The sequence below is a fragment of the Acinetobacter sp. WA-87 genome (genome assembly GCF_039938935.1).
Lineage (GTDB): Bacteria > Pseudomonadota > Gammaproteobacteria > Pseudomonadales > Moraxellaceae > Acinetobacter > Acinetobacter seifertii.
Genome location: NZ_JBDUVF010000006.1, coordinates 57,672 through 115,342, shown reverse-complemented (window position 1 = coordinate 115,342; position 57,671 = coordinate 57,672). Strand labels below are relative to the sequence as shown.

General features: G+C 37.9%; 50 protein-coding genes and 2 pseudogenes (1 of these 52 only partly in view). 22 read left to right on the top strand and 30 right to left on the bottom strand.

Features of this window, described 5'->3' with window-relative positions; all coding sequences use genetic code 11:
• Positions 1–82, bottom strand: the start of a protein-coding gene (locus ABFY81_RS16045) for an NF038215 family lipoprotein (protein ID WP_068936152.1). Its footprint begins 107 nt before the window's first position; only the first 82 of its 189 coding nucleotides appear in the window; its start codon is at positions 80–82; its stop codon lies beyond the left edge, outside the window.
• A 162-nt stretch (positions 83–244) separates the two neighbouring features.
• Positions 245–868 (bottom strand): LysE family translocator, encoded by a 624-nt coding sequence (locus tag ABFY81_RS16040; RefSeq protein WP_004703462.1) that lies wholly within the window; start codon positions 866–868, stop codon positions 245–247.
• Between the two features lie 180 nt (positions 869–1,048).
• On the opposite strand from ABFY81_RS16040, the gene ABFY81_RS16035 reads away from it, so the two are divergent.
• The 5 genes from ABFY81_RS16035 to ABFY81_RS16015 all read left to right on the top strand — a co-directional run bounded on the left by ABFY81_RS16035 (position 1,049) and on the right by ABFY81_RS16015 (position 6,707).
• On the top strand, positions 1,049–1,618 hold the full coding sequence (locus ABFY81_RS16035) for a TetR/AcrR family transcriptional regulator (protein WP_068936156.1): 570 nt from the start codon (positions 1,049–1,051) through the stop codon (positions 1,616–1,618).
• Positions 1,615–3,258, top strand: coding sequence for an MFS transporter (locus tag ABFY81_RS16030; RefSeq protein ID WP_240288183.1), 1,644 nt, complete (start codon positions 1,615–1,617; stop codon positions 3,256–3,258). Before ABFY81_RS16035 ends, ABFY81_RS16030 begins: the two co-directional genes overlap by 4 nt.
• Before the next feature lie 40 nt (positions 3,259–3,298).
• The gene (locus ABFY81_RS16025; RefSeq protein WP_347914155.1) at positions 3,299–4,444 is read left to right on the top strand and encodes an HlyD family secretion protein; all 1,146 of its coding nucleotides are present in this window, start codon (positions 3,299–3,301) and stop codon (positions 4,442–4,444) included.
• A 65-nt stretch (positions 4,445–4,509) separates the two neighbouring features.
• Positions 4,510–5,391 (top strand): pyridoxal-phosphate dependent enzyme, encoded by an 882-nt coding sequence (locus ABFY81_RS16020; RefSeq protein WP_347914154.1) that lies wholly within the window; start codon positions 4,510–4,512, stop codon positions 5,389–5,391.
• Between the two features lie 116 nt (positions 5,392–5,507).
• The gene (locus tag ABFY81_RS16015) at positions 5,508–6,707 is read left to right on the top strand and encodes an NAD(P)/FAD-dependent oxidoreductase (protein WP_347914153.1); all 1,200 of its coding nucleotides are present in this window, start codon (positions 5,508–5,510) and stop codon (positions 6,705–6,707) included.
• Between the two features lie 12 nt (positions 6,708–6,719).
• Here ABFY81_RS16015 and ABFY81_RS16010 read toward each other — a convergent pair whose 3' ends face one another.
• The 3 genes from ABFY81_RS16010 to ABFY81_RS16000 all read right to left on the bottom strand — a co-directional run bounded on the left by ABFY81_RS16010 (position 6,720) and on the right by ABFY81_RS16000 (position 9,130).
• Positions 6,720–6,890 carry a hypothetical protein gene (locus ABFY81_RS16010; protein WP_004703471.1) on the bottom strand — a complete coding sequence of 57 codons (171 nt, stop codon included), beginning with the start codon at positions 6,888–6,890 and terminating at the stop codon, positions 6,720–6,722.
• 126 nt (positions 6,891–7,016) lie between these two features.
• Entirely contained in the window at positions 7,017–8,675 is a 1,659-nt protein-coding gene (locus tag ABFY81_RS16005) for a mechanosensitive ion channel (RefSeq protein WP_347914152.1), read from the bottom strand.
• A gap of 227 nt (positions 8,676–8,902) precedes the next feature.
• Positions 8,903–9,130: a hypothetical protein gene (locus ABFY81_RS16000; protein WP_039251644.1), complete on the bottom strand. Its 228-nt coding sequence runs from the start codon at positions 9,128–9,130 to the stop codon at positions 8,903–8,905.
• 292 nt (positions 9,131–9,422) lie between these two features.
• Here ABFY81_RS16000 and ABFY81_RS15995 point away from each other — a divergent pair, with 292 nt between their 5' ends.
• Positions 9,423–9,842 carry a hypothetical protein gene (locus ABFY81_RS15995; protein ID WP_347914189.1) on the top strand — a complete coding sequence of 140 codons (420 nt, stop codon included), beginning with the start codon at positions 9,423–9,425 and terminating at the stop codon, positions 9,840–9,842.
• Between the two features lie 47 nt (positions 9,843–9,889).
• Here ABFY81_RS15995 and ABFY81_RS15990 read toward each other — a convergent pair whose 3' ends face one another.
• On the bottom strand, positions 9,890–10,651 hold the full coding sequence (locus ABFY81_RS15990) for a ferredoxin--NADP reductase (protein WP_347914151.1): 762 nt from the start codon (positions 10,649–10,651) through the stop codon (positions 9,890–9,892).
• 86 nt (positions 10,652–10,737) lie between these two features.
• Between ABFY81_RS15990 and gigC the strand changes: the two genes are divergently transcribed.
• Positions 10,738–11,625: a LysR family transcriptional regulator GigC gene (gene gigC, locus ABFY81_RS15985; protein ID WP_004703480.1), complete on the top strand. Its 888-nt coding sequence runs from the start codon at positions 10,738–10,740 to the stop codon at positions 11,623–11,625.
• 11 nt (positions 11,626–11,636) lie between these two features.
• On the opposite strand, the gene ABFY81_RS15980 is transcribed toward gigC, so the two are convergent.
• From ABFY81_RS15980 to ndhC, 16 genes are all read right to left on the bottom strand, one after another.
• Entirely contained in the window at positions 11,637–12,098 is a 462-nt protein-coding gene (locus ABFY81_RS15980) for an excalibur calcium-binding domain-containing protein (RefSeq protein ID WP_227504480.1), read from the bottom strand.
• Positions 12,099–12,257: 159 nt separating this feature from the next.
• Positions 12,258–12,551 carry a cold shock domain-containing protein gene (locus ABFY81_RS15975; protein ID WP_039251649.1) on the bottom strand — a complete coding sequence of 98 codons (294 nt, stop codon included), beginning with the start codon at positions 12,549–12,551 and terminating at the stop codon, positions 12,258–12,260.
• A 115-nt stretch (positions 12,552–12,666) separates the two neighbouring features.
• Positions 12,667–13,302 (bottom strand): uracil phosphoribosyltransferase, encoded by a 636-nt coding sequence (upp, locus tag ABFY81_RS15970; RefSeq protein WP_004703485.1) that lies wholly within the window; start codon positions 13,300–13,302, stop codon positions 12,667–12,669.
• Positions 13,303–13,402: 100 nt separating this feature from the next.
• Complete coding sequence (gene nuoN / locus ABFY81_RS15965; protein WP_004703492.1) at positions 13,403–14,899, bottom strand: NADH-quinone oxidoreductase subunit NuoN; 1,497 nt, start codon at positions 14,897–14,899, stop codon at positions 13,403–13,405.
• A gap of 2 nt (positions 14,900–14,901) precedes the next feature.
• Positions 14,902–16,500, bottom strand: coding sequence for an NADH-quinone oxidoreductase subunit M (gene nuoM, locus ABFY81_RS15960; RefSeq protein WP_039251650.1), 1,599 nt, complete (start codon positions 16,498–16,500; stop codon positions 14,902–14,904).
• A gap of 1 nt (position 16,501) precedes the next feature.
• A complete protein-coding gene (gene nuoL / locus ABFY81_RS15955; protein WP_039251652.1) occupies positions 16,502–18,391 on the bottom strand; it encodes an NADH-quinone oxidoreductase subunit L in 1,890 nt (629 codons plus the stop codon).
• Positions 18,388–18,696 carry an NADH-quinone oxidoreductase subunit NuoK gene (nuoK, locus tag ABFY81_RS15950; RefSeq protein WP_000529822.1) on the bottom strand — a complete coding sequence of 103 codons (309 nt, stop codon included), beginning with the start codon at positions 18,694–18,696 and terminating at the stop codon, positions 18,388–18,390. Before nuoK ends, nuoL begins: the two co-directional genes overlap by 4 nt.
• On the bottom strand, positions 18,696–19,214 hold the full coding sequence (gene nuoJ / locus ABFY81_RS15945; RefSeq protein ID WP_014205902.1) for an NADH-quinone oxidoreductase subunit J: 519 nt from the start codon (positions 19,212–19,214) through the stop codon (positions 18,696–18,698). Before nuoJ ends, nuoK begins: the two co-directional genes overlap by 1 nt.
• Positions 19,214–19,756 carry an NADH-quinone oxidoreductase subunit NuoI gene (gene nuoI / locus ABFY81_RS15940; RefSeq protein WP_004703498.1) on the bottom strand — a complete coding sequence of 181 codons (543 nt, stop codon included), beginning with the start codon at positions 19,754–19,756 and terminating at the stop codon, positions 19,214–19,216. Before nuoI ends, nuoJ begins: the two co-directional genes overlap by 1 nt.
• 18 nt (positions 19,757–19,774) lie before the next feature.
• Positions 19,775–20,791, bottom strand: a complete 1,017-nt coding sequence (nuoH, locus tag ABFY81_RS15935; RefSeq protein ID WP_004703499.1) for an NADH-quinone oxidoreductase subunit NuoH — start codon at positions 20,789–20,791, stop codon at positions 19,775–19,777.
• A gap of 3 nt (positions 20,792–20,794) precedes the next feature.
• Positions 20,795–23,479, bottom strand: a complete 2,685-nt coding sequence (nuoG, locus tag ABFY81_RS15930) for an NADH-quinone oxidoreductase subunit NuoG (RefSeq protein ID WP_004703501.1) — start codon at positions 23,477–23,479, stop codon at positions 20,795–20,797.
• Between the two features lie 11 nt (positions 23,480–23,490).
• On the bottom strand, positions 23,491–24,822 hold the full coding sequence (gene nuoF, locus ABFY81_RS15925; protein ID WP_004703505.1) for an NADH-quinone oxidoreductase subunit NuoF: 1,332 nt from the start codon (positions 24,820–24,822) through the stop codon (positions 23,491–23,493).
• Positions 24,819–25,328: an NADH-quinone oxidoreductase subunit NuoE gene (nuoE, locus tag ABFY81_RS15920; RefSeq protein ID WP_003653477.1), complete on the bottom strand. Its 510-nt coding sequence runs from the start codon at positions 25,326–25,328 to the stop codon at positions 24,819–24,821. The genes nuoF and nuoE overlap by 4 nt, the downstream gene beginning before the upstream one ends.
• A gap of 13 nt (positions 25,329–25,341) precedes the next feature.
• Positions 25,342–27,129 (bottom strand): NADH-quinone oxidoreductase subunit C/D, encoded by a 1,788-nt coding sequence (nuoC, locus tag ABFY81_RS15915; RefSeq protein ID WP_004703507.1) that lies wholly within the window; start codon positions 27,127–27,129, stop codon positions 25,342–25,344.
• Positions 27,130–27,212: 83 nt separating this feature from the next.
• Positions 27,213–27,890: an NADH-quinone oxidoreductase subunit B gene (locus tag ABFY81_RS15910; protein ID WP_002050353.1), complete on the bottom strand. Its 678-nt coding sequence runs from the start codon at positions 27,888–27,890 to the stop codon at positions 27,213–27,215.
• 6 nt (positions 27,891–27,896) lie between these two features.
• Positions 27,897–28,448, bottom strand: a complete 552-nt coding sequence (gene ndhC / locus ABFY81_RS15905; RefSeq protein ID WP_004703510.1) for an NADH-quinone oxidoreductase subunit A — start codon at positions 28,446–28,448, stop codon at positions 27,897–27,899.
• Between the two features lie 425 nt (positions 28,449–28,873).
• Between ndhC and ABFY81_RS15900 the strand changes: the two genes are divergently transcribed.
• Both ABFY81_RS15900 and ABFY81_RS15895 read left to right on the top strand, forming a co-directional pair.
• Positions 28,874–30,295, top strand: coding sequence for a sensor domain-containing diguanylate cyclase (locus ABFY81_RS15900; RefSeq protein ID WP_191010870.1), 1,422 nt, complete (start codon positions 28,874–28,876; stop codon positions 30,293–30,295).
• 93 nt (positions 30,296–30,388) lie between these two features.
• The gene (locus tag ABFY81_RS15895) at positions 30,389–30,742 is read left to right on the top strand and encodes a hypothetical protein (protein WP_347914149.1); all 354 of its coding nucleotides are present in this window, start codon (positions 30,389–30,391) and stop codon (positions 30,740–30,742) included.
• A gap of 21 nt (positions 30,743–30,763) precedes the next feature.
• Here the strand turns inward: ABFY81_RS15895 and bfmS are convergent, their stop codons facing one another.
• From bfmS to ABFY81_RS15880, 3 genes are read right to left on the bottom strand one after another with little or no spacing between them, the layout of a single operon-like run.
• The gene (bfmS, locus tag ABFY81_RS15890; RefSeq protein WP_019457084.1) at positions 30,764–32,413 is read right to left on the bottom strand and encodes a sensor histidine kinase BfmS; all 1,650 of its coding nucleotides are present in this window, start codon (positions 32,411–32,413) and stop codon (positions 30,764–30,766) included.
• A gap of 32 nt (positions 32,414–32,445) precedes the next feature.
• Positions 32,446–33,162, bottom strand: coding sequence for a response regulator transcription factor BfmR (gene bfmR, locus ABFY81_RS15885; protein WP_000076440.1), 717 nt, complete (start codon positions 33,160–33,162; stop codon positions 32,446–32,448).
• Positions 33,159–33,365 (bottom strand): hypothetical protein, encoded by a 207-nt coding sequence (locus tag ABFY81_RS15880; RefSeq protein WP_019457085.1) that lies wholly within the window; start codon positions 33,363–33,365, stop codon positions 33,159–33,161. Before ABFY81_RS15880 ends, bfmR begins: the two co-directional genes overlap by 4 nt.
• Positions 33,366–33,694: 329 nt before the next feature.
• Between ABFY81_RS15880 and ABFY81_RS15875 the strand changes: the two genes are divergently transcribed.
• From ABFY81_RS15875 to ABFY81_RS15865, 3 genes are all read left to right on the top strand, one after another.
• Positions 33,695–36,529 (top strand): ribonucleoside-diphosphate reductase subunit alpha, encoded by a 2,835-nt coding sequence (locus ABFY81_RS15875; protein ID WP_019457086.1) that lies wholly within the window; start codon positions 33,695–33,697, stop codon positions 36,527–36,529.
• 56 nt (positions 36,530–36,585) lie between these two features.
• Positions 36,586–36,720: a hypothetical protein gene (locus ABFY81_RS15870; RefSeq protein WP_002120013.1), complete on the top strand. Its 135-nt coding sequence runs from the start codon at positions 36,586–36,588 to the stop codon at positions 36,718–36,720.
• A gap of 138 nt (positions 36,721–36,858) precedes the next feature.
• Positions 36,859–38,142 carry a ribonucleotide-diphosphate reductase subunit beta gene (locus tag ABFY81_RS15865; RefSeq protein WP_004703550.1) on the top strand — a complete coding sequence of 428 codons (1,284 nt, stop codon included), beginning with the start codon at positions 36,859–36,861 and terminating at the stop codon, positions 38,140–38,142.
• 432 nt (positions 38,143–38,574) lie between these two features.
• Here the strand turns inward: ABFY81_RS15865 and ABFY81_RS15860 are convergent, their stop codons facing one another.
• Entirely contained in the window at positions 38,575–39,333 is a 759-nt protein-coding gene (locus ABFY81_RS15860; protein ID WP_004703552.1) for a sulfite exporter TauE/SafE family protein, read from the bottom strand.
• 180 nt (positions 39,334–39,513) lie between these two features.
• On the opposite strand from ABFY81_RS15860, the gene ABFY81_RS15855 reads away from it, so the two are divergent.
• From ABFY81_RS15855 to ABFY81_RS15840, 4 genes are read left to right on the top strand one after another with little or no spacing between them, the layout of a single operon-like run.
• Positions 39,514–40,296 carry an iron-containing redox enzyme family protein gene (locus ABFY81_RS15855; RefSeq protein WP_004703554.1) on the top strand — a complete coding sequence of 261 codons (783 nt, stop codon included), beginning with the start codon at positions 39,514–39,516 and terminating at the stop codon, positions 40,294–40,296.
• Positions 40,297–40,321: 25 nt separating this feature from the next.
• On the top strand, positions 40,322–41,602 hold the full coding sequence (locus ABFY81_RS15850) for a pyridoxal phosphate-dependent aminotransferase (RefSeq protein WP_151741362.1): 1,281 nt from the start codon (positions 40,322–40,324) through the stop codon (positions 41,600–41,602).
• Positions 41,603–41,651: 49 nt separating this feature from the next.
• On the top strand, positions 41,652–43,364 hold the full coding sequence (locus ABFY81_RS15845; RefSeq protein ID WP_347914147.1) for an FAD/NAD(P)-binding protein: 1,713 nt from the start codon (positions 41,652–41,654) through the stop codon (positions 43,362–43,364).
• Between the two features lie 20 nt (positions 43,365–43,384).
• Positions 43,385–43,912, top strand: a complete 528-nt coding sequence (locus ABFY81_RS15840) for a cupin domain-containing protein (protein ID WP_347914146.1) — start codon at positions 43,385–43,387, stop codon at positions 43,910–43,912.
• Positions 43,913–43,951: 39 nt separating this feature from the next.
• Here the strand turns inward: ABFY81_RS15840 and zapE are convergent, their stop codons facing one another.
• From zapE to ABFY81_RS15825, 3 genes are all read right to left on the bottom strand, one after another.
• A complete protein-coding gene (zapE, locus tag ABFY81_RS15835) occupies positions 43,952–45,034 on the bottom strand; it encodes a cell division protein ZapE (RefSeq protein ID WP_049066955.1) in 1,083 nt (360 codons plus the stop codon).
• Positions 45,027–45,929 (bottom strand): ArgP/LysG family DNA-binding transcriptional regulator, encoded by a 903-nt coding sequence (locus tag ABFY81_RS15830; RefSeq protein WP_347914145.1) that lies wholly within the window; start codon positions 45,927–45,929, stop codon positions 45,027–45,029. Before ABFY81_RS15830 ends, zapE begins: the two co-directional genes overlap by 8 nt.
• A 329-nt stretch (positions 45,930–46,258) precedes the next feature.
• Positions 46,259–47,152, bottom strand: a complete 894-nt coding sequence (locus ABFY81_RS15825) for a PhzF family isomerase (RefSeq protein ID WP_347914144.1) — start codon at positions 47,150–47,152, stop codon at positions 46,259–46,261.
• A 224-nt stretch (positions 47,153–47,376) separates the two neighbouring features.
• Here ABFY81_RS15825 and ABFY81_RS15820 point away from each other — a divergent pair.
• The 3 genes and pseudogenes from ABFY81_RS15820 (at position 47,377) to ABFY81_RS15810 (ending at position 53,149) form a co-directional block, all read left to right on the top strand.
• A pseudogene (locus ABFY81_RS15820) lies at positions 47,377–48,240 on the top strand (LysR family transcriptional regulator).
• A gap of 673 nt (positions 48,241–48,913) precedes the next feature.
• Positions 48,914–51,454 carry a hypothetical protein gene (locus tag ABFY81_RS15815; RefSeq protein WP_347914143.1) on the top strand — a complete coding sequence of 847 codons (2,541 nt, stop codon included), beginning with the start codon at positions 48,914–48,916 and terminating at the stop codon, positions 51,452–51,454.
• A gap of 6 nt (positions 51,455–51,460) precedes the next feature.
• Positions 51,461–53,149 carry a hypothetical protein gene (locus ABFY81_RS15810; RefSeq protein WP_347914142.1) on the top strand — a complete coding sequence of 563 codons (1,689 nt, stop codon included), beginning with the start codon at positions 51,461–51,463 and terminating at the stop codon, positions 53,147–53,149.
• A 583-nt stretch (positions 53,150–53,732) separates the two neighbouring features.
• Here the strand turns inward: ABFY81_RS15810 and ABFY81_RS15805 are convergent.
• Positions 53,733–54,333, bottom strand: a pseudogene (locus ABFY81_RS15805) (TetR/AcrR family transcriptional regulator).
• A 122-nt stretch (positions 54,334–54,455) separates the two neighbouring features.
• Between ABFY81_RS15805 and ABFY81_RS15800 the strand changes: the two are divergent.
• From ABFY81_RS15800 to ABFY81_RS15790, 3 genes are all read left to right on the top strand, one after another.
• Positions 54,456–54,785, top strand: a complete 330-nt coding sequence (locus tag ABFY81_RS15800) for a darcynin family protein (RefSeq protein ID WP_347914141.1) — start codon at positions 54,456–54,458, stop codon at positions 54,783–54,785.
• Between the two features lie 268 nt (positions 54,786–55,053).
• Complete coding sequence (locus ABFY81_RS15795; protein ID WP_347914140.1) at positions 55,054–55,392, top strand: hypothetical protein; 339 nt, start codon at positions 55,054–55,056, stop codon at positions 55,390–55,392.
• 138 nt (positions 55,393–55,530) lie between these two features.
• Complete coding sequence (locus ABFY81_RS15790; RefSeq protein ID WP_347914139.1) at positions 55,531–57,471, top strand: hypothetical protein; 1,941 nt, start codon at positions 55,531–55,533, stop codon at positions 57,469–57,471.
• The last annotated feature ends 200 nt before the right edge of the window (positions 57,472–57,671 follow it).

Here is a 57,671-nt window from a genome sequence, read left to right as displayed (position 1 = left end):
GTTGCTTGCTCATGGTTCTCATCTCACATCCTGTAGTTAAGATGAGAAAAACTACAGAAATGCTCACCATTAGTTTTTTCATAACGTGACCCTCATTTCTTTTTGTTTTATTTATTAAGTTACCACTTTTTAAATGTTTAAGTACTAAAAAAGATATTTCAATTTGTATATATTTTACTCAAAAATAAAGCCAGACTATAAATAGCTGGCTTTGGATTTTTTAGATATTTTAATTAAAGGCTTATCATTTGAAGAAAATTAATTTTAAACCTAATACACTCACAATGCTTCCAGCTACTCGGTCAACGCCAGTTTTTGCTTTTAAGTACATTGTTCTAGGCTTCTCTGAAGAGAGCAGCATTGCAACACATGAATACCACCCTGCATCGATCATAAAACAAATCACGGGCAATGCAACGTAGTAGTAATTTGGAATTTCTTTTGGCAATAAAGCAGTAAATACGCTCGCTAGAACGACTGCAATTTTCGGGTTGCTTAACTGGGTAATCAGGCCATAACGATATGCCTGTTTATAGGTCATTTTTGATTTGCCATCATTTTCCATGGCAATTGGTTCTTTAGCGTGTTTAATAATTTTAAAAGCCAGCCAAAGCAAATACAGCCCACCACCAATTTTTAAGATTAAATATGCTGAAGGTACTGCTAATAAAACTGCCTGCAACCCCATAACAGCTAGAAAACCAAAAAGAGCTGCGCCTGTACCTGTACCTAAAGCTGTAAATAAACCATGTTTACGTGATTTAGAAATTGAATTTTGTGCTACGTAAATAAAGCTCGGCCCAGGGCTTATTGCTCCAAGCATCAATGCCATCGCAATTGAAAAAAGAGGAATAAGGGACTCAAACATTGTATTGACCTAGCATCATGCAATTGCGCGGTATTCTAACAGCTTTTTATGACACATATAAAAACGGAAAACATATAAATGATGAAAATTGAATTTTCATGTTTTTTACAATTTATATCTTCACAACGGACAAAAATGTCCGTTAAATATATCGGTCTTTAGAACTCCCAAACCAATGACATGAGTAAACGTCAAAAAATTGCTGCCCATAATCGGGATGAATTACTCAATGCAGCCGAAGAATGTTTTCGTATTCATGGCATTAATGTCCCCTTACAAGTTGTGATTGACCATGCAGGTGTAGGCAGAGCAACTTTTTACCGTAACTTTTGTGACCGCAAAGCTTTAATTAGCGCGCTTTTAGAACGCGCGATTACACAGCTAGAGCAAAAAGCTGCTCATTTTCAACAATTCGAGGATGGTTTATTTCGTTTAATTGAAGGACATATTGCACAACTTCCTAAACTTGCAATTTTGCAAGATTTTTGGAGAGTGATTGATCGACAAGATCCAATTATGTTAAAAATTTATGAACGGCGAAATAATGCACTTAACCCACTGATTGAAAATGCGATAGAACAAAAACTGTGCCGAGCTGATCTCACTGCCAATGACTATGCAATGATCACTGCAATGTTGGGTTCTTCATTTCAAGGACATGAGCCAGAAGAACAAACTCGCTTAGCAAAACGAGCAATTGAATTACTAATTCATGGTATTCAAGTACAAAAAATTCGAGGGATAGAATGAGTAAAACGCCTCGTTATTTAGAAACACCACCCGACTGGACACCAGAAGAGCAACCGACTCTACCTGGTTCACCGGCAGCTATTGCTCACTCTGTACCTAAGCGATTTATTTACTTTTTTATTGGTTTATTTGTCGCCCTTTCGGCAAGCTTAAGTAATGGTTTTATTACGGCAAATTTACCTTTAATTCAAGGTGAATATGGACTGACGCCTTCCGAAGCTGCTTGGCTCCCTGCGGCTTATGTCATGGCAAATGTCAGCTCAAACCTGATTTTGTTTAAAGCCCGACAACAGTATGGTTTAAGAGTATTTTCGGAAATAGGGCTGGTTATTTTTATTGCCGTGCTGGTTTTACATATTTTTGTGCATACCTATGAAATGGCCCTATTCGCAAGGGTTGTGGCAGGTTTGGCAGGAGCACCTCTCAGCTCTTTAGGTATGTATTACACCATGCAGGCTTTTAAAAAAGCAGACATGGCAAAAGGTATATATATCGCCTTCGGTTTCCAACAATTAGGGGTTCCCCTCGCTTGGATTATTTCTCCATTTCTTGTCAGTACAGACAGTTGGTCTGTCCTATATACCTTTGAGCTAGGTTTAGCACTTTGTTGTTTAGCGATGGTTGTTTCATTGAAATTACCACGTAGCTTACGAATCTATGTTTTTGAGAAGCAGGATTTCTTCACCTTTGCTTTACTGGCTCCCGGTTTTGCATGCTTATGTATTGTGCTCACACAAGGCCCAATTTTATGGTGGTTTAACAGTGAATGGTTGGCATATGTATTAATTGCTGGCTTTAGCTTAGTTGTTCTTGGTTTGCTCTATGAACACTATCGTGCCAATCCATTAATTATGACACGCTGGTTAGGTGCTTCTTCGACCTTGCGTTTCATTTTTGGTGCTTTTGCTATTCGACTTCTAATGTCTGAGCAAAGCTATGCTGCTGTTAATTTCTTAAAAGCCATGGGAATGGGGCCTGATCAGTTTGTACCTCTTTATGTAGTGATATTCATCGGGATTTTAAGCGGAACGCTGTTTAGTGCACTGACTTTTTCACGTGAACGAATTATCTTCCACTTACTTTTCGCAGAGTTCTTAATTCTGGTTGCGTGTGGACTAGATTATCACTTAACCAGTGATGTTCGACCTGTGAACTTTTTTGCAAGTCAATTCTTAGTGGGTTTTGCAGGTGGTTTATTTATTGGACCTTTACTGCTCATTGGTTTCGCACAGACTTTGGCTAAAGGCCCTTCGTATGTGGTGACTTTTATTGTGCTGTTCTCTGCAACTCAAACCTTTGGTGGCCTTGTCGGGTCTTCTTTCTTCTCGACCTATCAACAACACCGCACACAAAACTATCAAGTCGAGATTATTAAAGATTTAGAACAATCAGATCCGTTAGTTTCTCAAAGGCTCTCCACCTATCAACGTAGTGCAGCCATCACAACAAATGACCCGGCATTACAAACGACTCAGGCCATGCGCACACTCAATCAAGTGGTTACCCGTGAAGCACAAGTGCGTGCCTACAATGATGTTATTGCGTTAAACGGTATTTTTGCTATCGCACTGCTCTTATGGGGTGGATTTAATATTGCCCGTAGTAAATATCTACAACGTAGAGGAATTAGCCGTCCTTAAAGGCTTTTGTTATTGATGAAATAGAAATTGAGATTGATATATGTCAGATGATCAAAACAAACCGGAACCAACACCAGCTCAGGCACCTGCCAACGAGCCAACACCTGCACCTGCACCTGCACCTGCACCTGCACCTGCACCTGCAAGTAAATTGATTCCAACAAAAAGCTCAACTCTATTATGGATGTTGGGAGTCCTTATTATCGGTATTTTAGTAATTTTATGGGCATGGAGAATTGGTCCTTTTGCAACGAGTGTCCAGCAAACTGACAATAGTTATGTCAAAGGTAAAACTACGATTTTATCTTCACAAATTAATGGCTACGTTAAAGATGTATTAGTCAAAGACTTTGATCATGTCAAAAAGGGTCAAGTGTTAATGCATATTGATGCAACCACTTATGACCAAAAAGTAACTCAGGCAGCTTCTGGGGTTGAACAAGCTAAAAATACTTTAGCCAACCAAACCCAATCCATTGCTCAGAAACAAGCTGATATTGTGGCGGCGCAAGCTAAAGTCGATCAAGCAAAAGCTCAATACGAACTCTCTTTAGCTCAGCTTAGACGTTACCAACAGTTAGGAAATAGTGGAGCAGCTTCTAAATCTGAGCAAGATAAAGCCGCGGCCGATGCTGAAAATAATCTTGCAGCACTGAAACAAGCAGAAGCGAATGTCTTAGTTGCTAAAGAGGCTTTGAAAACTGCGCAGGTTGCAGAAACTGGTTTAGAAGCACAAGTTTCAAGTGCTAAGGCACAGTTAGACCAAGCACAGACCACCAAAGACTATAGCGTTATTGTTGCTCCAATGGATGGTCAACTGGGTGAAGTAAACCCTCGTGTTGGACAATATGTCGCGGCAGGCTCACAGTTACTCTACTTAATTCCACAGCAAACTTGGGTGATTGCTAACTTTAAAGAAACCCAAATTGCCAATATGCGAATTGGTCAAAAGGCATGGTTTACTGTCGATGCCATGAACCACAAAAAATTTACAGGCCATGTTGAGCAAATCTCACCTGCTGCTGGTTCAGAGTTCAGTGTGTTAAAGCCAGACAATGCGACAGGTAACTTTACCAAAGTTGTTCAAAGAATTGCCGTACGCATTACCATTGATCCAAATCAAGAAGGAATGGAACACTTACGCCCTGGTATGTCAGTGATTACTTCTGTCGATACAAGCTCTTAATCAGCTTTTTAAAGTTCTCTGTAAAAAGCTACAATGTGATCATTCATTATTTTTCTCAATTTCTAATGTTTGATCACATTGCCCAGCCTATTTCCTATCAGCACATTGAACTCCCCTCATCTGTTCATCTCGACATTAAAAGGATAGATCTAATTCATCCTCAAATTTCAGGCAATAAATTTTTCAAACTAAAATACAATCTGCTTGCCGCAAAACAACAAGGCCTATCAACTATTTTGACTTTTGGTGGGGCTTTTTCAAATCATATTGCTGCAACTGCTTATGCAGCTCATCTTTTTGGCTTACATAGTATTGGAATTATTCGTGGTGAAGAGTTAGCGAGTAAGCCTCTTAACCCCACTTTGGCAAAAGCCCAAAGTTTGGGAATGCAGCTACATTTTGTCTCACGCAATGAATATCATTTGAGAAATGATGAAAACTATCTTCAACAGTTGCATCTTCAATTTCCTGAAGCTTTCATTATTCCTGAAGGTGGCACCAATGAACTGGCAGTTCAAGGTTGTCAGGAAATCCTCAGCCAATATGACTTAGATCAATATGATGTGATTTGCTGTGCAGTCGGAACTGGTGGAACGATTTCAGGTCTTATTGAAAGAAGTTCAGCACATCAAAAAGTTATGGGGTTTTCGGCTTTAAAAGGTGACTTTTTACAACAAGAAATTCAACAGTGGACTAAAAAACAGAATTGGTCTCTGACAGATGCTTATTGCTGCGGAGGTTATGCCAAAACGTCACCTGAACTATTTGCATTTATTGAGAGTTTTGAAGCGAAATATGCCGTGCCTATTGAACCGATCTATACGGGAAAAATGATGTTCGGTCTGTTTGACCTTATGAAGAATCATTACTTTCCTGAAGGAACTCGTATTCTGGCTATTCATTCTGGTGGTTTACAGGCAGATATAAGAAATAAATCACACCAATAATTCACTCACTTTTAGCTAACGTTTTCTCTACGGCAATAAATGTCTTTAGCACGAGTAAGTGCCGACATGGTAGTATATGCCCCTTTTTAATTTTCACGATTAATCGAGAATCTCTTATGTCTAACAGTCATGTCGATGTCATTGTCTTAGGTGCAGGCGCTTCTGGACTCATGTTGGCTGCACATGCTGCTAAACGAGGGCGCTCGGTTTTAATTTTAGAAAAAGCCAACAAAATTGGTAAAAAGATTTTAATGTCGGGCGGTGGGAAATGTAACTTTACCAACCTGTATGTAGAGCCTGACAACTATATTTCTCATAATCCACACTTTGCCATTTCTGCCCTGTCACGCTATAGCAACTGGGACTTTATTGGGCTGGTATGTGATTATGGAATTGCCTATGAAGAACGTAAACACGGTCAATTATTTACGCTAAACGGCGCTAAAGAAATTTTAGAGATGTTGGTGAGTGAGTGTAATAAAACCAACAATGTTGAAATCCAAACCCATTGTGAAGTTGGACAGATCGACCCATTACAACAAGGCGGTTTTTCTGTACACACCAACCAAGGTCGATTTAGCTGTGAATCATTAGTTGTTGCTACAGGCGGCTTATCCATTCCGACTTTGGGCGGTTCTGGATTTGGCTATGAACTGGCACAAAAATTTGGACATACAGTTTTCCCAACCCGTGCTGGTTTAGTTCCATTTACTTTTTCAGATCATATTAAAGAAGTCACCACACGTTTAAGTGGCAATGCTTTAGATGTGACTTTAAGCAACTCAAAAAATAGCTTTACTGAAGCGTTATTATTTACCCATCGTGGCTTAAGTGGACCAAGTTCCTTACAGCTTTCTAACTATTGGAATACTGGAGAAAGTTTTAAAATTGACTTTTTCCCAAGCCAAGACTTAACAAGTTATTTAAAAGACAAAAAGAAATCACAGCCGAAAGTTTTATTGCGTACCCTTCTGAATGAATTTACCGCGAAAAGTATTGTACAAGAGCTACAACAACTCATATGGCCAGAGCATAGCGAAACGGCGATTGGTAATATCAGTGATGCACAGCTAGAGCATATTACCGAGCAGTTACATGGTTTTTCGGTTAAACCATCAGGCACTGAAGGATACCGTACTGCCGAAGTGACCTTAGGTGGAATTGATACAACCGAAGTTTCATCTAAAACACTCGAAAGCAAAAAGCAGAAAGGACTGTTCTTTATTGGAGAAGTACTTGATGTAACCGGCCATTTAGGAGGTTATAACTTCCAATGGGCTTGGTCTTCTGCTTATGCAGCAGCACAATATGTTTAAATGCGGAATAAGCTAATTTGCTGCTTTAGACTCACTTGATGATTTTTCAGCATCACGTGTATGCGTTGTTGCCTGTTTTGATGAGTCAGATTTGCTAAATACAAATTTATAAGCACTTGCTAAAAAACCAACGGTAATCCCAGCAATTACAACAGGTGCTAAAAAACGACCAGGTTTTTTCATCGTATTTTCCTCACTTATTTGTTTTTATAGCTGTCAAAGACAGAACGACCACTCATATAGAGTGGTCGAACTTATCACAAAAATCAAAGATTTTTTGTACGGTTTATCTGAAAATTAGTTCACTCACTAAATTTCATCATTTTCACCAGTAGAGCCAAATGGTTTATTTACAGGTGGTTGTGCTGGGTTTACCTGTGCAGAATCTGCTGGTTTTGCATCAGATGGAACCGCTGACGGTGGAGTTGTCGTAGTTGGAGTTGAAGACGTACTCGCTGTTGTTGTAGTAGGTGGTTGATATAAAGGATTTGGATGATTTGCTTCTTTTTTCGCTTTATCAAGCAAATCAGATAGCAATCTTTCTGCTGGTTGGCGACCACCCAAACCAAATGCAAGTGCGAAAGCAACTGCAACTGCGCCTAGAGTTAAACCAAATGCAAGGTTCACAATCGAATCAGCAATACCCATCGCTTTTAAACCAAGCGCAAGAACTAAGCCGATAATCAAGACACGGACCAAACTACCTAACCAACGTGAACTATTATATTCACCACGTTGAACTACGTTCGCCACAACATTGGCAAGCCAGAAACCAATCACCAAAATCACAGCGCCTAATAGAATGTTTGCACCGAAATGGATAAACATTGCGATTAGACCACTAATCTGTTCAAAACCAAGACGGTCAGCAGCTTCAGAAACTGCAAACAACATGGTAAAGAACACAATTAACCAGCCAACAGCACCAGAGACTTTAGTTTGACCTAAAAAGCGTTGTACATCTAATTTTGCTGGAATTTCATCAACACCTGTTCCTGCAATAAGTTCAGCAACCAAGCGTCCAACAAAACGAGAAACAATATAAGCAACAAGTAGAATTAAACCAGCAGCAATAATGTTTGGAATCGCTTGCAAGATTTCATTCAGCATTGCTGTCGCAGGTTGAGAAATGGTCTGAATACCCAAAGCTTCAAATGCCACAATCAATGTCGTAATGATAATAATGGCAAAAACAAATGAACCTAAGAATTTGCCTACATTTGAATTTTTGAAAAGACCAATTTTTTCAGCTTGAGCCTGAACACCTAAGCTATTGATTAAACCTTCAACAATACCGCGTACAATTTTTGCCAAGATATAACCAACAAAAACGATAACGCCAGCAATAAAGATATTTGGTAAGAAGGCAATTGCCTCATTCACCATGTTTTGAACAGGAATAAGTAAACCTGTTAATCCCAAGATTGAGAGAACAATAGGAAGGAAAAGTAATAGTACAAGCCAGTAAAGAATTTCACCGATATTCTGACTGATTCCTCCTACACCCACTTCACTACTTAATTTATCATCAAGTTGCGTTCTAGATAGCACATTGGTGATCCCTGCTCGCACCACTCGAGCAACAATCCAGCCAATAAAGCCCACCACCACAGCAGCAATAATATTTGGAATGTAAACAAGTACCTGATTCACCATATTGCTAAATGGACCACTTACTCCACTAATGTTGAGTACATTTAAAGCAGCAACAACGGCAAGAATCAAAATAAACCAAAATATGACTTTGGAGACGAGACCTTCTATATTGGGAGTACGCCCTGTAGCTGAAGATAATTTGGCATTGGTATTTAATTTTTGCAGAAGTTTTTTTACCCCTGCTGCTACCACTAAAGCGATTATCCAGCCAACCAGTAAGATGACAATTGCAGCCAAAATAGGATGAAACTGATCCCAGTAATACATCGCATCAAACTGAGCGCCGCGAGGCCCATTAAAAAATTCATTCATATTGTTATGTCCTCAATTGTTATGTTCTTTTCAGTGTTATCAATAAATGAAAAACACCAGTTCGTTGTAAAAAATGACGATAAATGCGGTCTATGTCACCTTATGTTTTGAATATTTTTCAATCAACAACCTTCTGCATAAATACAACAAATTGATGCAAAAGATTGCAAAAAAAGCCTTCAGGGCACATCCTAAAGGCTTTCTATCAAGATATACTGTTGGGCTTACTATCCTTTGTAAGTCTTCAAATCAGAACTACCCATCATGACATGTGGTGTGGTCTCATGTTGAAAAGCTCCTTCTTCTTTAGGCGTTTTGCTATGATCAGCAACCATGTAGACGATGAGTGCAATAAGAAAAAGCCCAACAATAATTAAAATATAAACTGGCAATCTTCTTTTTTTCGCAGTTTCTTCAGGACTCGTCACATGAGGTGGTTTTGAAAAATCATGCATCTTCTTTCCCCTCTTCTATTATCATTAACTTTATAATCATCATAGCAATTTGATTTGTTGCATTGTGTGAAAAAGCATTATGCGTAGGTGACTAGGTTTGCAAAACTCTACTTTTAAAATAATAAATTTAGTATAAAATTTAGCCACATTAATTTTGACTATTAAAAATATAATCTCATTTTATTCATTACCTTCTTCAAAACTCGATTTGTAATACAATATGTTTTAGCGCTTACTTTTTATAAAATAGGCTATAATAAGCCCCCTTGTTTTAAAGCTACTCAATTTTATGATGTATCGTCAGCAAAGCGTAACTCTTGATCTCGACACTGACGTCACACATCAATGTTATTTGCATCAAACAAGAGATGAGCATCTCATTGGTATTATTGAATTTAATAAACCAAGCTTCCAGTTAAAATGGGGTGATCTTGAGTATTTCCGTCGCCGTACCGAAGAGTTCTCGGTCATGCCATTCCCTGATTGTGTTAATGCGATGATTGTTGATATTCGTAATATCAATGTATTTCTGGACAATGAAGTCCCGATTTTACCGTGGCGTTTACTTGAAGAAGACTGCCCTGTTCGCTTGGTTGTTCCTCAAGATCGTCTTGAATATTATGCAGGTCTATTTGAACCAACTTGGCTTTCAACAGATGTCGACAGCGCGATTTCAGAAATTCGTGAATTTATGGATATGTTTGTCCATTAATAAACATATCCATAAAAAGTTTTCTTAAAATATTTTATTTTCGGTTTTTACCAATAATTTTCTACCGCAATATTTCCTTCACCACGACGATTCATTGTCAAACCACGGCGTTTTAAAGCCTCTTTGGTATCATCTACCATTTGTGGGTTTCCACATAACATAACATGACTGGTTGCTGAATTAAGTTCCAGACCTGCTGCTTTTTCTAACTCACCATTTTCGATTAAAACCGGTAAGCGCTCATGCAACGGCGCTGATGAGTCTCGGGTAATAATAGGAATAAATTTAAAGCCGTTATGCCCTTCCCCAAACGTTTCAGCAATCTCTTGAATACGATCGATATAAGCCAATTCATCTACTGTACGGACGCTATAAACCAAATTAATCTTTTGATAATTAGACCAAGTTTCAAAGTCTTGTAGCATCGACAAAAATGGAGCCAGACCTGTACCTGTTGCCAACAACCATAAATCATGCGGCAAAGGTTGCTGATAGCGCGCCAAAGTCAGGTATCCATAGGGAATTTTTTCTAAATATAGCTCATCACCGACTTTCAAATGCTGTAGATTCGAAGTGAAAGCACCGTCTGGTACAACAATTGAGAAGAACTCTAGCGTTTCATCAAATGGAGAAGACACCACCGAATAAGCACGGACAACCAGTTCGTCACCTACCTTTAAACCTATACGCGCAAACTGACCTGCGGTAAATTTAAAATGCGAAGGACGAGTCATGGTAAAGCTGAAAAGTGTTGGGGTCCAACGATGAACTGATAAAACTTTTTCTACGCTAAATTTTTCAATTGACATGATTTCAACGTGGCATGAAATAGTGCGCTCATGTTAGCATGACAGCCGAAATAATGAATACTTTTAAACGTTAAGGCTTTTTAAACATGCGGATGACATTACGCCAGTTGGCTGTTTTTGTAGCAGTCGCCCAAGAAGGAACCGTTACTAAAGCCAGTGATGCGGTCAGACTGACGCAAAGTGCAGCTAGTATGGCTTTAGCCGATTTAGAAGACGGCTTAGGTGCTCCTTTATTTGATCGTTTAGGTAAGCGCTTACAGCTTAATGATCTTGGACGTTTTTTACTTCCTCAAGCATTAGAAATATTAGGACGTTGTGAAGCATTTGAACAAGCTGCCAAGGGTGAATTACAAAGTATCGATTTACGTATCGGTGCGACTTTAACCATTAGCGACTATTTAATGCCTGATTTAATGGCTAACTTTTTACAACGTCATCCGCAAGCACATTTACAACTTCAAGTGGGCAATACACGCCAAATGATTGAAGCAGTAAATCAGTTCCAACTAGATTTAGCTTTAATTGAAGGTTCTTGTCACTTACCTCAACTCCAGTGTATTCATTGGCGTGATGATGAGTTAGCAGTATGCTGTTCACCAGATCATCCTTTAACTCGTTTAAATCGCCCGCTTACACCTCAAGATTTTCATGACGTAGAATGGATTTTACGTGAAGAGGGATCTGGTACGCGTGAAGTCTTTGATAATGCAATTTTGCAAGATCTACCAGATGCCAACATTCGCTTAACGCTTGGTCATAATGAAGCAATCTTGAAAATAGTGGCAGGTGGCTTAGGAATGTCTTGTATTTCTAGATTAGCGATTGAACCTTTAAGTGAGAAAGGTCAACTCGTTATTTTAGATACACCATTTTGGCAACTGACCCGTCCACTTTATATGCTGGTACATCGCCAAAAATATCAAGGCCCAGGTCTTAAAGCATTTTTAAAATTCTGCGATGAAGATCAGGCTTAAAGCCTGATCTTCTAATGCCATCGTGAATCATTTTCACATGGCTCACCGTCATGATCTCCATCCATTTTAGTGTTCGGGCAATTTCTTACAAACCAACGTGCCTCTTCTAAAGAATGCATTTGCGAACAATGCTCACGCCCATCACAATGAAAAGCCGATGTTTCATTATTTACTCGTTCCGGGGCTGGAGCTGTTTGAGGAGTAAATGCTAAAGCCTTTTTCGTTTTCTCAGAAAGTTGTATATCTGGCAATTTACCCAAAGCTGCTCGCTGTTCCTTAATAATCTGCTTCTGTTGCTGTATTAATAATTGTACTTTTTCATGTGATGCACGCTGCTGAGCTTGTTGACGATAGTGCAATACAATAAAAGTCACACACGCAACAATAACCAAGATGCCAACGATAAATATACTGATGTACTCACGTGAACTCAGCTTGAATTTGCTGCGTTTAATTTTTCCCCGTTGAACCATATTTCCCCATTCTTTATCTTATTATTCATTTTTAAGAAAATTAAGGGAAATTAATATCTCCCTTAATTCTAAATCACTTAATCTTTCTGAACACATCAAAACAATTGTCTAGTACATTCATTATTTAAGTGTTTTTAATATATTACATTTAGCTCATTATTAACGTCGAAAATTTGACAATAACTCACTCGTGATCGCTTTATTGTGATCCGCAATTTTATTTTTTTTGGTTTTCGCAGGATTCGTGTCAATACGCTCAATTTTGATCGCTTTAAATTTCCCTTGATTGTCAGCCGCAAGAAATCTCACTTTTTCATTTCTTTTCGGCTCACCTTCTGATGCAGGAAAGTCAGAAATATGAAAGAAAATATCTCCTTCAGTGGTTGAAATAAAACCAAACCCCTTATCGGCGTTATATTGTTTTACTCTTCCAATATAAAACTCTTGTTTCATGATCTTTCCCCTACTTTTCCCATCCAATCGTTGCTGTAAATAAAAAGAGACTTTCAATTCCGCTGTTAAAAAATACGGTTTGATGAAGTCTCTTTTTTTATGACTATGTCAAAAATTAATCTTTTTGAACACTACCAAAAATCTTGTCGCCAGCATCGCCTAAACCAGGAACGATATAACCTTGTTCATTTAAGCCGTCATCAATAGATGCAGTATAAAGCTGAATGTCAGGATGTGCTGCCTCAACTTTTGCAATTCCTTCAGGAGCTGCAACCAATACCATAACACGAATATCTTTACATCCACTTGCCTTTAACACATCAATTGCAGCAACCAAAGAGTTACCTGTTGCCAGCATTGGATCGATAATCATTGCAATACGGTTAGCCACATCTGGAACTAGCTTTTTATAGTAAGTACGTACTTCCAAAGTCTCTTCGTTACGCTCAAGACCTAACACACTTACTTTTGCACTTGGAATCAGATTAAGCACGCCATCAAGCATACCAATACCAGCACGTAAAATCGGTACAATCGTTATTTTTTTACCAGCAATACGCTGAGTAGTAACAGTTCCAGCCCATCCATCAATTTCGCAATCCACAACTGGTAAATCTTTCGTTGCTTCATATGTCAATAACATAGTCACTTCTTGAGCAAGCTCACGGAAATTCTTAGTACTGATGTCAGCACGACGTAATAAACCTAATTTATGACGAATAAGTGGGTGACGAATTTCTTGAATGGCCACAGATGTTACCTAAAAATATAAAAACGTATTTATTATAATCTTTTTTTAACTATCAATAAAAAAAAGCCTCCATATTTGGAGGCTTTTTTGTACACAAGAATTATTGTTGTTGCGAAAGCATGAAATGTAATGGAGATAAAATTTCTGCTTTTAATGCCAAATTAATCATTGGATCTGGATATACACCCAAAATAATCACTAATGCAGCAGCAGCTAATACCATTAAACCACCCACTTTTTGTCCCCAGTGTGCATCAGCATCAATACGAGGAGTTTCAGGTGGAGTCATATACATCACAACCATCACACGTAAGTAGTAATACAAACCAATACCACTACCTACAATAATCATTGCAGCTAAGAACCAGTGTTGAGTCGTTACAGCAGCCATAACAACCAAGAACTTACCAATGAAGCCTGCTGTTAATGGAATACCAGCCAAAGATAACATCATGACTGTTAATGTTGCTGTAAGTACTGGACGGCGCCAGAACAAACCACGGTAGTCTGCAAGGCTTTGAGCTTCATCTACGTTGTTATATGGGCTAGACATTAACGCTACTGCACCAAAGGCACCAATAGTTGTTAATACATAAGTCACCACATACACAGTTACGCTACCTAAGCTCGCATATGTCATGCTAATTAAAGCAATTAACAAATAACCAAAGTGAGCAATAGATGAATAACCCAAAATACGTTTTAAGTTCACTTGACGAACAGCGAGCAAGTTACCGACTAAAATTGACAATACAGCAATGATTGTCAAAACAGTCACTAGCGAGTTCACCATAATTGCGCCAGAAGCAAGCAAATAACGTACGAACAAACCAATAGTCGCAACCTTAGCAGCAGTAGCTAAGAAAGTTGCCATTGGAGCTGGAGCGCCCGCATATACGTCTGGTGTCCATTTGTGAAACGGTGCAAGCGATAATTTGAATGCAACAGCAAAGATAATAAGTGCTAAACCTAATAACACCATTGGCTGTTTGATTGCGCCAAATAAAGCTTGAACAGAATCATAGAATGAAAGTGAACCAGTGTAAGCGTAGATATACGCCATACCCATCAACAACATCGCAGAAGCTGTTGCAGAAAGTACAAGGTACTTAATACCCGCTTCAAGCGATTGGCTACGTTGATATGTATAAGCAAGTAAGCCGTATACAGGAATCGACATTAACTCAAGGCTAATGAAGAAAGATGCATAGTGAGAACTTGCAACCATCAACATTGCACCTGCTACAGAAGCAAGTAACAAAAGATAGAGTTCTTCACGGTTGTCTTTATAAGTCTCGATATAAGCATGAGACAAAGTACAACACGCCAATGATGCAACTAAAATCATGAACTGATAGAACAATGTAAATGGATCAACCATAAACATGCCCATCACATTTGCCGGTACAAATTTACCGCCAAATAGTTCTAGCAAGATATAAAGTGCAGCAAGGTTTAAACCGACAACAGAAGTTGTTGCGATTAAATTATGGTTACGCTTAATTGCAATGAGCAACATGACGACGACTGTTGTCAACGCAACAATCATCACAGGCGCTAATGGCATAATCGTAGAGAATGATACTGTGAAGTTCATGATTATTGGATCTCCACATGGTCAAGTTGAGTAGCTGTTTGCTGAACAGTTTCAACGACTTCTTGTACTGGCACATAACTATTGACCAACCACTGCATACTTGAATGAGATACATCCAAGAATGTTTGTGGGAAGATACCAAGCCAAACGAGACCAATCGCACAAATCATCAAAATAACAACTTCACGAGCAGATAAGTCTTTTAATGGACTAGTGTAGTGTTGCTTTTGTTCAGGGTTTGGCTCACCAAATAAAGCACGGTGAATCAAGATCAAGCCATATAAACCTGCAAATACAAGGCTGATAGAAGCAAGAATCGTGAAGGCAGGATATTTATTAAATGAACCCATCAAAATCAGGAATTCACCAATAAAGTTACCTAAACCTGGCACACCAACAAGAGCAGCTACGAAGAACATTAAGAAGAATGGTAAGTATTGGAGTTGACCACGAAGACCACCCATCAAACGCAAATCACGTGTATGCAAGCGCTCGTAGATTTGACCAGACATAATGAACAATGCAGCAGATGACAAACCATGTGCCAACATCATGATCATTAAACCTTGGAAGGTCAAAATATTACCTGCATAGATTGCAAGTAAAATGAAGCCCATGTGTGAAATCGACGTATACGCAAGTAAACGTTTCATGTCAGTTTGCTGGTAAGCACACCAAGCGCCGTAGAAAATACCAATCAAACCGAAAATAATCGCAATATCTGCAAACTGTGCAGAAGCTGCTGGGAAGAATGGAATTACAAAACGGAGCAAACCGTACGCTGCTGTCTTAATCAAGATACCAGCCAAGTCTACAGAACCCGCTGTAGGAGCTTGAGCATGCGCATCTGGTAACCAGCCGTGCAATGGGAAAACTGGTAACTTCACTGCAAAACCAATAAAGAAGCAGATCATGAAACCATACGCGAAGCCAGCAGGTAAACGATTCGCTACAGCTAATAAATAGTTGTAATCAAAACCGATCATACCAGTCATCATGTAGCCATAGACCACAAGGCCAAGGATACCGATTAACATCACTAAACCAGCGATTTGCGTATATAAGAAGAACTTAGTTGCAGCGTAAACACGTGAACGGCCGTTTGAACCTTTATGACCCCATAACGCAATCAAGAAGTAGATTGGTACAAGCATCATCTCCCAGAAGAAGAAGAATAGGAACAAATCGATTGCCAAGAACACGCCAATAACGCCACCTAAACTCCATAATAAGTTTAAGTGGAAGAAACCAACGTTCTTTTGAATCTCGCCCCATGAACAACCAACAGCAAGTACACCAAGTAAAGCTGTTAACAACACCATGAGTAAAGACAAGCCATCCACTGCTAAGTGAATGCCAATACCGAGAGATTTAATCCACGGTAAATAGAACTCAGCTGACCAAGTTGGGACTTTTGAGCCCAACTCGTATGTATAAGTACCACTTTGCCAAAGTGCAAGACCTAAGCCTAAAGTAATGAGCATACCAATTAAGGCAATCCAGCGTGGCAAAGTTTTGTCGAGTTTATCGACTAACCAACAAGCAAAACCTGCAATGAACGGAACAAGGATCAGCGCGGGTAAAATTAAATTGTTTTCCATTTTATTTCCCCACTACCTGAATAACGATCAAGATCATCAATAACACCACTACACCGAGTGACATGCTTGATGCGTATTCACGCAATGAACCTGTTTGACGTGAGCTTGTAAAACTGTTTCCGCCTTTAACAAGTGCAGGAAGCACAAGCCACAAGCTATCAATTGGATCACGACCAAATAGTTTGGCGAAGAATAAATAAGGTTTAACAAAAACGATGTCATACAACGCATCGAAACCAAATGCAGTACGACAAATATGAGCTAAGCCAGCACCAAGACTTGTTTGAGCAAATGATTTCACTGCACCGTAAGCAAATGCAAACAAACCAATACCAACAGCTAAACCAGCAAGCGCAATACCTACAGCTAAATGCTCTGCTCCATGCATGCCTTCTACAAATTGTTCAGCAACATGGAATTCAGGAATTTTCGCTGTATTTAAAATACCAGCTACAGGACCTTTTAGTGCAGCGCCCACAAAAGTAGACAATACTGCCAAGATACCTAATGGCGCCCAGTAAGTTGCACCTTTAATCTCATGGTAATGTGTATTTTCTTTACCGAAGAATACAACCCAGATTAAACGGAAGGTATAGATTGAAGTCAGGAACGCACCTGCTACACCAGCCCAATATAAGGTGTGGTATAGAGCAACTGATTGACCTTGTACCCAAACTTCACCAAGAATCGCATCTTTTGAGAAGAAGCCGATTGTTAAGAATGGAATCGCTGCTAATGCACCGCCACCAATCGCGAAACATGCAAATAGGAATTTGTTTTTGTAGAACAAACCGCCCATTTTGAAAATATTTTGTTCGTGATGGTAAGCAAGAATAACTGCACCAGAAGACAAGAATAATAATGCTTTGAAGAATGCGTGAGCCAACATGTGGAACAAGCCAGCTTGGTAAGCTTCTGCACCTACAGCCATAAACATATAACCAAGCTGACTCATTGTTGAGTAAGCCAAAATACGTTTGATGTCTGTTTGCACAAGAGCAGCAAAGCCTGCAACTAATAAAGTTACAGCACCTGTTACCGAAATGAATTGCATCACTTCAGGTGCAAGCTCAAATACGCTGAATAAACGGCAGCATAAGTACACACCAGCCGTTACCATTGTTGCTGCGTGGATTAATGCAGAAACAGGTGTTGGACCTGCCATCGCATCTGCCAACCATGTTTGCAATGGAATTTGAGCAGATTTACCAGCAGCACCCAAGAACAACATTAACGCAGTCCAGATGGTAAGTGACGAACTCTTCGTCATTACTTCTGCTGCATGTTCAACAATGTACTGAGTATTCAGTGTACCAAATTGTTGGTAAAGCAAGAATAAAGCGATAAGTAAGAATACGTCACCTACGCGTGTAACTGTAAATGCTTTGATCGCTGCCCAACCATTTGCAGGGTTTGCATAATAGAAACCGATGAGCAAGTAAGAGCAAAGACCTACGCCTTCCCAACCTAAGAATAACAACGCTAAGTTGTCACCCAATACAAGCACAAGCATGCTTGCAACGAATAGGTTGAAATAAGAGAAGAAACGCGCATAACCTTCTTCACCACGCATGTACCATGATGCAAAGATGTGGATTAGGAAACCAACACCAGTGATCATGCCCATCATAAGTAAAGATAAGCCATCTAAATGTAAGCTAATGCCAGGAGCGAAACCACCAACATTGAACCATGTCCAAAGGTTTTGAACAAAAACCTGCTGACCGCTATTGGTAAATGCCATACCAGCAATCAATGCAAATAATGCAGACAAACCTACAGAACCCACACCAATAATTGCTGCAACATTTTCAGAGAGCTTATCACGCCCTGCCGCCAATAAAATAAAACCGATTAGCGGAAATAATACTGTTAGATATAAATAACTCATCCGCGCATCTCACTAGCAGCATCCACATCCAAATGATGGAAGCGATGATAGAACTGAAGGACAATCGCAAGACCGATACACGCCTCTGCCGCAGCAAGGGTTAAAATCAGAATGAACATCACTTGTCCATCTGGTTGTGCCCATACGCTACCCGCAAGAACGAATGCTAACGCAGCAGCATTCATCATGATTTCAAGGCTCATTAACATAAATAGTAGGTTGCGTCGCACCATTACACCGTAAAAACCGAGTGCAAAAAGAATGGTTGCAACAATCAAACCATGTTCTAAAGGGATCTGGCCCATTATTCTTTTTCCTCTTCTGCACCTGGTTCACGTTTACCTAAGTGGTATGCTGCAACAAGGGCTGCTAGCAATAACATCGCGGCAACTTCAACCAATAATAAGTAGTGAGTAAAGAGCGCTTGACCAACAACTTTTGGTCCAATTACTTGTGCTCCAAGTGGTGCAGAGATGGTTGTATATTCACCACCAAGCATCCAAACTAAAAGTAAGCCAAGTAAAAAGCTCATGAGTGCTGGATATGCCCAAGCATCTGAAGAAAGCCATTTACGCTCTTGTTCTACAGTGTGTTGCCCTAAGTTAAGCATCATCACCACGAATACGAACAAGACCATAATTGCACCAGCATAAACAATGATTTCGAGGGCGCCAGCAAACGGCGCACCTACGATCATGAAAATACCAGCAACTGCAAGTAATGAAACAATCAGACTAAGCAATGCATGTACAGGGTTCGTGTTAGTAACTACACGAACCGTAGAAACGATGGCCACGAGCGCCATCAAATAAAACGGCCACATCATGGTAATAGACTCCGTACATCGATTGGTGCACTTTCTTTTTGTGCTTGACCTTTCTCTTTACCGCTAACAGCCATACCAGTTACACGGTAGAAGTTGTAGTCTGGGTATTTACCTGGACCTGAAATGAGTAAGTTTTCTTTCTCATATACAAGGTCTTGACGTACGTATTCGCCTAACTCGAAATCTGGAGTCATTTGAATCGCTGTCGTTGGACATGCTTCTTCACACATACCGCAGAAAATACAACGAGAGAAGTTGATACGGAAAAACTCCGGATACCAACGCCCATCTTCTTTTTCTGCTTTTTGTAGTGAAATACAGCCAACTGGACATGCAACCGCACAAAGGTTACATGCCACACAACGTTCTTCCCCATCTGGGTCACGCGTTAATACGATACGACCACGAAAGCGTGGCGGCACAATTTGTTCAGCCGGTACTTCTGGATATAAAATCGTGTCACGTTTACGCGTTGCATGGCTAAATACCATAAACAACGAACGTACAATTGATCCGAATCCAGCTAGAAATTTATACATTTTGTACTCCCTGCTGTCCTAGGCCTGATTCATCAGAATCACAGCACCAGTCACTAACAAGTTGACCAACGCCAATGGCAAACAAATTTTCCAACCAAAGTTCATGACTTGGTCATAACGTGGACGCATTAAAGAACCACGTGCCAATACAAACATCATTACAAAGAATGCTGTTTTAATCACAAACCAGAATACTGGTGGAACAAATGGAATTTCTAAATTGAATGGCGCTAACCAGCCACCAAAGAATAAAGTCACGATCAATGCAGAGATAAGTACAACGTTGACATATTCAGCAACGAAGAACATACCCCATTTCATACCGCCATATTCAACATGGTAACCTTCAGCCAATTCTTGTTCTGCTTCTGGTTGGTCAAATGGATGACGGTGAGTTACCGCAACACCAGCAACCACAAAAATCAAGAAACCTAAGAATTGTGGAATAACGAACCAAACATCGCGTTGTGCTTCAACAATTTCACGAAGGTTGAATGAACCTGCAATTGCAACCACACCCATTAACGAGATACCCAAGAACACTTCATAAGAAATGGTTTGAGCAGCTGAACGTAAGCCACCAAGCAATGAGTATTTGTTATTTGAAGCCCAGCCACCAAATAAGACTGCATAGACTGCAATACCAGCCATTGCCATAAAGAACAACAAACCGATGCTCATGTCGGCAACACCCAGTGAAGGACTCACCGGGATAACCATGAACGAAAGCACCGCAGTTGCCATCGCAACTGCTGGAGCTAAACGGAAAGTTAATTTATCAGCAAATTTTGGTGTCCAGTCTTCTTTGAACATGATCTTGAGCATGTCGGCAACGATCTGGAACATACCACCAGGACCAACACGGTTTGGACCATAACGGTCTTGCCACCAAGCAAGTAAACGACGCTCAATAAAAGACATCAACGCAGCAACAAGAACAACAACAAGCAAAATCACAACTGCTTGAACAACTGCATAAGCAATTGGCCAGTTCTCAGCCCAAAGTGGCGTTTGACGTATAATTTCTTGATTCATGAATTACACTCCTAATGCCACTGAAACAGGCTCAGCTAACGATACTGTTGGTGCTAAACCAACTGGGTAACCGATATAACCTGTAGGTAAGTATTCAATTACTTGTACAGGCAAGCTCACTGTAGTTTCGCCTGCTTTAACTGTAATGCGTTGGCCTTCTTGCAAATTCAAACGCGTTGCATCTTGCTCACCAACTGCAAACATAGCTTCTGGAATACGAGTTTCCATTGCAGGTGTTTTAATCGTGAATTCACCAGAACCAAAGATGTGGTGCATTGGTACAAGACGGAAGCTTTCAGGGTTTGCAACTACAGCAGTTGGAGCAACATAGCTACGTGCTGGACGTTTTGCTAAACGATCGAATAAACGAACGCCCGAATCACCACCTTTTAAGTGACCGCCCACTTCATCTTGGTATTTGTTCCAAGATTGTGGAGAATTCCAACCCGGAGCCCACGCAAATGGTACAAGTGAAGATGCATTTTGTGGACCAACATAACCTTCCATAGAGAATGTTAATGCTGAGTCTGGATCTGTTGGCTGTTTAGGTTCATGAACCGATAAAGGTGCACGAATTGCTGTACGACCAGAATAACGACGTGGTTCACGCGCAATTTTCAAACCATGTACACGGTAGCCTGCATCTGGTGCAACGTCTTGAATTGCTTCAAGCACAGGAACATTTTTAACGATAGTTTCGATAACGTCATCAAGCAATGTCCAATCAACTGGCTTACCTTTAAGACCAGTTTCAATGGCATGCAACCAACGCCAAGATTCTTTAATCGCGTATTCAGGCTTGTAGTAGCTTGGATCGTAAACTTGGTAGAAGCGCTGTGCACGGCCTTCTTGGCTTACAACAGTACCATCACCTTCAGCAAAGCTTGATGCTGAAAGTACAATATCAGCCTGTTTCACAGTTTCTGTTTCGCTGTGATCAAGCACGATTACTGTTTCAGCTTTATCAAGTGCTGCTTTAACTTGAGCAGCCGGTAAGCGACGGAACAAGTCATTTTCAACAATAACAAGTGTGTCGTAGTCTTGAGCAAATGCTTGTTCAAGGCTTAAACCGCCAAACAATGCCAAGCCCATAGAGTTCACTTCAGGAACAACAAGGCTTAAACCAGCTTTTGAACCAAGGTTTTGCGTTAACTCTGCCGCAGCTTCCATAATTGAAGCATCTTGCAAGCTCGTACCCGCAATAATTAACGGTTTGTTTGCTGCTTTTAAAGTGTCGGCAATAGTTTGTGCAAATGCTTTTGCATCATCATCTAAACCACTTACGACTTCACCTTTAACTGCTGCAGCAACTGCAAAGCCTAAACGCGCGATGTCGTTTGGAGATGCAACCACTTCACCAGTCGCAACATCAGCAAGACGAGTTTGAGTTGCAGCCAAGATATAGATCGGAGACTTCGCTTCCTGACCAATACGTTGTACAGGCTCAGCTAACCAATCTGGTGTACGTGTTTTTGCAGCCATTTCGCGAGCTTTGTTTTTCGCAGCTTGACGAACTGACAATGCCATACGAGGTGCAGTTTGAGTTAAATCTTCACCCAAAATTAATACTGCATCATAGCCTTCAATTTCACGCATGTTCGGGTTGTAAATACCCTCTGTTTGCATGATTGAAGCTGCAAGCTCAACAAGATTTTGCTCTTTTTGTGCAACACCTGTTGAATAGTTTGCTTGGCCTACAAGTTCACGTAATGCATAGTTTGATTCTAAGCTTGCACGTGGTGAACCAATACCTAAAACTTTCTTACCTTCAAGTTTCGCAATTGCTTGATCTAAAGCTTGGTCAACTGAAACAGTTGCTACTGTTTCACCATTGCGGAATTGAGGTTGACGCGGACGATCTGCACGGTTGACATAACCTGTGCCAAAACGACCTTTGTCACAAAGGAAGTATTGGTTAACCGAACCATTGAAGCGGTTTTCTACACGACGGATTTCGCCATAACGCTCACCCGGAGAAATGTTACAACCCGAAGAGCAGCCATGACACACGCTTGGTGCATATTGCATATCCCATTTACGGTTATAGCGTTCTGAATGAGTCTTGTCGGTAAATACACCTGTTGGACATACTTCAGTCAAGTTACCTGAGAATTCAGACTCTAAAGTACCTGATTCTGGGCGACCAAAGTAAACACGTGACGCATTGGCATATACACCAAAGTCTGTACCACCCGCATAGTCTTTGTAGTAACGAACACAACGGTAACAAGCAATACAACGGTTCATTTCATGCGCGATGAATGAGCCGAGTTCTTGATTGTAGTGTGTACGCTTCGTAAAACGATAGCGACGACGGTCGTGACCTGTCATTACAGTCATATCTTGTAAATGACAGTGACCACCCTCTTCACATACTGGACAGTCGTGTGGGTGATTCGTCATTAAGAATTCAACAATAGACGCACGGAAATCCGTAGCTTCTTTGTCTTCAATCGAGATATAGGTATTGTCAGATGCTGGCGTCATGCATGACATCACAAGACGTCCGCGCGTATCTTCAGGATTTGCATACTGAGTTACGGCACATTGACGGCAAGAACCAACCGAACCTAAGGATGGATGCCAACAAAAATATGGGATGTCGATGCCCAGACTCAAACATGCTTGTAGCAAGTTTTCCGAGCCGTTGACTTCATACGATTTTCCATCGACATGAATTGTAGCCATAGTCGAATTCCTTAAGCTTGTTCTACGTTGCTGGTTTGCACGACAGGACGATTCGTCACTTTCGCTTCAAACTCACCACGGAAATGTTTGAGTGCGCCCATAAGCGGCTCCATCGCACCTGGTGCGTGGGCACAGAAAGTTTTACCAATCCACAATTTACGAGTTAACTCTTGTAAATGATCGATATCTTCTTTCTTACCTTCACCTGTCTCAAGTGCTTTAAGCGCTTTAACAGCCCATGGCAAACCATCACGGCATGGTGTACAGAAACCGCATGATTCGCGCGCAAAGAACTCTTCTAAGTTACGAGTGAGCGATACCATACATTGAGTTTCATCTACCACCATCAGCAAACATGTTCCCAGACGAGAACCTGCTTTCATAATAGTGTCTGCATCCATTGGTAAATCAATAGTATCTGCAGGTAAAAAGTCAGTAGACGCACCACCTGGTAACCATGCTTTAAGCTTTAAGCCTTCACGCATACCACCGGCATGATCTTCAATTACTTCACGAGCAGTCGTACCAAATGGAAGTTCCCAAAGACCAGGGAATTTAACTTTACCTGACGCACCATAAATCTTAGTGCCTGGATCTTTTGATTTACCAGCTGATAAACCGATATACCACTCTGGACCACGAAGCATGATTGCTGGCAAGTTGTTATAAGTTTCAACGTTGTTCACAATCGTAGGACGACCCCATGCACCAGCAACTTGCGGGAATGGTGGTTTAGTACGTGGGTTAGCACGGCGGCCTTCAAGTGAGTTAATCAATGCAGTTTCTTCACCGCAGATATAACGACCTGCGCCTGTATGCACGTGTAACTCAAAGTTCCAGCCAGAACCTAAAATGTTGTCACCTAAGTAACCTTTAGCGCGAATTTGCTCAAGCGCTTCATTTAGGTATTGTGCAGCCTCGATGTATTCGCCACGAATGAAGATATAACCTTGAGTTGCTTCTAAGGTATAACCTGCAATCAACATACCTTCGATCAATTGGTGAGGAAGTTTTTCCATCAACAAACGGTCTTTAAAGGTACCCGGTTCCATCTCATCGGCGTTACAGATTAAGTAACGTGGGCCACCATCATTTGGTGCCATAAGAGACCATTTGATCCCTGCTGGGAAGCCTGCACCACCACGACCTTTTACAGTTGCAGCTTTAATGACATCTAACACTTCAGCAGGTTTCATACCTAATGCTTTTTTAAAGCCTGCATAACCTTCAAGTGCTTCGTAATCGTCAGCGCTACGTACTGCTTCTTGTTTGCTTAAACGCCAAGTCAGTGGATGAGTTTCCGGATTACCGTCGCCATAAATTGGTTTTGGTTCGGTATTCATACATACTTCTCCAATAACTGTTTGATTGATGTCACTTCCACTAAACCGTGAGTATCTTCATCAATCATTAACGTTGGGCCTTTGTCACAGTTGCCTAGGCAGCAAATTGGTAGCAGTGTAAAACGACCATCTGGTGTCGTCTGACCATACTGAATACCTAATTCACGTTGGAATGCTTCAGCAAGTGTTTCAGCACCCATTAAGAAGCAAGCAATTGAGTCACAAAGCAAAATTACGTGACGACCTACCGGATGGCGATAGATACGGTTGTAAAATGTTGCAACACCTTCCAAATCAGCAACACTCATCGACAACAACTGTGCGATGGCATTCATTTGAGCGTCATCTACCCAACCATTACGGCGCTGTACGCACTTCAAAGCATCCAAAGAGGCTGCACGTGGGTACGGATAGTGACCAATGTGATGTTCGATGTCGTGAATTTCTTCCGCAGTCAAAATTCCTTCAACATTCACACGTGGTTTTTTATCAGTCAAAATCATCATTATGTGTTACCTCTTAGCGATCCACGTCAGCCATAACCACGTCAATGGTCGCCAGATAAATGATTAAGTCAGATACTAAACTTCCGTTAATCACTGAAGGCATTTGCTGTAAGTGAGTAAACGTCGGTGTACGAATACGAGTACGATAACTCATGGTCGCTTTATCTGAAGTCAAGTAGTAAGTACTTGCACCTTTCACAACTTCGGTCATGAATGATGATTCACCAGCAGGCATAACAGGACCCCATGACACGCTCAAGAAGTGCGTAATCAAGGTTTCAATGTCTTGTAATGTCTTATCTTTTGGTGGTGGAACAGCCAATGGATGATCCGCTTTATATGGACCAGAAGGCATGTTATCCAAACACTGTTTGATAATTTTGAGTGACTCAGTAATTTCACGGAAGTGAACAAGTACACGAGCGTATGCATCGCCTTCATACTCAACTGGCACATCAAAATCAAAGTTTTCATAGCCACTGTATGGACGATATTTACGTACGTCGAAATCAATACCTGTTGCACGTAAACCAGTACCAGTTACGCCCCACGCAAGTGCAGATTTTGCATCGTATTGAGCAACATTACGTGTACGACCAATAAACACAGAGTTTTTAAGTGCAGCTGTGTAGTATTCGTTCAAACGTTTAGGCATCCACTCTAGCAACTCTTTAACAAGTTTTTGCCAGTTGTTTGGAAGGTCGTGTGCTGTACCACCAATACGGAACCATGCTGGGTGCATACGGTAACCCGTGATTGCCTCAACAATGTCGTAAACTTTTTGACGGTCTGCGAACATATAGAATACTGGTGTCATACCACCGGCATCCTGAATTGCCGTACCACAGAATAACAAGTGGTTATTAATACGGAACAATTCGTTCAACATGACACGAATCACTTGCGCACGTTCAGGAACTTTAATACCTGCCATTTGCTCTACAGCCATGACATACGGCATGTTTTGAGCACAACCACCTAAGTAGTCAACACGGTCAGTATAAGGAATGAAAGAGTGCCATGTTTGACGTTCAGCCATCTTTTCCACACCACGGTGGTGATAACCGATATCAGGAACACAGTCCTTCACTTCTTCGCCATCTAACTGCAATACAACACGGAACGCACCGTGCGCAGATGGATGGTTAGGACCCAAGTTCAAGAACATGAAGTCTTCGTCAGCGTTACCACGCTTAAGACCCCAATCTTCAGGTACAAAGCGTAAGTGTTCCTGTTCGAAATCTTGCTTCGCTTTGTCTTGCATGTACGGTGTATATTCTGTCGCACGTGCTGAATATTCTTTACGAAGCGGGTGACCTTCCCAATAAGTTGGCAACAAAATACGACGGAGCATTGGATGCCCTTCGAAATTGATACCGAACATATCGTAAGCTTCACGTTCATACCAGTTGGCATTTGGCCAGATATTTGTCGCTGTCGGGAGGTTAAGATCATTTTCGTTCAAGGCAACCTTGATACGAATGTCACTATTACGCTCAAGCGATAATAAATGATAGAACACAGTGAAGTCAGATGCTGGTAAACCATCACGATGTTGACGTAAACGCTCATCCATCGCTGATAAGTCAAACAGCATTACATAAGGACGTTCCACTTTACGCAGGAACATGAGGACTTCTTGCACGCGTGCGCGCTCAACCCAGACTGTTGGAAACTCTTCAAAAGTCGCCTGCACATAGAAGTTCTCACCAAATTTGGTTTTGAGCTCTTCTACGATTGCAAATGCTGGGCGTGAATCAACTGGTGTTGACTCTGGCATAGCAATGTCAGTTTCAGCCATTGGCTTGGCTTCCTATTTAATACAAATTCTGTCAATTTTCTCGATGAACATATCGGTCAGACATGTCAAAACACCGTCAAAAATTATTTAATCTCATCCATAGAGCGTAAGTTTTTAACGGCAATACGCTGCGCATTCTTACGATCACGTTCTGGCATCATCTTTGGCTTATACACTGGCTGAAGATCATCACCAATCACGGCAGAAAGCGGGCGTCGCTCTAATTGAATCTGGTCTTGCAAAAGCATTAATGCTTGAATTAATGCTTCAGGACGAGGTGGACAACCTGGGACGTACACGTCAACAGGAATAATTTTGTCTACACCTTGTACTACTGAATAGATGTCGTACATACCTCCAGAGTTTGCACAAGCACCCATTGAAATAACCCACTTAGGTTCTAACATTTGTTCGTACAAACGTTGAATAACCGGAGCCATTTTGACAAAGCAGGTACCTGCAACAATCATCAAGTCAGCCTGACGAGGTGAAGCACGAATAACCTCTGCACCGAAACGGGACAAGTCATGCACGCCTGTTAAAGTCGTTGCATATTCAACGTAACAACATGAGGTACCAAAGTTAAATGGCCACAAAGAGTTTTTACGTCCCCAGTTTACTGCTGTATGCAAGACATCCTCTAAACGAGTCATGAATACATTCTTATTCACTTCCTCTTCAAGCGGATCAGTCACAATTTGACGTTCTTGCAATGGGTATTGATCAGCATCCGGATTCGCGCGGGTCAGAGTATATTTCATCCCGACTTACTCCTTTTCAGATGACAATGCAGGTGTAGTTTTTGACTTAACACGACCTGATGATTGGGCTGGAATCTGGCCTGTAGGGTCAGTTACGAGCTCTTCAATAGAGTTAAAGCGTGTAATTTCAGCAATATTCATTGTTGGTGAACCAACTTTGATCTTTTCACCTGCTGATTTACGACGATCTGCTGGTGACCAACTTAAGGCACCTACAGAGAAGGCATAAACAAGCGCAATCAATAGATCAACGACAAAGATCACAACAGTGGTATATCCCAACCACCCTACTTCACGCACAGAAGTAGACCATGCATAGAGGTAAAGTGCCTCTAAGTCGAATACAACAAAGAAAATTGCAACTAAATAGAACTTTGCAGACAGGCGAATGCGAGCGCCACCAGCACTCACGACACCTGATTCAAACTGCTCTTGCTTAGCGCGTCCCCACGATTTTCCCCCGAGGAGTAAGGGAACTGTGAGCATAAAGACGCAAAGAAATGTAACGCCGATCACGAAGGCGATAATCGCCCAGTCGTATGGAGTAATGGCACTCATGCGGGGATAACTCCTGGCAGGCCTATTATTTAACAAAGAATGTATGTATTGGCCTTTGAATACACCAAACACAAAATTAATCCCGCCAATTGTACCTGATTTCTAATTTCGCATGCTAGTTGAAGCGTCTTAGTCTTTTGGATGATTTTCTAATCAAAAGTATTCATCTATGTCTTGTAGAGGGGGTTTCACCGTTCATAATCGGTTTATTTGATAGTTTTTATGCTTGTGATGATTTTTTTCATTTTTTGATTTTTAATATTATTTGAACAATCGCTCATTTGGTCAAATTAAACAACTTACTTTTTTATAATATTAAGCGGTTTTTTATTGTATTCATCTTCTGCTCTGAATTATGATGAATGTTTAATCATGCATAATATTTATTACTCTTGGATAAGGGTATTTATCATTAAGGGCAGCTGATGCCATACTCACTTCGTGAACTTTCATTTTCTTCCTTCCTGAAATTTTTCATTCTATTTACGATCATTATTTCGATATGCTGCTTTATTGGAATTGCATCTCGGCCCCTTAGTTTTCTGGCTTTTTTCTGGCCGGCCAATTCAGTTTTATTAGGATTACTGGTTCGCTATCCTCAAACACGTAAACTCGGTACTTTTCTTGGCGCATATACTGGATATGTTATTGCCGACCTTATTCAAGGCACACCATTTTTACTGACTATTATCCTAACAACATCTAACTTTATTTATGTTGTTACCTCTTTAGTTCTGTATCTATGTTTAAGTCAACACATTAGATCTGCTCATCGTGGTTATTCTTACCTTTTTTTATTCGGGTTATGTGGCATAGGCAGTTTAGTTGGCGCTTTATTTGCTGCGACTTTTGTGCCTATGTTTAATACCAAGTTTATGCTTGGCAGCTTTTGGGCCGAGTTTGGTTACTGGATGACATCAGAACTACAAAATGCCCTACTCTTACTTCCTATACTGCTCAATATCCCTGCTTACTCCCAAATAAAACGTTATTTTAATGGTCATCGGGAACATATAAGCATTATCGACTTATTGCCTTTTTTAGCTGTATTAATTTCAATTACAGTAAGTTATTACGACTCTGGGCCAGGTTCTTTACTCTATCCAATCGCAGCTTTAGTTTGGTGTGCTATACGCTACAAACCTATTGTGGTCGCCCTAATTACCTCATTTACCAGTGCTTATATTATTTACCATGTCTCTGGTCATTATTTATTACTTTATCCAGAAGATTACCTGAGCAATACCATTTCAATTCGTATTGGCTTAATTATGATGACGCTTGCACCTCTGACTGTTTCTAGTATTAGTGCGCTTCATTCTGATTTAATTCAAAAACTACAACATGCAATTGCGCATGATGAGCTCACATCTAGTTTAACTCGACGTCAATTTTTACAATCAGTTCGTATACTTCAAGAAAAAGTTCAAAAGGAAAATAAAACATCTGCTTTTTTTATGCTGGATGTCGATCATTTTAAGAAGGTAAATGATAGTTATGGTCACCTAATTGGAGATAGAGCCTTACAAACCTGTGTAACCACTATACAAAATATTTTGCACCCTCATGATTTATTAGGACGTTTTGGTGGCGAAGAGTTCGCAATTTTTATTCCTGATACCAATAAAGAAGCCGCTTTTGAACTCGCTGAAAGAATACGTACCAAGATTAGTCAGCAACCGATTTATGTTTATGGGAAATTACCTATTTTTGTACAAGTCAGTATTGGTATAAGTCTATATTCACCAAATCACCATCGCTCTATTGAAAGCCTGTTTAAAGAAGCCGATGACGCACTCTATCAAGCTAAACGCCAAGGACGTAATCGGGTTTTTATTTCTTTGTAATATTTTAAAGTCATCATCTAGTGTAATGAATTTTATACAATAACTTCTGTTTTTGCCATGTATGCTAATAACAGATAATAAGGAGAAAAATGTATGAATCTAGAATATACGCATAAACCAGACTATTACTTGTTCGCGCAATTACTCGTGCGACATATAGAAAGCTATATTCAAAAACATCCAGATGCAGATAATGCCATTTTTGACTTGAGAGATGTCTATGAAATTTTTAGACAAGATTTCGCGTCAACCACGACAAACCTAGAAGGCATTTTACATATTGCGGATTCATATAAAGTTGAAACTTTGAATGGAGACCAACCTCTTATTCAAAAATATCAAATCGATGCCAAAAATAATTCACTGTTAATTGACTTTAATAGAGATGCTCTCAACAGTCTAAGAAGCGGCAAACCGATTTTGGAGCCTGACGCGACTCAACTATAAATCAATCAATAAAAAAGCACCTTATGCAGGTGCTTTTTTATTGGCTTTTAATGGGGGTTGTTTAAATCGATGTGCTGGCCAAGTCATAATAAAACGTGCCCCACCCAAACTTGGGCTTTCATCAACTTTAATTTCACCACCAAACCAGTAAGCAATACGACTTACAATTGAAAGTCCCAGACCATAACCACCAGAGGCACGCGTACGGCTGTCATCTAAACGAGCAAAGGCTTCAAATACACGCTTACGATCTTGTTCAGGGATACCCGGCCCATCATCTTCAACACAAACAAAAGCCATACCATCACTGTGAATACCACCAGTAATACGTACTTTATTATCACAATAACGAACCGCATTTCCGACCAAGTTTTGTACAACACGGTGAAGGTAACGACGCTCTGCATCCACCTTGACATATAAAGGTGGTGGAACGAGCTCAATCTCTTTCTGCGTTTTTAAAGCTTCAGTTTCAACAGCAACCTGATCCAACACTTCAAAAAGCACAATTTCTGCAAAATCTAACGAAGGTGTGCCCTGCTCTAATTTTGCATAAGTCATGATTTCATCAATTAAAGTATTGAGTGCTTCAATATCTTTATCAATCATGTCGACCTGATGCATACGATGATTGTAGTCATCTTCTTCGGCCAACATTTCTGTACCAAAGCGTATACGTGCTACTGGCGTTCTCAGTTCATGAGACACGGCACGCATTAACTCACGTTGAGCTTCAATTAAACGCTGAATATGATCAGACATATTGTTATAGCTTGAAGCCAAGTTTGCCATTTCGTCACTTCCTTCAATAGGAACACGCAATGACAAATCACCCGATTTCATACGGTTTAATGCATAACGCACTTGTCGAATTTTGCGCTCTAACGGCAAAATCAAACCATAAACACCTAAACTTAATAAGAACAAGCTAAATAAGGTAATACCCGCAGAAAGCTGTAAAGGCATCCAGTTAAACATTGGAACAGGGCCTAACACCAAAACTTGCGTAGGGTGGTTCGGAATTGGAGAGACAATCGAAATAGTTGTACCACGTACTGTTGCACTATCTTTGTACAACATCACGCTTTGATCTTGGCGTAAACGTCCAATCTGTTCAGAATCCAGATTTATATCTTGAATGTTTTGAATATTGATTGGATATGAAAAATGTTTTTGAATCTTGGCAAGATACTCTTGTTCCTGACCCGGATAAAACATGAGGTAGTCGAGTACAAAAATAGGAAGAGCCTTCATTTGGCGTTCACTAATTTTGTCGACTTTTATAGATAGATAATGCTGCGGGTCGTCACGCAAGCCAATAATCACATAAGCAATACTATTGCTTGCATCGTAACGAACTACAGATTTTTGTGCTTCGATCCGTTTTTTCTCGGTTCGAGACAGTTCAACCTTACTTGCATCGGTATAGTAAATTGGAAGTTCGAGCAAATCAGATGCGTCAGAAATCCAATCTATCTTTTGCTGCTTCCCAGGTTGTCGAGCGACCCCTTCACTAATGACATAAGAAATACCATCAGTTAAAGATTCTCGGTATTCTTGCGCGCGTTGGTAGTTGATAATTTGTACCAGTAAATACCCAAAAACAGCCACCAAAACAACAAGAATTACCAGCCCCGCATATATTCGCAGGAATATACTGTGTTTAAACACTCGACCAACCTTATAGGAAGTTTAATCAGATTTTACAATCCATTGGTTTCTTTAACAAACAAGTAACCTTTACTACGTACAGTTTTAATACGTTTTGGATTTTCAGGATCATCGCCAATTTTTGGACGAATACGCGAAATACGCACATCGATTGAACGGTCTTGACCATCGTATTCGATACCACGTAAACGTTCGAAGATATCTTCGCGCGATAAGATACGACCAGCGTTTGAAGCAAGTAACCATAACAAGTCATATTCAGCACTTGTAAAGTCAACAAGTTCACCGTTTAACGTTACAGAGCGGCCGCCATTGTCGATGACAAGGTCGTCAAACTCAATACGTTGTGCAACTTCATCTTCAACAGTTTTATCTGTGCGACGTAATAGTGCACGAATGCGCGCTAACAATACACGTGGCTGAACTGGTTTAGCGACATAATCATCAGCACCCATTTCCAGACCAAGTACTTGGTCCATGTCTTCAGTACGTGCAGTCAACATTAAAATAGGTTGATGGTAATGTGGACGAACTTCACGACAAACGGTTAAACCATCGGCACCTGGCAACATGACATCCAAGACCACAAGATCTGGTTGCTCACTAATAATACGACGAATTGCACGGTTACCATCAGTTTCCACACCAACTTCCAAGCCGTTGCGGATTAAGTATTCTTGAGTTAATCGTGCTAAACGCTCGTCATCTTCAACGATCAGAATCTTTGGTAACTTTTCTTCTTGGCTCATATCATTGCCCCTATAAATCTCATTACATGCATCTTAAAAATCTTGCAGATACATTCGTTTATCATTTGCAATATACACACGTTTACATTGTAAACAAGTAGGCGTTCACCAAACTGATACATGACAACCATGTTTTGTTGCATTTTATTAATCTTTGAATTTCCAAGTATTTTTAATATCTGTTTATTGTTATTAAAAGTCATAATCTATTCATATTTCCTATGTATGAATATTAAACAAATTATTTCTTGGCGGAATTTAAATTCATTCAAGTGCTTGTTTTTTGAGTTATCCACAAAGTTATCTATAAGCGTTTTTTAATAGCTTTGCTATGCTATCTCCCGACAAATCATACAGATAAAAAATTACTAAAAAGTCAAGATTGATCTAGCTTAAAAAATCCCGTATCTTGTGTTGAAAATAAACTTTAACTACTAAGTCTTGTGTTTATCCCTCAAATATCGTGGCATGTTTTTTGCTCGGTTCAAACGGTCTATGAACATAACAAAAGTGACAATGGAGCTATGCTGGCATGAGCGTAATTACTTCGACTCCCGGTCAAATTCAGGTGATTAAACGCACTGGAGATGTTGCTGCATTTGATGCAGATAAAATTTCTGTTGCGATTGGTAAAGCTTTTCTTGCTGTGGAAGGTCAACAGAGTTCGGATTCTAGCCGTATTCACGACCGTATTACCCAGTTGACGGAAATGGTTTTAAATACATTTACTCGCCGTTTACCATCGGGCGGTACGATCCACATTGAAGAAATTCAAGATCAAGTAGAACTTGCTTTAATGCGTACTGGGGAACAAAAAGTTGCCCGCGCTTATGTGATTTACCGTGAACAACGCGCTAACGCTCGTCAGCAAACAAACTCAAACCACCACCCTACTTTACAAGTTACTGACGCAAACGGTCAGCTTCAGCCACTTGATTTAAGTGCATTACAAGCTACAGTTTCTAAAGCAGCTGAAGGTTTGGAAGGTATTGACGTTCAAGCGATCGTGGATGAAACCGTTAAAAACTTATATAACGGCGTAAAAGAAAGCGATATTGCTACAACCATGATGATGGCAACACGTACCCGTATTGAACAAGAACCAAACTATACTTACGTAACTGCACGTTTGCTCTGTAATGAATTAGTGGGCACAGGTTTAGCTTTCTTAGGCCTACCAACTGATACTGCTGAAAACAATGCACTCGAAGCATTCTTGAAAAAAGGTGTAGAGCTTGATTTACTTTCACCTGACTTGCTTGACTTCGACTTAGAAAAATTAGCAGCAGCAATTCAACCAGAACGCTCTAATCAGTTTACCTACTTAGGTTTACAAACTCTATTTGACCGTTACTTCATTCACTCAAACGGCGTTCGCTTCGAATTACCACAATTATTCTTCATGCGTGTGTCAATGGGTCTTGCACTCAATGAGCAAGATAAAGAAGAGCGTGCAATCGAGTTCTATAACTTATTGTCTAGCTTCGACTATATGGCTTCTACGCCTACCCTGTTTAACTCAGGTACATTACGTCCACAGCTTTCAAGTTGTTACTTAACAACGATTGGCGATGACCTTTATGACATTTATGGCGCAATGCGTGACAACGCGATGCTTTCTAAATGGGCTGGTGGTTTAGGTAATGACTGGACACCTGTACGTGCCTTGAACTCTTATATTAAAGGTACAAACGGTAAGTCTCAGGGTGTTGTTCCATTCTTGAAAGTTGCGAACGATACTGCTGTTGCCGTAAACCAAGGTGGTAAGCGTAAAGGTGCTGTATGTGCATACCTAGAAACTTGGCACTTAGACATCGAAGAGTTCTTAGAGCTTCGTAAAAACACTGGTGATGACCGTCGCCGTACACACGACATGAACACTGCGAACTGGGTTCCAGACTTGTTTATGCAACGTGTATTTGAAGATGGTGAATGGACACTCTTTACCCCTTCTGAAACTCCAGACTTGCACGACTTAACTGGTGCTGAATTTGCTGAGCGTTATGCTTACTATGAGTCTGTAGCGAAAGAAACTAACATGCTACACAAGAAAGTACGTGCTAAAGACTTATGGCGCAAAATGCTTTCTATGTTGTTTGAAACTGGTCACCCTTGGATCACGTTCAAAGATGTATGTAACTTACGTTCACCACAACAACACGTTGGTGTAGTTCACTCATCTAACCTATGTACTGAAATTACCTTGAATACAAATCAAGACGAAATTGCAGTATGTAACTTGGGTTCGATTAACCTTGTACAACACGTTCAAGGTGGTGTGTTAGACCGTGAGAAGTTAGCTCGCACAATCAAAACAGCAGTACGTATGCTCGATAACGTTATCGACATTAACTACTATGCTGTACCTCAAGCGAAAAACTCTAACTTGAAACACCGTCCTGTAGGTATGGGTATCATGGGCTTCCAAGATGCGCTATACGAGATGGGTATTGCTTACGGTTCAGACGCTGCTGTTGATTTTGCAGATGAATCAATGGAAGTGATTAGCTACTACGCGATTGAAACTTCAAGCAACTTGGCTGTTGAACGTGGTTCTTACTCAACATTCAAAGGTTCATTGTGGGATCAAGGTATCCTTCCAATCGACTCTTTAGAAATTGTTGCGAAATCTCGTCCAGAGCGCATGTTCGAAGTTGACCGTACTCAACGTTTAGACTGGGACACTTTACGTGCCAAAGTTCAAAAAGACGGTATGCGTAACTCAAACGTGATGGCAATTGCTCCAACGGCAACCATCTCTAACATTTGTGGTGTTTCTCAGTCTATTGAGCCAACATTCCAAAACTTATATGTGAAATCTAACCTGTCTGGTGAGTTCACTGTTATTAACCCATACCTTGTTCGTGCCTTGAAAGACCGTGGTCTTTGGGACACAGTAATGGTTAACGACCTTAAACACTTTGAAGGTTCAGTACAAAAAATTGCTCGTATTCCTGAAGAATTAAAAGCAATCTTTGCTACTGCGTTTGAAGTAGATACACGTTGGATCGTTGATGCTGCATCACGTCGTCAAAAATGGATTGATCAAGCTCAGTCACTTAACCTTTACATCTCTGGTGCAAATGGTAAGAAACTTGACATCACATACAAGATGGCATGGTTACGTGGTCTTAAGACGACTTATTACCTCCGAGCTTTAGGTGCAACTTCTGCTGAAAAATCTACAATTAACACAGGTGCTTTAAACGCAGTTAAACCTGCGACTGTTGAAGCAGCTCCAGTTGCTGCCCCTGTTGTAGAAGCGAAGAAACCAGAAGCAGCGGTTGAAGAAGAAGGCTTTACCCAAGCAGCTCCTGTACCAATGGCTTGCTCAATCGACAACCCTGATTGTGAAGCTTGCCAATAACATTCAATAAAATTGCTCTTTTTCACTAAAGAGCAATTTTAAAAGAGGTAAAGATTATGCTTTCTCATCTCAGCCATAATTATATGCTTGGTGTTGGAGTATTAATCTTTGCCTTTATTTTCTTTTATATGCCGATGGTTTACGCATTCATTACGATACGTAAGCAACAGCGTAAGCAAAATAAGTTGTAGTGAGTAGAGACCAAAGGCCCAAAATTTGGTCATACCTTAATAAAACTTAATTTTGTTTACACATTTAAAGCGTATAGTAGGGACATCTTCGTTTAAGAGATGTCAAATATAGATATATACAACGAAGAGAGAACAAAAATGTCTATCCTTAGTTGGGACGATTTTGAAGATGATTCGCAAAAACCGGCTGCACCTGAACACAAGTCTGCGGCCATCCAACCGGAAAAAACGCCAGATTCGCAGAATGTATCTACTGCGCAGCCATCATCGCCGAGCGTGGCAGCTCCACAATCCGCTGGAACCCATTCCGTGCGACCAACAGTTGCCTCCGATACAATGGCTAGAGCCTCTGCAGCCTTAGAACATTTAGACGTTGCCCCTGGCCTTGAAGAGCTAGAAATGGGCGCGCAACGCGTTCAGGTTGACGACAAAGCCATGATTAACTGTCGCGCTGACTTGAACCAGCTTGTTCCATTTAAATACGAATGGGCTTGGCAGAAGTATCTTGACGGGTGTGCAAACCACTGGATGCCACAAGAAGTTAACATGAACCATGACATCGCGCTTTGGAAGTCTGAAAATGGCTTAACCGAAGATGAGCGTACTATTGTTATGCGTTCTTTAGGTTTCTTCTCGACTGCGGACTCTTTGGTTGCAAACAACCTAGTATTGGCGATTTACCGTCACATTACTAACCCTGAATGCCGTCAGTACATCTTGCGTCAAGCGTTTGAAGAAGCAATTCACACTCACGCTTACCAATACTGTATCGAATCTTTAGGTATGGACGAAGGCGAAGTCTTCAACATGTACCGCGAGATTCCATCTGTTGCACGTAAAGCATCTTGGGGTCTTAAGTACACTCAATCTTTAAGTGACCCTACTTTCCACACTGGTACTCCTGAAAACGACCAACGTTTACTTCGTAACTTGATCGCATTCTACTGTGTACTTGAAGGTATCTTCTTCTACTGTGGCTTTACTCAAATTTTGAGTATGGGCCGTCGTAACAAGATGAACGGTGTTGCTGAGCAGTTCCAATACATCTTGCGTGATGAGTCTATGCACTTGAACTTTGGTATCGACATGATTAACCAAATCAAGATTGAGAACCCTCACCTTTGGACTGCCGAGTTCCAACAAGAAGTCATTCAAATGATTCTTGAAGGTACTATGCTTGAAATCGAATATGCACGTGACACAATGCCACGTGGTGTATTGGGTATGAACGCAAGCATGATGGAAGAATACTTGAAATTCATCTGTAACCGTCGTTTATCTCAGTTAGGTTTACCAGAGCAATTTGCTGGTGTAACGAATCCATTTGCGTGGATGTCAGAGATGATGGACTTACGTAAAGAGAAGAACTTCTTTGAAACTCGCGTAACTGACTATCAAACTGGTGGTGCGTTAAGCTGGTAAGTTTCGACTTAGTTAATTAAGAAAAAACCGCTATCTATTAGCGGTTTTTTCTTGGCTTGTATTTATTAAACTTTTTTCAAGATGCTAAGTCTTGATCATATATATAGAGAGATTTTCAGTAATTTTATTAAATTGCCAGCCTCTATATGTATCCCTTACCACGTTTTCACTTAATTTAATTCTAAATGAGTTTAATGAAAAACTTTACTGATTCTATCGTTGCTTTTTTCAGAATCCACTATCACTCTATTAAAATTTATAAATGGATATTAATTAATTGATTTTATTCCACTACAGGCATCAATATATTGATTAATATTTTCCATAAAGCAATATATGCATTCCATCCTTCATTATTAAAAAATAAAATAAATTCAAGAATGAAATTATTAATATCTAAATCAATTAGTTTAGGTACCCATAATAATGGATCTATACTGTTAAAGCGTATTTAACAATAATAGATATTCCAGATAGCAGTACAATAAAATTAATAATTTTCAAGAATTGCTGCTTAGACAATTTGAGTGTAATTCGCTTACCAATGAACGCACCTATCAACATCGATGGAATAAACAGAAGCGCAAGTGACAATAAGTTATCCGAAAAATACACGCCTGCTGTAGTAAATAGAATGACTCGAAAAACTGTACTGCATCCAATCAATGTAGTTTGAGTGACACGGATTTTTTCTGGGGTTTCGATTCGTCCATTGAGGTAAATCGCATATAAAAATCCACCGCTACCAAACATGGCCCCTAAGAAACCACCAGATAATCCAAAAGGAAAAACAAATTTTTTCTCTAGTTTTTTCTGTGGCTTAAAGCCACTTAATGAGTAAATCGCATATAAAAGAGTAAATATACCAAATGCTAACAGTGCGTAACTTGCATTAACTCTCATCAGCAGTATAAAGCCAAGAAAACTACCGACAAACATAAGTGGTATTAGAAATTTTAATTCAGAAAAGTCTGCCTTCTTACCATCTTTAATGACATTTGAAATGGCAGCGAACATATCTAGTAAGGCTAACAGTGGAATAATTTGTGAGAGGGGTAAAAAGTTAAGTAATACAGGACTCGCAATTAATGCAGTTCCAAAACCCACCATTCCAAAAATAATATAAGAGCATACTATTGTTATTAACATTATTGAAAGTTGCAGTACTGAAAAATCTTCTAAAAGATACATTTAAAATTCCATTTTTGATTTTTAACCAAGCCAAACTACACTAAAATATAAATTATCACATAAATATTAGATAATTTTATCAAACATTAAAATATTTAATACTCATTTTTTTTGATTATTTCTTTGTTATAAAAATTTCGCTGTAAAAAATAAATTTCATTATAAAAGGATAATTCAAGAATGAACTCTAAAGTAATCATCAATGGAAATGTTGATTGTAAAGAAACGATTAGTGCTGAGTTAGATGAATTCATTACTAAAATGGATGATCATGAAATTTTCCAAAACAATTATTTCAAGCATTTGACTTCTACTTCATGGACGCCAGAATCATATATCTTATTTCGTGACAACTTCTTCTATCGTACCGAGCTAACCGTAAAAGGGATTGCTCATGTATGTTCGCGATCTGCTTTTGAAAACGATATGGACACTCTAGTCCTATTCACTCACATCTTAAGTGAAGAAACTGGTATGGGTGAAAAAGCCAAGTGCCATGAAATCTTTATGGAGAATGCGCTGAATGTATTTGGCGCCGCAGAATACAATCTTCCAGAGATGAAGGTTCAACAGGCTAAGAATAGTGATCGAATCATCGCAGAGACATTGCAGTATCGAGATACTATCCAAGGTTTGATTACGGGTAGTTATCCTCGCATGTTGGGGGCAGTCATGGCCCTAGAAAACCATGCTGATAAGATGCTTACCGTATTCCGTGAAGCGTTCCGATTCAATAACAAAAACCTTGATCCAAGTGAATTCATTAAGAAAGTTGAGGTCTATTTTAACGCCCATATCGAAAATGGCGTCGAAGATCGTCACGCTCAAGATGCTAAACAGTGTGTCCATAACAACTGTAATAACCAAGAAGACCTTGATGAGATTAAGTTTGGTGCAAATGAAACATTGAAAGCCCAGCTTAAGATGTGGAATGCAATGTTTGATCAAGCTGTATCACTTTAATTAAAACGGATTTTGAGATTTCATAATGCAAAACTTAGGTATTTCACAAGCAGCCTTGAATTTACGTGAATCAATTACACACGGAACTAAGGCGAAAATTTTAGAATTAAATAAAAAGTCTAGCGCAGATGATCAGGTTATTGATTTAAGTATTGGTACTTTGGATGAAAAGACCAATAGCGGCATTGATGATGCAGTTAAGAGTTATATTTCAAATAATGCTGCAATTATCCATGAGTTTGCCCCAGTTAAAGGCTTCCCTTTCTTACGAAAGGCTATTGCTGAGCGTGTGAAGCGTTTACGTGATATCAGCTTCAATCCAGATACTGAAATCATGGTCACTCCTGGCGGTATTAAAGGTGCTATCACCGTGGTATTTCATACACTTCTAAATCCAGACGATGAAGTGATTTACCCAGTACCAAACTGGCCTCATTACGCAGACATGATTGAATTGCACTTAGGTAAAGCTAAACCAATCTATGTCAAAGACTTTTATAACCAAGCGATTGATGTAGTTGAGTTAGAAAAAACCATTACTGATAAGACCAAAATTATCATTCTTGGTGACTGCCTAAACCCTTCTGGCAAAATTTATACTCGTGATGAATTAGAGTCGATTTCGAAAGTGATTTTGACTGCCAATGCCGAACGTTTATCAAAAGGTCTAAGCCCAATCTATGTGCTTTTTGATTGTCCGTATGAATCACATATTTTGAATACTAAGCCTGCAAACATTTCAAATATTACCCAGCAGTTTAAAGACCAAACACACTCTATGTGGGACTACACTATTTATATCACTGGTCCCGGTAAAACCTATGGAATGCACGGCGACCGATCTGGATATATTTGTGCTTCGGACAAACTGATTAAAGTTATGGAAAAAGTACAGGTGAATTTAAACTCATTTGCTTCGACCTATGCCCAAATTGCGACACATGAAGCAATGCAAGAATACATGGATGACGTTGCAAAGAAACGTGCAGTAGTTGCCAGACAGAACATGCAGACATTCATTGAAGACTTGAAAAGCTGCACTGGTTTAGAAGTGACTGAGCCTGAAGGTGGATTTTTCTTATTCTTGGACTTGTCAAAGTATGGCGACAAAATCCAAAAGCTAGGATTTGATTCAGCCGATCAATATCTTTTGGAGACAGCAAAAGTTGCTTCTATTGGAGGCATGCATTTTGGTGAAAACATCGATAGCCTCCGACATTACATACGCATGAATTGCGGACGTGATCCAGTGACTCTAAAAGCAGCCGCAGCACGTATTAAAGAAGCCCTTCAGAAATTGAACTAACTCATATTATTCAGGAAGTTAATTTTTAACTTCCTGAATTTACATTTTTATGGACGATATTACTTTGAAAAAGTTCTGTATCATTGGACTGGGATTCTCAGGTACGTGTACCTTCATCAGCTTTGTAAAAAAATTACTAAATCAAGAGATTGATCATAAGTCATGCTCTATTACTCTTGTTGAAATGCGTGAATCTATGGGACATGGGAATCCATACGACAAAGACGAATTATTGGCTGGCCATTTGTGTAATAACCCTGCCCATTCAATGTCGCTTTGGGATAACGACTTTATGGATTGGATGGCAGAAAATAAAAACCATCTGATGACTCATTACCCCCACCTAGTTTATAAGAAATCTTTGGCTGGTGAATCGCAAGTCTTCCCCGATCCTAACGCTTTTTATCCTAGAGCTTTGTTTGGTATCTATCTCAATGATAGATTCAAAAAATACTTAGAATTAGCCAAATTAAATCGTATAAAAGTTGAAGTTTACAATGGCTATGAAGCTATCGATGGCTACGAGGCTAAAGGCGGTTATAATTTAGTTATTAAGAATCAAAACTTAAATCGAACAATTGAATTAAAAGGGTTTTCTAAGCTGTTGCTGACTATCGGACACTGGACGGCAAGTCATTTAGACTCCGAACACAGTTTATTCGTAAAACCCTACCCTTTTCAAAAAGTCTTAATCAGACTTAATGACATTATGAGACAAGATCATAAGCCAAATGTTCTTGTTCGCGGTATGGGCCCTAGTGGTGTTGATACCGTCATCACTCTATTTAGCGAAGGATCGTTTGCAACTGAAAACGGAGCCTTCTCAAGCTATCAGAAGGCCGTGACAGATAAAAACTTCAAAGCCTATGTTGCTAGTCGTTCAGGATACTTCCCTGCGGTACGAGGCAATAAACCTAACTATGACTTTAAGTATTTCACTCATGAATCTTTCCCTGAGTTGCAGCAGCACTTAAATCAGGTTTTATCACTAGATGATATTCTTCATCTGCTTGATCTTGAGCTTAAAAATGCAACGAATGGTGAAGTGTCATTCAATGACTTATGCAACTTGAAATTTGCAAATGCTTATGAAAAGTTGAAATACGATCTGGAGCAGCAAGAGCTTAATGACTTAATTAATATGATCATTCTTAAAGTACGAAGAATGAAGTTTTACCGCTATTTAAGCAGTCATGATAAAAAACGCTACGACCAAGAATTTGATCACTTATTCATTCGCCTTGCCGTACCAATCCCACTGGAAAATGCACAAAAGCTGAAATGCCTATTTGAAGCTGGTCTACTTCAATCACTTAAACTTGGCTATAACAGTAAACCTCTAAAAATAATGGATAGCCATGTACAGCTCACTGATGATCTAGGGCATTCATTTGATTTTGATCTTGTGGTGAATACGATCAGTCAAGATTTTGATATCTATAAACATCCCTCAGCATTGGTTAAATCATTGTTAGAGCAAAAGAATATTGTCCCGAATATGGAGGATGAATATAACACTGGAGGTTTGATGCTAGATGGTTTCGAGACCTACAAACTGATGGAAAACCGTAGTGGATTTATAAAGCCCTCCGAGTATTTTTACTCTTTCGGTGTGCTTACCCGATACTGGCAGAATGAACGTAACTTTTCCAAAGCGATTGTTGATGCGGCTGATTCTGTCTCGACTGATTGGGTTGAATTGTTTCAAAAGCATCTGAGTGAACCCATATTTACGCCAGAACAACTCTATAAAATTAGTTAATCGGACGAGGAAAATGATCAATGGAAATGCATCAGTTTTGTTATGACCGCGATATTAGGATAGTGCTGTGCAATTTAAAAGATAGCCTGTTTCCGTTTCATAAGCATACTCATATCCCCGATCTTGTGTACTGCTCAAAAGGTGCTATTCAGGTTGAGTTACCAGATTTGCAGCAGAAATATATTGTTAATCAGGGCGGCTTTTTCCAAATTCCCCCCAATGTTAGACACAGATTTGCAAATAAAGATATTGAGGTTGAAAGCCGTTATATCATTCTTCAAATTGGAGAATTTAGTATTGAATTTTTTAAAAATATTGAAGAAATAGAACCACTACTTGCCAATATTGAACCTAAAACTCGACTGAGTTCAGATATTTTTATTAAGGACTATAACGCTGATATTCAATATATTATTGAAGACTTTAAAAACAATAGAAAAAAGGAAATTAGTACAGAGGAACAAGCCGACATTATTCAAGCATTAGAAGTATTTTTGCAGAATGGATATAAGGCAAAATTTCCAGAAAAATCGTACTTTTTTGCTTAATCCAACTGCGTGTTAGTCATGCAAAGCATCGTTATATATTCAAGCAGGCTCTTGAAGTTCCTTGTTATAACTTATGCTTTGCATTTCCTGTAATCGTGAATACGTTCTTTGAAATTCAAATTTAAGCCTCTCGCCTTTATATAATTGATTTAATGGTTGTGAAGCAGCAAAGTATAGTTTGATTTTTTGATCATAAAGTTCATCAATCAAATAAATAAAACGTCTCACGGTATCATAAATTCTATCTGTTAAATCACCAATTCCACTGATGAGCACATAGTCATATTGCGTTGCTATCTCAATGTAATCAGCTGGGCTTCTGGCTTCTCGGCAAAGGTTTTCAAAGTCGAACCAGATCACATTCTTATAGCAAGATTTAACCTCGACTGATCTATGGTTGATCATAATGCTCGTCTTGAGTTCTTTCTGGTTATTTGTAAGCTGCTGGTAAACCGAATGAAGCCATTGTTCTGATTCTTCATTTAATGGAAATCTATAGAAATGGTCATTGGCGTTGCTTTCTTTAATGGTTCTATAATCGAGTTGATTACCGATTTTCAAGACTGTGCAATTCTTATTGATATGATCTATGGTCTCTAAAAATCTATCACGATTTAAACCATCTTTATAAAGATCTTCCGGATCAATATTCGAGGTAGCAACCAATATCACTTTCTTTGAAAATAGCAGATTAAATAGATTTGAAAGTATCATTGCATCGGCAACATTTGATACAAAAAACTCATCAAAGCAAATGAGCTTATAGTTGCTTGCTATGTCATTAGCAATCAGCTTTAAAGGATCTTTATTTCCCCGATAGGCAATAAGCTGCTTGTGAACATCTTTTAGGAAATGATGAAAATGCACTCTCATTTTCTTTTTAAAATTAAGAGAGTTATAGAATAAATCCATAATCCATGTCTTGCCTGTTCCTACACTTCCCCACATATACAGACCTTTAATCTGGGGACTGAAGAAATGACTAGACTGGTTTTCAATTTTATTCCAAATCTCATTTAATGTTTCAATAGCTTGTCGCTGAGACGGATCTGCAAGAACAACGCCATTATCAATCATAGAGTTGTATATCTCGAGTGGACTTTGACCCTCATGCTTAAGCATCTTCATTCCCTACAGTAGCCAAGATTGTTGTTGAGTGCTTAATAATAATATCATTCATTATTGAAACTGCTGGAGAAAGATAAGAAAGCTGATGCCAGTATAATGGAATCTTAATTCTATATTCTTTAGAAATTTCCTTTATGCCCAGATTCGATAAATCCTGATTTATCTTGCATATAGGCATTATTCCGTAGCCCATATCACAAGCAAGCCCAGAAATATAAGAGTCAGTTGAAGGAATAATATGAAAAGGAATCATTGATTTTTTTAGTCCGAAGTTAGATTCTAAAAAATCGAAATATATTCTTTCATTTTCATTAAATAAAACTAAAGGAGCTAAACGCAGACTCTCTCTATTAATTCCATTTTTAAACCATTTATTAATAAAATTCTCTGAGGCAACTAGGCAATAAACCATATTACCTAAATATACACTTGTACACCCTCTGATTATCTCAGACTCGGAACTAATGCAGGCCTGAACCTCTCCTCTTTTTAAGAGTTCGATGGTATTACAAAGCGTATCAATCTTTACGTCTATTGTAATAGACTCAGACAGACAGTACTTGGCTAATATAGGGAAAAGCAATGACTCAAATGTACCGATACTCGCAGCAATGGGTAACGGCTTAAATTTATTATTATCGATGACCGATTTTAAAAAAACATTCTCTAATAAAGACACTCGCTGAAGATAAGCAAATAACTCAGCTCCAAATGGTGTTGGTTTACATGGTCTTTCTCTAACTAATAATACATTTCCTAATCTCTCCTCTAGTAATCGAACTCTTTGAGAAATTGCTGACTGAGATACACATAATTTTTTACCAGCTTTTTCGAAACTTCCTGTTTCAACGACGGCCGAAAAGGCGTCGCATTTAATTTTGTCTAGCATTTTTAAATGTTATCTATATTAATTAAAGTTATATTTCTTAATCATAGTAATGGGTATGGCAATACGAAATACTACAATTGTATTACTTCTGCTAAATAATCATTATTTATTTTAATTAAATGAGTAACACACATGCGATTAATTAGTAAAACTAATAAAACCCTAATTAAATTCAATATTAATTGAAATGCAGTACCTAACTCCCAAACTGGTGGTGCGTTAAGCTGGTAAGTTTAAGTATTACTTTTTAAAGTAACTCAAAGCTATAAAAAATCCGATTCTATATCGGATTTTTTATAGCTCAAAATGTCTTAATTTCTTAAAAATAATCAATCTTTTCCAGAGTACAAAACTGAACCAACTAAAACGGCTTGGCCTGCAATGCTAACGTGTAATATTGAATCTGTTTTCTCAACTGTTACTAAAACTCGCCCCGATCTTTGTATGGCTAGACCTTGATATCCCCAATAAGTTACTTTCTGGTCACAATCGATTAAATCGTGATGAACAAGGTACGCTCCCGCTGGACCATTTGCATTACCAGTTACTGGATCTTCATTAATACCGATCGCGGGTGCGAACATTCGACCATAAGTAATAGGTTCTTGCTTACTACCTTCCAAGACGAATGGAAAAAAACCATTGCAGCCTATTTCAGCACTCATGGCTTTCAGTTTTTCATTGTTCGGAGTTAATCCATCAAGTGTACTTCTGCTCAGCATGGGCACCATCACCTTGGAATGCCCCGTCGTGACAACTTGTATTGGCAAGTCGGCAAAATCACTTTCACTCACACCCAGTGCGCTTGCAAGTTCACTCCGTTGACTCGCATTAAAAGGTGGTAAAAACTCTACGCGACCTTGAGTCATTTTCACCAATAATGCTTCTGGGCTTCCAAATATTGAAACGGGTAAATGACCAGCCACCGTTTTTGCGATTAATGGGTAGTCTGATTGGTGGCCTGTAGTTGCACGTAAAAAATGAGTAGCGATTGTGGCATGTCCACAGATCGGGACTTCATTTGTAGGGGTAAAATATCGAACATGTATGTCATGGCTTTGATCTTTAGGTGACAAAACAAAGGCAGTTTCTGAATACCCTGCGAATGCAGCAATATCTTGCATCTCTTGAGTTGTAAGATGGTCAGCATCTAGCACAACCCCTGCTCGATTTCCTGTATTTGGTTGGGTGGTAAATGCATCAACTACATAAATGGTCGTCATGGCAGAACTCCTCTGTTGTTAATATTGTGATCTCAGAAATAGCTCCCGCCATAACCAGAAAATCTTATTTAATTGCTGTGCCATATGTCGTAGTTCTAAAATGTTTATGGTCGCCTTATATAATGAGTTTTGATTCTTTGTAGTAGTTATTTGAATTGTATAAATCTAGACAGCGGGGATACTATAGTTTTTATTGCAAATGCATTTTTTAAATATGGAAAGGTATGAACTGGGACGATACTAAAATTTTGTTAGCTATTGGGCGAACTGGCGGGTTGAGCCGCAGTGCAAAATTGCTTGGTATTAGTGTTTCTACCGTACATCGCAGAGCCATTGAACTGGAGAAAAGCCTCAATGCGGTTCTTTTTTCCCGAGACAGTGATGGCTATACACTCACACACGTTGGAAAACATTTTTTTGCTTTGGCTGAAAAAGCAGAAGAGCATTTAATAGCGATGGAACGTTACAACGATCAAGGGCAACAATCATTGTTCCGCATTGCTTTACCTGAGTTAATTGGGCAACAGTTGCTTCAATCAAAGCTAACAGCGTTGCAACTGAAGCATCCAGATTTACAATTAGAAATCTCAACAAGTGTCGTTCCTGTTGATTTTTCCCGACGGGAAGCTGACATTATTCTCCGGCTTGTTCGTCCAGAAAGCGGGCGTTACATTATTCGACGCATTGGCCAACTAGAATATGGACTTTATTGCAGTAAAGATTATCTCGCCAGTTTCACAGAGCATGCTGAAACGGCTGATGATTTGCTGAATCATCGTATAATCGGTTGGGACCGAAGCCTTCAATATACGTTCTTAGCACAATGGATGCGTGAACTCACTCAAGATGCAGCCCCTGCTTTGTCTTTTGATAACATGCACTCGCAACTACGAGCAGTCATTGAAGGATAAGGAATTACAGCCCTGCCTTGTTTTATTGCAAAGGCTTCTGGGTTAGTACCCATACTACCTGAGCAAACTTTAAAACAAGATGTGTGGTTAATGCGTCATTTAGATACTAAGGATAGTGACTATTCAACGTTGATTAGTGAAACAATTGAAAAAGAACTTCAAAAATATCTGTTGTAATAAAAATTAGCTTTTATTCTAATTTTGAATTCGAAAAAGAAATTTTATGTTAAACCGAGTTATGGCTCACTCAAGTTGTACAGAGTGATTTTTAGTTAAAATGATTGGCGAGAACTATCAAATCTGCTCATAAAAAATCCGACTTGTGTCAAAAACGGGATTTTGCTTTCTTTGTAGTAGACAAAAACTTTTAACAATATGATTTTAATAATCTTTTTAAATATGGTTTTAGATAACGCCCATTATGTTAAATGGATACTAAATTAGTAGAAAATTCCAGTTTTTAAAATTTCTAATAAGAGTTTTTATGTTAAGTAGATTTGAAATCGTGTCGATGAGGTATGTGATTAACACGCCCATCTTAGGAGCAATTTGATTTTATGGGACCATGCGATTCCATAGGATCACTGTATTAATTGGTTAGCTAAGGCGAGGACTTTCCTCAATTATTCGGCTTTTACTCCTTAATGCGACAGGATCCTATTATCATTCGTTTTGATTTAAAAATTATTAAAGGAATAAAATATTTAATTTTTTCTCAATAAAGAAGAATCAAATGCTGAATTTATGCTTAGATATTTAATGATATTTCTTGAATTTAGAGTATTATTTATAAAATTTTGAATTATATATAGTTATAATAATTACAATTCATTTTACACTGATTTTTATCATGGAAAAAAATAGCTCACGTGAAATCATAGCCTATAAATTATATGCACATGCAGATTTAATAAAAGGATACATCCGTCCTGTAGCAGAATGGAATGGAGAAAAATTTATTCCGTTAACAAACGAAAATTTTTGTCCTTCAGGGAAAGTATTTGTTACAAGTGCTTATGATGAGTTGGATTCAAAATACGGTGATCGTGAGTTATTTAAAGTTACAGTATTTGAATCACAGTACAGAAACCCTGATATCCCAGATGATCGTACCTGTATTTACGTTACACAAGGTTTTAAAACTACAGACATCAAACCTCGTGAATTTGTTGAAGTTTTACTGAGTGACCTTCCTGATCCTAATCTCCCTGTCATTGACTATAAATTTGAGCCTAGTACGACATATATTTATTTATTGGACAATGAATCAATTAGTTATGGTCCATTTAAATGGGAAGTTTTAAGTGGTCAAGAAAAAATTCTTTTAAAGAAAATTGATAACCCATTACCTGGTCGGGTTCTATATACAGGTAATATTTTAAAAGGTGATTTTAGTCAACTTGGTGATAATTTATTAGTATGCCAAGACTTACCAGAAGGTAGTAGAGTGTACTTTACAGACCTTACTACATTACATAACAATCCAAAATTATCATCCATTGACTACTCTTCCGATGAGGATATTATTGGACTATTTAGTAAAATTGCTAAAGAGTTAAATTATAATAGTAAGAAAGCTGACTTCTTATTTCTAGAAGCTCAGATCAAAAAAATTCCTAAATTTAATCAAAAATCCATTACAGATAAGCTTCCAAGATTCAAAGAAATTGCTAATAGCAATTTTGATTTCAAAGAAAATTTAGTGGATGGATTTGAGAAGTTCTTAAAGACTAATTTAGGGGATCAAATCGTTGAGAATTTTATCTCACGTAATAAAGATGAATATTTGAAGAGCATTAAAGAAAACTATAGTAATGAAATTGAAAAATCTCTTAGAGAGAAGAATCAAGAGCTAGAAGATTTATTAGGTAAGATTAATAATAATAAACAGGAGCTAGTCGCATTAGGTAAAGAAATCGAAGACCGTAATAAAGTTAAGTTTGATAGTGAGTTACTTGATAATGCTAAGAAAAGCGCTGACCTAAATAAAGATTTTTCTAAAAAACTAGAGGACTTTAATAATTTAAAACAAGAATATGAGACTTTAAATGAAAAATATTTAACTTTAAAAACATATGACCAAATATTAAAAGATTTAAGTCAGGCCAAAACAAATTATCGTGATGAAGTTGCACGACAAATTAGTTTGGAAAAAGATACTGATCGTTTGAAGAAACTTTATAATGAGTCTGAGGATACTCTCAGATCTAAGCTATTTGAACTTAAACCTTATGTAGAAGCAATTAACGGAAATAATATTTCTACTTCAAAAAATATCGACTTAGATGTTCATATTCCTACATATAATATAGATATGAGCAAATCTGACGCAGCTGCCATTATTATTAATTATTTCGAACAAGCTTTTAACGTTAAAAATCGCTCAATTTCACCTATTGAAATCATCAATTTAGTAGTCACAATCCAGCAGTCATTCTTAAGCTTTATTGCGGGGCTCCCAGGTGGCGGTAAGACATCCTTAGTACGTTTACTAGCTGATGTAAAAGGGTTACAGCGAAAAAGATTCTTAGAAGTTCCTGTTGCAAGAGGATGGACTGGCCAAAAAGATTTGATAGGTTATTTCAACCCTATTTCTAATAAATTCCAGTCTTCTAGTACCGGAATTTATAACTTCCTTTACTCTTTAAATAAAGAGTTAGAGATAGGTACTAACACTCCATGCTCATTGATTCTGCTAGATGAAGCTAATTTGAGTCCAATTGAACATTATTGGTCATCTTTTATGGGAATTAGTGATTTAAAAGGAAATAAACCTATTAAACTAGGCGAAGATGACCTCCAAATTCCAGAGCACCTTAGATTTGTAGCTACAATTAATTATGACAATACTACTGAGTTTCTCTCCCATCGTGTATTAGACAGAGCGCCTGTTATTTTGTTAGAAAATAGCAATATATCACCATCAATGATTGATAAGATTAATAATTCTAATAATTTATTAGATATGCCTGTTACATATGATGTGATGGAATATTACTTTGGTACAGTTGAATATATTCCAGAATTAACAGATAAAGAACAGCGTATATTTGATCAGATTAAATTTATTTTAGAAGATAAAAAGTTTGAATTTGGGAAAACTATTCAGATCAGCAATCGTAAGTCTATCGCAATCCGTCAGTATTGTAATAAGGCCAGACCTTTAATGAGAGCTTATTCTGATGATAACGATGTGTTGGCTCTAGATTATGCAGTACTACAATTAATTCTTCCACAGATTCGAGGAAACGGGAAGAATTTCTGCAACAGGCTAAACGCACTTAATCAATTGCTTTTATCTCATGATCTTCAAAAATCTTCAGATTGCCTAGAGACAATTATCAGTAATGGAGATTCAGATCTCAATACATATGATTTCTTCTGCTGGTAATTACTAATGGATTTAAGTATTAATATTAATGATGAAGAAATATATCCTATTTCTTCATCTTGTATAAATGTAATGGATTTTCATGAAGTTCAATTTTTTTTTAAAGTTGAACAGGATGACGTCATAGAAGTCTATGTTGAAGATTATTTATTGCCTTTACAAAAAAGAATAGATTCTTTATCCGATTACTTTTCAATTAAAGATAAAATTTTTAGAGAAAGCTTTGGATATAGTACTGTTCGTATCTACATCGCTAATGAGTTAAAGCATGAAATAATATTTAATGTTTTAACCGAAAAAGTTAAATTCGAACAAATTAAGGAGATGGTCATATATCTCCTTAAAAATAATAACCGAGTCCTTGATATATGTTTATCTAGAACTAAGTTAGAATTAGATAATTTCACAGATTCATCCCCAAATATAGAATCAGTGATAAAGCTATCAGAAGATATATTAAAAATTTTTCTATCTAAAAAAGGAAATTATTCAACAATTTTAAAGAAACGTTTAGAAACTGCTAAAGATTTCGTCAATGAATCAAATCAGTTCAATCTAGATCCTTATGAGATATTCAATAATATATCAGACATTTTCCCATCTAATGAACCTACCTCTATAAACATTAGAGGGAGAAGATACTCTTTAGACAATATTAAGAGGGATACTCTCAAAGAATCTTATAACTTAGAGGAAAATCACATACTGATTGGTGGTGTATATTCAATAAAACATACGCTATTGCATATAAAATCCATTCTATCAATTAAATATGAGAAAGAGACTAAATTAACTTTCGAGCAGGAATACAGTAATCTACAAAGTTTTCATAAAAACTTCACTATAGATGACTTATACCTACAAGTCACCACTGATGGTATTTCTAAAAGGATAGATGGCATTCTTAGTTCAGTAGATGCAGTACTTTTTGAATTACAAAAAAAACTGGATATAAGCTTTACTGGATACAAATATCCAAAAAACACTCAGTTTGTAAAGCATTCTAGTTTCTATAGAAATATATTCAATAAGTTGTTTGAATGGTATAACTTAGGAGACCCAGACTTAGGTATTAACAAAAATTTAATAAAGCTTAGATCTACATCAAAAATTTATGAAATTTTTTGTTTATATAGTTTCATTGAAAGTATATATAAATCGGGATGGAAAGTTTTAAAGTCAAATCAACATACTTTCTTTAAAAATTTTATTCCTGAATACGTTAAATTTCAAAAAGATGATAACGTATTAGAACTATTTTATGAAAAAACAATTAATCCAGTTAGCAATGAATCTCAGCATAATGATTTGGTTTATCTAGATCATAAAAAAGCTTCTAATTATAGATACTATACTCCCGACTTCATATTTAAAAAAACAAATATGAACGGTGAGGTTAAGTATTTTATTTTTGATTCAAAATACAGTAGTTCATCAACTCTTGAAAAATATAAAGTCTTAGATGAACTATACCGAAAATATTATACTAATCTTGCAGTTTTCAATATGCCTGAAATGAGACTTGAATCTAATAACATTCTATCAATTGTAGCTATACATCCATTTGGTAAAAACAATTTATTCAAATGGAATAATGTTCCTAATATGAGGATATTTCCAATAGTGGAAAGCTCAAAAATGGATATAAATTACAATAACTTTAATAAATACATAGAGGATTTTGAATCACTTTAATTATAAGGGAGATGTAATCATCTTCCTTATTTTTTAACTATTACGAAAACCATTTTTCGGTTCTATCGCATTAAGGAATTAAGTTTTCCTAAAATCAACATAATACGCCTTATGCAAAATGTAATTTTTATCTGATATAAATCATAGTTTTATTTTAAAAAAAAGCCTAACTCATAGTACTTGGGCTTTTTTATTTTTCTACAAATAATATTTTAAAGAGAAATCACTTAAATCTAGAAATTTCAAAATTCAATCGATATGTCATAAAATTTATTAAGCATGCTTCTCGAATTCTTTTTCTAAACAGTTATTGAAAATAGGGATTTTCTAAAACAAGACTCAAGGCAACAATTAAATATACAACAGACTTATTTTCGATCTGAAGTACCTTTAAAAGTTCAGAAAAGAACTCATCCACCAAGTTAAAATTAATAGAGAAAAAATACGATAAGAATTTCTTTTAAACATAACTATTTCTCCACTGAATTATTATAAGTGCATCAAAAATATAGCATAGTTAAAAAACATTACCCACAGAGATAAAGAATCTTTAAAATTCTTCTGTAACATTGGCTTATGTATGCTAGCTCAAATCCAAATACCCAAATACAGCCTTTTCAACTCGCTGCTGTAAATTATTTAAATCGCTTTCCCCCTGCCATGCCTGCCGCGTTAATCATTCCTTTGCTTAAAGCAATCACATCTTGCGCGGCTGTTTGCGCATGTGAAATACCAGAACGAGTAAACAGGTCAGAAATTATGGTTTCAAGTTCGTATTGAAGTTCACTTTCCCCAATGTCTTTTCCAATGAGTTCAGAAGCAAATTCAAGGGTTCGTGCCAACTGTGGACGGCTCAATTGATGTTGCACAGCAGCATGTATGATGAGTTTTAGTTTTTCTTTTAAATCTGCGGCGGCATGGTGTTGTATGGCTTCAACAATATGATTTGATAGCTTGGCGCGCTCACGTCGAATTAACTCGACTATTAAGGCATCTTTAGATGGAAAGTACTGATATAGACTACCAATGCTTACGCCAGCGAGTTCAGCCACAGCATTTGTGTTAAATCCGGCAAAGCCTAAAGACTCTAAAATGCGAGCAGCCGCCTCTAAAATGGCTTCAAAGGTAGCCACTGAGCGTGTTTGACGCGGGCGTTTGCGTGGGTCTGGAAGTGTTTCTGACATGGGCTGAAATGCGAGTATTTAATGTGAGTAATCACTCATATACTGACTGAGTCATGTTGATATGACAAGCACATGCTGTCTTTTTCAGTTGAACTACAACTCGGCTCAGTCATGGAGTGGTTATGTCTAGAACCTATACTTTTTTTATTCATTTAAGAGCTTTGCCTGCCTGGCTGGCTTTAGCTCGTGAAAAGCGGGCTGAGTTTAGTGCACAGAAGCTTGAACCTATTTTTGAGAAGTACCCGTTTGTAAAAATTCGCTGGTATGACGTTGAAGTATTTAGCACTAAAGCGAGTGATATTGCTGTGTTTGAGACCACATCTCTGCAAGATTATTATTTTGTGATTGATGCGATTCGAGACTCTGAATTTTGTACAGTGCCCTACTTTGAGTTTGTAGAGATTATTCCTGCAATTGAAGATGGGTATGTGGAATATGAAAGTTATTTATAGAGGTTGAGAAGAATATATAGTGTTACACGACCAGTATAATATCTGGTCATTATATTTAGCTCACTGATTAAATTTTTTAAAAAATCACAGCATAAATTTAGAAAAATTACTTAAACATAAAACAAGCGACATAAAATGTCGCCAAGTATAATAAACAACTTCTAATCTCATTTTTCACTAGATATTATAATAACCAAAAGTTTTATATAGTATTTTAACTAGAAATAAAACTTTAAATTTTATATAAATTTCAGAAGGAAATATAGAAATGTATTCAAATACTAATACTTTTACATTAATAAATCATGTAAGAAATGGTTCTTTAAATTTTGAAGAACTAGTAGAAAAGCTCAAAACGATTGGATATGCACATGAAGATGATCTTCAACTAATACGTTCATCTTTTAATTCAATTAATCAAGAAGATTTTGATAAGCTTTTCAATTTTTTTTACCCTAATAAAGTTAATAGTATCCAAATAAGTAGCATTGGAACGGATAAGGGTATGCCTGGAAATTTCACCTATGCAATTTATAATTCAAATATTATATCTCATGAGAAGGTGTTAAAAATTTTAGAAAAAACCAATAGAGATTTATTAAAATGATTTAATTATTAACAAAATACTTTATCTAATAATTAAAAATTAAATAAACATTTTAGAGCAATATAATATTACTCTAAAATGTTTCATAGTTTTTAAAAATTATTTTCCTCTAATAAAACTAGGTTAATTAAAAATTTTATGAAAGAAATTCTACCTATTGGAACTTTAACCCTACCTTTTTCAGAACTTGATTCAAAAAAATTTGAAATATTGTGTACGGAATTATTGAAAAAAGATCCAAATTTTACAGACATCCATCATATTTTAGGCGATGGATACCTACAAAATGGAGTAGATATCTGTGCAAAATACAAACATGAATATTTTGGACTTATTGGAATAGAATGTAAATGTTGGCAAGAATTAAGTATAGACAACCTTAAAAAGACATTAAATAAGTTTCTTGAAAAAAATAATTTAAAAAATGATATTAAAACTTATTTACTCATTATTTCTCAGAATTCAATAAATATGAATCTAGAGGTAGTTTATAGAGATTACCAAAAAAAATTTAAAAATAATTACAATATAGATCTTGAGATTTGGACAGGAATAGATCTTACAAGAAAATGCCAATCTCATCCCGATATTATAAACAAGTTTTTTTCTAAAGCCATCTCAGAAACATTTGAGTGTAAATGGATGGCCAAAGTCAATTTTATAGAAAACCTTCATAAAGCACTGTTAAACCAAGACCCTAAAATCAGAAACTTGGGAGAAAATTTATTAGATAACTCATTTGTCAGTTCAGAAAGTTTGGAAAGCAAATATATTAATGGAAATCATTTTACATATAAAAATAAGTGGATAGAAATTTCTGCAATTCTACCAACTAAAAACTATATTGGATCAGCAGCAATTACTATCACTGCACATGATACTCATGGAACTATAATAGCACTAGATAATAAATGGCTTCTTAAAAATTTCTTAGGTAATGATGGACAACCTATCAATTCTAAGTACCGCCCTTTTTATCAAGGAGCAGTATATCAAAAGGTTGATCAACATATTGTTGACTTTAAAAATTGTAGATTTTTCTTACCATTAGAAACTGTAGAAGAAATTTCAAAAGCAGCTGATATATTGACACATTACTATATAACTGCTTATGAAAATATTGAAAAGCTGTGGGGTGCCCAATATTTTCCCTTTATATCTGAATATAAGAACGAAATACAGATAGGTCTCTGTGCTATTGATATAGAAATGTGGAAACAAATCCAAGATTTTATACATGCCCATGATATTGATAAAGGTAATTCTGACTGGCATATCTTTTATGCACACCATGCTTATTTACAAATATATACATCGAGAGATACAGACGAATTAAATACAGGATTTCATGGAACATTTTTCGCTCACAATCTAGATAATATTAACTTTACAGATGAAATAACTCTAGTTTGGCAAAAACCTTATAACAATAATGACCTTATCTCTGATAAAGATTGGTGGTCATGTGAAAAGGCATATACATGGATTACAGAAAAACTAATTCCTAAAGTCATTGAATGGCAAATTGAAAAGCAATTAGCTAGTCCTTTCTCAAAAATTATTAGAAGTAAATCTGTTACAAAAAAAACCAAATCATATTGGGATAAATATAAACCTTTTAGAGACATAAGAAAGAAGTCTCTTCTTGACTTTAATCATTTTAGAGAGTTGGAATTAATTGATATTATTTCTAGATTGCAGTCTTTTTATAGTAGTTCAGAGAGTAATCGTGCATATTTTGATAAAAAAGAAATATCACATTTATATTGTGCACTCATTTCTTTAATTCGTTATGGACGAGGCTATTTTCCTTACCTCAATTCCAAATTATGTTTCGGAAGTACGAACTGCAGCAACATCAATGAATTAATTGATTATCTTAATAAAAAAATAGAACTAGAGACTTTTCTTATGAATAATGATGAAATTGAAAAAATATTTAGAAGTATGCTTGAAGTCATCAGGGATACAGATGATTGGTTGACTCATCAGCAGAAAGAAGAAGTCTATTCAGCATTACAACCTTTCATAAGATTTTATGATTATGCCAATACTATTAAAAGATATTATAAATATTAAAAAGATCGATACTATTAATACAGTATAAATCTCCAAAAAAATTAAAGGAGTTGCAACTCAGCACTCCTTTTTATATTTTAATAAATATTTAAATTTCAAATTATTCATTTAAAATCAATAACTAAAATTATTAAAATCAATTTTAATTTTCTATAATTAAAAAATTAAAATTAATCATTTATTAGTTATAAAAATAGCAC

Coding starts and splice junctions, on each gene's coding strand:
- ABFY81_RS15975 (WP_039251649.1), bottom strand. CDS start 12,551: ATGAAACAAGAGTTTTATATTGGAAGAGTAAAACAATATAACGCCGAT.
- ABFY81_RS16020 (WP_347914154.1), top strand. CDS start 4,510: ATGTTTGATCACATTGCCCAGCCTATTTCCTATCAGCACATTGAACTC.
- ABFY81_RS15995 (WP_347914189.1), top strand. CDS start 9,423: ATGTATCGTCAGCAAAGCGTAACTCTTGATCTCGACACTGACGTCACA.
- ABFY81_RS15815 (WP_347914143.1), top strand. CDS start 48,914: ATGGAAAAAAATAGCTCACGTGAAATCATAGCCTATAAATTATATGCA.
- ABFY81_RS15855 (WP_004703554.1), top strand. CDS start 39,514: ATGAACTCTAAAGTAATCATCAATGGAAATGTTGATTGTAAAGAAACG.
- nuoN (WP_004703492.1), bottom strand. CDS start 14,899: ATGAACTTCACAGTATCATTCTCTACGATTATGCCATTAGCGCCTGTG.
- ABFY81_RS16015 (WP_347914153.1), top strand. CDS start 5,508: ATGTCTAACAGTCATGTCGATGTCATTGTCTTAGGTGCAGGCGCTTCT.
- ABFY81_RS15825 (WP_347914144.1), bottom strand. CDS start 47,152: ATGACGACCATTTATGTAGTTGATGCATTTACCACCCAACCAAATACA.
- ABFY81_RS15840 (WP_347914146.1), top strand. CDS start 43,385: ATGGAAATGCATCAGTTTTGTTATGACCGCGATATTAGGATAGTGCTG.
- nuoM (WP_039251650.1), bottom strand. CDS start 16,500: ATGGAAAACAATTTAATTTTACCCGCGCTGATCCTTGTTCCGTTCATT.
- nuoL (WP_039251652.1), bottom strand. CDS start 18,391: ATGAGTTATTTATATCTAACAGTATTATTTCCGCTAATCGGTTTTATT.
- nuoI (WP_004703498.1), bottom strand. CDS start 19,756: ATGTATAAATTTCTAGCTGGATTCGGATCAATTGTACGTTCGTTGTTT.
- nuoJ (WP_014205902.1), bottom strand. CDS start 19,214: ATGTGGCCGTTTTATTTGATGGCGCTCGTGGCCATCGTTTCTACGGTT.
- ABFY81_RS15800 (WP_347914141.1), top strand. CDS start 54,456: ATGTCTAGAACCTATACTTTTTTTATTCATTTAAGAGCTTTGCCTGCC.
- ABFY81_RS15900 (WP_191010870.1), top strand. CDS start 28,874: ATGCCATACTCACTTCGTGAACTTTCATTTTCTTCCTTCCTGAAATTT.
- zapE (WP_049066955.1), bottom strand. CDS start 45,034: ATGCTTAAGCATGAGGGTCAAAGTCCACTCGAGATATACAACTCTATG.
- ABFY81_RS15910 (WP_002050353.1), bottom strand. CDS start 27,890: ATGAAATATACTCTGACCCGCGCGAATCCGGATGCTGATCAATACCCA.
- ABFY81_RS15850 (WP_151741362.1), top strand. CDS start 40,322: ATGCAAAACTTAGGTATTTCACAAGCAGCCTTGAATTTACGTGAATCA.
- nuoE (WP_003653477.1), bottom strand. CDS start 25,328: ATGATGATTTTGACTGATAAAAAACCACGTGTGAATGTTGAAGGAATT.
- ABFY81_RS15845 (WP_347914147.1), top strand. CDS start 41,652: ATGGACGATATTACTTTGAAAAAGTTCTGTATCATTGGACTGGGATTC.
- nuoF (WP_004703505.1), bottom strand. CDS start 24,822: ATGAATACCGAACCAAAACCAATTTATGGCGACGGTAATCCGGAAACT.
- nuoH (WP_004703499.1), bottom strand. CDS start 20,791: ATGAATCAAGAAATTATACGTCAAACGCCACTTTGGGCTGAGAACTGG.
- ABFY81_RS15870 (WP_002120013.1), top strand. CDS start 36,586: ATGCTTTCTCATCTCAGCCATAATTATATGCTTGGTGTTGGAGTATTA.
- ABFY81_RS15790 (WP_347914139.1), top strand. CDS start 55,531: ATGAAAGAAATTCTACCTATTGGAACTTTAACCCTACCTTTTTCAGAA.
- ABFY81_RS15875 (WP_019457086.1), top strand. CDS start 33,695: ATGAGCGTAATTACTTCGACTCCCGGTCAAATTCAGGTGATTAAACGC.
- ABFY81_RS15865 (WP_004703550.1), top strand. CDS start 36,859: ATGTCTATCCTTAGTTGGGACGATTTTGAAGATGATTCGCAAAAACCG.
- ABFY81_RS15810 (WP_347914142.1), top strand. CDS start 51,461: ATGGATTTAAGTATTAATATTAATGATGAAGAAATATATCCTATTTCT.
- nuoG (WP_004703501.1), bottom strand. CDS start 23,479: ATGGCTACAATTCATGTCGATGGAAAATCGTATGAAGTCAACGGCTCG.
- ABFY81_RS15990 (WP_347914151.1), bottom strand. CDS start 10,651: ATGTCAATTGAAAAATTTAGCGTAGAAAAAGTTTTATCAGTTCATCGT.
- ABFY81_RS15980 (WP_227504480.1), bottom strand. CDS start 12,098: ATGGTTCAACGGGGAAAAATTAAACGCAGCAAATTCAAGCTGAGTTCA.
- ABFY81_RS15880 (WP_019457085.1), bottom strand. CDS start 33,365: ATGACTTTTAATAACAATAAACAGATATTAAAAATACTTGGAAATTCA.
- bfmR (WP_000076440.1), bottom strand. CDS start 33,162: ATGAGCCAAGAAGAAAAGTTACCAAAGATTCTGATCGTTGAAGATGAC.
- ABFY81_RS16030 (WP_240288183.1), top strand. CDS start 1,615: ATGAGTAAAACGCCTCGTTATTTAGAAACACCACCCGACTGGACACCA.
- ABFY81_RS16000 (WP_039251644.1), bottom strand. CDS start 9,130: ATGCATGATTTTTCAAAACCACCTCATGTGACGAGTCCTGAAGAAACT.
- ndhC (WP_004703510.1), bottom strand. CDS start 28,448: ATGAGTGCCATTACTCCATACGACTGGGCGATTATCGCCTTCGTGATC.
- nuoK (WP_000529822.1), bottom strand. CDS start 18,696: ATGGGCCAGATCCCTTTAGAACATGGTTTGATTGTTGCAACCATTCTT.
- ABFY81_RS16040 (WP_004703462.1), bottom strand. CDS start 868: ATGTTTGAGTCCCTTATTCCTCTTTTTTCAATTGCGATGGCATTGATG.
- nuoC (WP_004703507.1), bottom strand. CDS start 27,129: ATGGCTGAAACTGACATTGCTATGCCAGAGTCAACACCAGTTGATTCA.
- ABFY81_RS15860 (WP_004703552.1), bottom strand. CDS start 39,333: ATGTATCTTTTAGAAGATTTTTCAGTACTGCAACTTTCAATAATGTTA.
- ABFY81_RS16035 (WP_068936156.1), top strand. CDS start 1,049: ATGAGTAAACGTCAAAAAATTGCTGCCCATAATCGGGATGAATTACTC.
- ABFY81_RS15795 (WP_347914140.1), top strand. CDS start 55,054: ATGTATTCAAATACTAATACTTTTACATTAATAAATCATGTAAGAAAT.
- ABFY81_RS16005 (WP_347914152.1), bottom strand. CDS start 8,675: ATGAATGAATTTTTTAATGGGCCTCGCGGCGCTCAGTTTGATGCGATG.
- ABFY81_RS16010 (WP_004703471.1), bottom strand. CDS start 6,890: ATGAAAAAACCTGGTCGTTTTTTAGCACCTGTTGTAATTGCTGGGATT.
- ABFY81_RS16025 (WP_347914155.1), top strand. CDS start 3,299: ATGTCAGATGATCAAAACAAACCGGAACCAACACCAGCTCAGGCACCT.
- ABFY81_RS15895 (WP_347914149.1), top strand. CDS start 30,389: ATGAATCTAGAATATACGCATAAACCAGACTATTACTTGTTCGCGCAA.
- gigC (WP_004703480.1), top strand. CDS start 10,738: ATGCGGATGACATTACGCCAGTTGGCTGTTTTTGTAGCAGTCGCCCAA.
- ABFY81_RS15830 (WP_347914145.1), bottom strand. CDS start 45,929: ATGCTAGACAAAATTAAATGCGACGCCTTTTCGGCCGTCGTTGAAACA.